The organism is Streptomyces collinus, from assembly GCF_031348265.1.
GTDB lineage: Bacteria > Actinomycetota > Actinomycetes > Streptomycetales > Streptomycetaceae > Streptomyces > Streptomyces collinus.
This window is the reverse complement of the sequence record NZ_CP133771.1, coordinates 5,300,425-5,354,541: the sequence shown is the minus strand read 5'-3', so window position 1 is coordinate 5,354,541 and position 54,117 is coordinate 5,300,425. Positions and strand designations below refer to the sequence as shown.

Sequence of the window (54,117 nt, the reverse complement as noted above, 5' to 3'; positions counted from 1 at the left end):
AGACGGGTTAGATGGGCGCCATGCTCCACCTGCGCATGATCACACCGTCCGACCGGACCGACGAAGCGGTCCTGCTGATCGAGAAGACGGTCGGCACCACCCACCTCGTCGTGCTGCCGGGCGCCGCCCGCGACCCCGCCGGGGACGTGGTGATGTGCGACGTCGCGCGTGAGGCGGGCGACGAACTGCTCGCCGGTCTGCGGGAACTGGGCATCGACACCACCGGCTCCATCGCGGTCGAGTCCATAGACCTGTCCCTGTCCGAGCGGGCCGACCAGGCCGAGGCCGACGCGCCCGGCGAGGGCGCGGACGCGGTCCTCTGGGAGCAGCTGACCGACGCGACGCACGAGGAGTCCACCCTCTCGGTCACGTACCTGGCCTTCATCACGCTCGCCACGATGATCGCGGCCTGTGGCGTGGTCCTGGACAACGCGATCCTGATCGTCGGTGCCATGGCCGTGGGCCCGGAGTTCGGCCCGCTCGCCGGCCTCAGCACCGCGATCGTCCGGCGCCGCCCCCGGCTCGCCCTGCGCTCATTGATCGCCCTGCTGGTGGGCTTCGCGGCGGCGATGGCGGTGACGGTCGCCTTCAGCCTCTTCATGGACGCCGTGGACCTGTTCAGCGAGGAGCAGCTCATGGCCGACCGTCCGAACACGGGCTTCATCTACGCCCCGGACTGGTTCTCCTTCGTCGTGGCGGTCCTGGCCGGCATCGCCGGCACGCTCTCCCTGACCTCGGCCAAGTCGGGCGCCCTGGTCGGCGTGGCCATCTCGGTCACCACGATCCCGGCCGCCGCGAACGCGGCCGTGGCCCTGAGCTACGGCGACACGAAACAGACGTGGGGCTCCACGGAACAGCTCCTGCTGAACCTGCTGGGCATCATCGTCGCGGGCACGCTGACGCTGCTGGCACAGAAGTGGTTCTGGTCCAGGCAGCCCAAGAACGCGCCGTGAGGGCGACGTTCCTCAGGGGCGCGGGGAACTGCGCGAACAACCACGGCGAAAGCCGCACTCAGTCCCCGGCGGAACCCCCCACCCCCTACTCGGTCATCAGCCGAGCGCCGACTTCACCGCATCGGCCAACCGCCCCGCGACAGACCGAGCCTGCTCGATATCGGCCGCCTCGACCATCACCCGGACCAACGGCTCCGTCCCGGAGGGCCGCAGCAGCACCCGCCCGGTCTCCCCGAGCTCCCGCTCCGCGTCCGCAACGGCCGCCGACAGCTCCGCGGACGTCCCCACCCGCGTCCTGTCGACATCCGGCACATTGATCAGCACCTGCGGCAGCCGCTCCATGACCCCGGCGAGATCCGCCAGCGTACGCCCGCTCTGAGCCACCCGAGCCGCCAGCAGCAGCCCGGTCAGCGTCCCGTCGCCGGTCGTCGCGTGGTCGAGGATGATCACGTGCCCGGACTGCTCGCCCCCGAGGGCGAACCCGTGCTCCTTCATCTCCTCCAGCACGTACCGGTCGCCGACGGCGGTCTGCACCAGCCGGATGCCCTCGCGCTCCATGGCGAGCTTGAACCCGAGGTTCGACATCACCGTGGCGACGACCGTCTCGGACCGCAGCACGGACCGCTCCCGCATCGCCAGCGCGAGCACGGCGAGGATCTGGTCCCCGTCCACCTCCGCGCCGGTGTGGTCGACGGCGAGGCACCGGTCGGCGTCGCCGTCGTGCGCGATGCCGAGGTCGGCGCCGTGCTCGACGACGGCGGCCTTGATCTTGTCCAGGTGCGTCGAACCGCACCCGTCGTTGATGTTGAGCCCGTCCGGCTCGGCCCCGATCGTGACGACCTCGGCACCGGCCCGCTGGAACACCTCGGGCGAGACCCGGGCGGCGGCGCCGTGCGCCTCGTCGAGGACGACCTTCAGCCCGTCGAGCCGGTTCGGCAGGGCGCTCAGCAGATGCGCGACGTACCGCTCGGAGCCCTCCTCGTACGCGCGTACGCGGCCCACTCCGGCCCCGGTCGGCCGGTCCCACGGGGCGCCGGTGCGGTGCTCCTCGTAGACGGACTCGATGCGGTCCTCCAGCTCGTCGGCGAGCTTGTGCCCACCGCGGGCGAAGAACTTGACGCCGTTGTCGGGCATGGCGTTGTGGCTGGCGGAGAGCATCACACCGAGGTCGGCGCCGAGCTCCCCGGTCAGGTACGCCACGGCGGGCGTCGGCAGCACGCCGACCCGCAGGACGTCCACGCCGGCACTGGCGAGACCAGCGACCACGGCGGCTTCCAGGAACTCCCCGGACGCACGGGGGTCACGCCCGACCACGGCGGTCGGCCGGTGTCCCTCGAACGTGCCCGCCTCGGCCAGTACGTGTGCCGCGGCCACGGAGAGGCCCAGGGCCATCTCCGCCGTCAGATCCGCGTTGGCGACACCGCGCACGCCGTCCGTGCCGAAGAGTCGTCCCACAGTGGTGTCCTCCGAATTGCTGAAGAGAATGCGGCTCACATCCCCGATGTGCACCCCCTGAGACTGTCCGGGGGCTGTAGGGGTTGTGTAAACGAAACCGCCCCGGCAGCACAACCGTGCCGCCGGGGCGATCGTTGCGAAGCCAGTCGCCAGGACGGGCGTCGCGTTTAGCGCTTGCTGTACTGCGGAGCCTTGCGGGCCTTCTTCAGACCGGCCTTCTTGCGCTCGACCGCACGGTCGTCGCGCTTGAGGAAGCCGGCCTTCTTCAGCGGGCCGCGGTTGTTGTCGACGTCCGCCTCGTTCAGCGCACGGGCGACACCGAGACGGAGCGCACCGGCCTGGCCGGAGACACCGCCACCGGAGATGCGGGCGACGACGTCGTAGCGGTCGTCGAGCTCGAGCACCTTGAAGGGCTCGTTGACTTCCTGCTGGTGCACCTTGTTGGGGAAGTAGTCCTCAAGGGTGCGACCGTTGATCTTCCACTTGCCGGTGCCCGGGACGATCCGGACGCGGGCGATGGCGTTCTTGCGACGGCCCAGGCCGGCGGCCGGCTGGGGCTCACCGAAGCGGGAGGCCATGGACTCCGAGGTGTACTCACCCTCGACGGGGACCTCGGACTCGGTGGTGTAGCTGTCGATGTCGACTTCTTCGAGCGGCTGCTCGGCAGTGGTCTCGGCCACGATTCTCCTCAGATTCTCTTCAGGCTTAGGGGGTGGCCGGACTTACTGCGCGACCTGGGTGATCTCGTACGGCTGCGGCTGCTGCGCGCCGTGCGGGTGCTGGTCACCCTTGTAGACCTTCAGCTTCGAGAGCATCTGACGGCCCAGCGTGTTCTTGGGGAGCATGCCCTTGACGGCCTTCTCGATGGCCTTCTCGGGGTTCTTGTCCAGCAGCTCGTCGTAGCGGACGGAGCGCAGACCACCCGGGTAGCCGGAGTGGCGGTACGCCATCTTCTGGGTCCGCTTGTTGCCGGACAGGTGCACCTTGTCGGCGTTGATGATGATGACGAAGTCACCAGCGTCGACGTGCGGCGCGTAGATCGGCTTGTGCTTGCCCCGGAGGAGCGTCGCGGCAGTGGTGGCGAGACGGCCCAGGACAACGTCCTGAGCGTCGATGACGTGCCACTGGCGCGTCACATCGCCGGGCTTGGGGCTGTACGTACGCACGGTTCGTAGCCTTCGCTTCGAGTGAATGGTCCATAACTGGTCACCGAAACGATCACGACAGCCTGGACCGCACTGCGGCGACGCATACCGCGTACGTGGGGTCGCTGGTCATCGGCCCGGTGGACCGGTGTAAGGGCCCGTCCCGTGAGAATGAGCAAGCCAATACACAACGAACAAGCAGAATACCGGGGTACACCACAAGGGTCAAAACGCGGGATCACCGAAGCCGCTCGGTCACGGAGACGTACAGGACGGCGCAGAGCGTGACGACCCTCCGCAGCGTCCGCCGCCGCAGCGGCCGTACGTACGGGAACACCGCCGAGACGGCGACGTCCACGGCGAGGGCCGCACACCACCGCACCACGGATCCTCCGGCGCGCGGACGACGGCACGCCCCCAGCGCCCCCACCACGACCGACGGCCACACCCCGGCCGCCAGGGCCGGCCAGGACAGCAGACACCCCAGCAGCACCACCGCCGGCAGCACTCGCCCCAACCACCCGGAGATGTCGTTTTTGCCCGTGCGCATGAGAGGAACGCTAGGGGCTGGAGAGCCCGTCCGGGCGGACCAGCACACCCCTTGTCCCGTCTAAGATGCGGCCCATGAGCTATGGGCAGCAGGGGGGACCTCAGTCCCAGTGGGATCCCTGGAAACCGCAGTCGCAGCAGCCCTGGAACAGCGGGGGCGGCCAGTCGCCGGACTGGGCGGCGCTCGCTGAAGCCTCAGAGGCCCGCAACAAGCGACGCCGGCTGCTGCTGATCGGCGGCGGGGCGTTCGCCACCGTCGCGATCGGCACCGCCGTCGCGGTGGCCGTCGTCTCGGCGGGCGGCGACAAGCAGGGGAACCCGGCCTCCCTGCCGTCGGCCGACATCCCGAGCCAGACCGCCTCGGCCCCGTCCTTCGCCCCGACCAGCGCCCCTCCCCCGCTGGACCCGAAGGACTTCATCGCCAGCGCGAAGAAGGACAAGGCCCCGCTCAGCCCGGACACCCTCTTCCCGGGCACCCAGCTGACCGAGGCCGGGACGCTGTACAAGAAGGGCCCCACCGCCGACACCCGCAACTGCGGCTCCGCGGCCGGCGGCACACTCCCCAAGATCCTCACGGCAAACGACTGCACGCGCCTGATACGCGCCACCTACGTCAAGGACGGCATGGCGGTGACGGTGGGCGTGGCCGTCTTCGACACCGAGGCGCAGGCCGTGAAGGCCAAGGGCCAGAGCACCAAGAAGAGCTTCGTGAAGTCGCTCTCCGGCGGCGGCGTGAAGCCCTTCTGCGAATCCGGGTTCTGCCGCACGACCACCAACTCCTACGGCCGTTACGCCTACTTCACCAACGCCGGCTTCACCAACGGCAAGAACGTGACGCCCAAGGACACCCCGGTCTACAAGACCGGGGACGACCTGGCCCGGTTCACGTTCGACCAGATCCGGCGCCGCGGCGAGGTCCAGGCCTCGGCCGCGGCCAACGAATAGCCGGACGTCAGCAGCAGCCCGCCGATGGCAGCGACCGCTTGTTCCGCGCCTCCTTGCTGCGCGCGGCGAGCAGGTCGTCGGCCGGGTAGCCGACCTCCTCCAGCGTCAGCCCGTGCGGCCGTACGACGTGCACGGCCGAGTCCCGTACGCCGGCCGCCAGCACCTTCCCCGGCCATTCGGCGGGCCGGTGCCCGTCCCCGACGAACAAAAGCGCCCCGATGAGCGAGCGCACCATGTTGTGGCAGAAGGCATCGGCCCGCACGGTGGCGGTGATGATCCCGTCGTCCCCCCGCACCAGGCTCAGCTCCTGGAGCGTGCGGATCGTGGTCGCGCCCTCGCGCTTCTTGCAGTACGCGGCGAAGTCGTGCTCGCCCATCAGTCCCCGGGCCGCCTCGTTCATGGCGTCCACGTCGAGGGGCCAGTCGTGCCACAGCACATGGCCGCGCAGCAGCGGGTCGACGCCTCCGGGGTTGTCGGTGACCCGGTACGCGTACCGCCTCCAGACCGCCGAGAAGCGGGCGTTGAAGCCACTCGGCGCCTCCCTGAGGGCCCAGACCCGGACGTCCCGCGGGAGCCGTCCGGCGAGCCGCTTCAGCAGCTTCTGGTGGTGCTCGGCCCACACCTCACGCGGCAGGTCCACGTGAGCGACCTGCCCGCGCGCGTGCACGCCCGCATCGGTACGCCCCGCGACGGTCAGCTCGTAGGTCTCCCGCGACCGCGTCACGGTCCGCAGGGCGTCCTCGATCTCGCCCTGCACGGTCCGCCGCCCCCCGGCCTGCTTGGCCCACCCGGAGAACTCACTCCCGTCGTACGACAGATCAAGCCGGACCCGGACGTGGCCGGCCTCTACTTCGTCACTCACCCCAGGATCCTCTCACCGACACAAAAGCGGGCCCGTCCCCTGTGAAAGGGAACGGGCCCGCCCGGCAGACGCTTACGCGTCCTTGGACTCCTCGGCGTCCTCGGCCTTGGTCGTGTCGACCTGAGCCTCGGCAGCCTCGGCGTCCTTGGCGGCGCGCTTGGTCGCGGCCTCGGCCTCGCCCGTCGCCTCCTGCGCCACCGTCAGAGCCTCGACCAGCTCGATGACAGCCATGGGCGCGTTGTCGCCACGGCGGTTACCGATCTTGGTGATGCGGGTGTAGCCACCCGGACGGTTCTCGTAGCGCGGGCCGATCTCGGTGAAGAGCGTGTGCACGATGCTCTTGTCCGTGATGACCTGGAGCACCTGACGGCGGTTGTGAAGGTCGCCCTTCTTCGCCTTGGTGACCAGACGCTCGGCGTACGGCCGCAGCTTGCGGGCCTTCGCCTCGGTGGTGGTGATGCGGCCGTGCTCGAAGAGCGACTTCGCGAGGTTCGCGAGCATCAGCTTCTCGTGCGCGGCGCTGCCGCCCATACGGGCACCCTTGGTGGGCTTCGGCATGGTGCTTCTCCTAGGTGTCTGCCCCGGCCGTATCAGGTACCGGGGTCAGTATCCGAGCAGGCGGTCGCCTGTCGGAGATCCGGGCGCCGTTTTCTGGCGCCCGGAGGGATCCGCGCCCCCACAGGGGCGCGGGGAACTGCGCGACCGGCCACAACGGGCCGGCAGCCGAATCAGTACTGCTCGGTCTCCACGAACCCGGCGTCCGCGTCGTCGTCCGCACCGAAGGCGTCGGCCGCAGCGGTCGGGTCGAACCCGGGAGGCGAGTCCTTGAGCGCGAGGCCCATACCCGCCAGCTTCGCCTTGACCTCGTCGATCGACTTCGCACCGAAGTTGCGGATGTCGAGCAGGTCCGCCTCGGAACGGGCCACGAGCTCACCCACGGAGTGGATGCCCTCGCGCTTGAGGCAGTTGTACGACCGAACGGTGAGCTCCAGCTCCTCGATCGGCAGCGCCAGATCGGCGGCCAGGGCGGCGTCCGTGGGGGACGGGCCCATGTCGATGCCCTCGGCGTCGATGTTCAGCTCGCGGGCGAGACCGAACAGCTCGACCAGGGTCTTACCGGCGGACGCCATGGCGTCACGCGGGCGCATGGCCTGCTTGGTCTCGACGTCGACGATCAGCTTGTCGAAGTCGGTCCGCTGCTCGACACGCGTGGCCTCGACCTTGTACGTGACCTTGAGAACCGGCGAGTAGATCGAGTCGACCGGGATGCGCCCGATCTCCTGACCGACCTGCTTGTTCTGCACGGCGGAGACGTAACCGCGGCCACGCTCGACCGTGAGCTCCATCTCCAGCTTGCCCTTGCCGTTGAGCGTGGCGAGGACGAGGTCGGGGTTGTGCACCTCGACACCGGCCGGGGGCGCGATGTCGGCGGCGGTGACCAGACCCGGGCCCTGCTTGCGCAGGTACATCACGACCGGCTCGTCGTGCTCCGAGGAGACGACCAGCTGCTTGATGTTGAGGATCAGGTCGGTGACGTCCTCCTTGACGCCCGGCACGGTGGTGAACTCGTGCAGCACGCCGTCGATGCGGATGGACGTGACCGCCGCACCCGGGATCGAGGAGAGGAGGGTCCGGCGCAGGGAGTTGCCGAGGGTGTAACCGAAGCCCGGCTCCAGCGGCTCGATCACGAACCGGGAGCGGAATTCGTCGACGACCTCTTCGGTCAACGAGGGACGCTGAGCGATCAGCATGTGGTGAGTCCTTCAGTCAGGGGCACCCACTATTTGATGCCCTTGCCACCGGGCGGCAGCCCGATATGTGTTGCAGTTACAAGGGTACGGGCGATATGGCTCCGAAGAGCCATACCGCCCGAAAACCTCAGACCGACAAGCGGCCGTACATCTGCCCCGAGGGGTCAGACGCGGCGGCGCTTGGGCGGACGGCAGCCGTTGTGCGGGGTCGGCGTGACGTCCTGGATCGAGCCGACCTCCAGGCCGGTGGCCTGCAGGGAGCGGATCGCGGTCTCACGACCGGAGCCCGGGCCCTTGACGAAGACGTCGACCTTGCGCATGCCGTGCTCCTGGGCGCGGCGGGCAGCCGACTCGGCGGCCATCTGCGCGGCGAACGGCGTGGACTTCCGGGAGCCCTTGAAGCCGACGTGGCCGGCGGAGGCCCAGGAGATCACGTTGCCGGACGGGTCCGTGATCGAGACGATCGTGTTGTTGAACGTGCTCTTGATGTGCGCGTGGCCGTGAGCGACGTTCTTCTTTTCCTTGCGGCGCACCTTCTTGGCAGCGCCCTGACGACCCTTGGGGGGCATCTATTACTCCTACGGGAGGTGGTCGGTCCTACAGCGAAGACCGTGGACAGGCGTCCGCTGTGGACTACTTCTTGCCCGGCTTCTTCTTGCCGGCGATGGCGCGACGCGGACCCTTGCGGGTACGAGCGTTGGTGCTGGTGCGCTGACCGCGGACGGGCAGACCACGACGGTGACGCAGACCCTGGTAGGTACCGATCTCGACCTTGCGGCGGATGTCGGCCTGGATCTCGCGACGGAGGTCACCCTCGGTCTTGATGTTGTTGTCGACGTACTCGCGGATCGCGACCAGCTGCTCCTCGGAGAGGTCCCGAACACGGGTGTTCGGGTCCACGCCGGTGGCGGCCAGCGTCTGCTGGGAGAGAGTCCGGCCGATGCCGAACACGTAGGTGAGGGCGATCTCCACGCGCTTTTCGCGCGGGATGTCAACACCGGAAACGCGTGCCATTCAATGGCTCCAGTTACTTGTCGGAGGTCTTCCGCAGAACCGACTCCCAGCCGCCGTACCAGGTACGAACTGAGTCCCCAGCCTCCGAACCGGGGGTGTCAGGCGAACGCTCGTTCCCCTGGGTCCTGCGTATGAACATATTCAGCTTGCGTCGCGCGAATCTCTGCGATGGATGCAGAGGGATCGGTCGTGCGTCAGCCCTGGCGCTGCTTGTGGCGCGGGTTGTCGCAGATGACCATGACCCGGCCGTGACGGCGGATCACCCTGCACTTGTCGCAGATCTTCTTGACGCTCGGCTTGACCTTCATTAGGTGAGGTTCTCCGGGTCAGTGCCACCACCCCGCCGGAAGCGGGATGCGGGCAAGATCTACTTGTAGCGGTAGACGATCCGGCCACGGGTCAGGTCGTACGGAGACAGCTCCACCACGACCCGGTCGTCAGGGAGGATGCGGATGTAGTGCATGCGCATCTTGCCGCTGATGTGTGCCAGGACCTGGTGGCCGTTCTGGAGCTCGACCTTGAACATGGCGTTCGGAAGAGACTCGACGACAGTGCCCTCGATCTCGATGGCACCTTGCTTCTTGGCCACGCTTCGCCCTTCGAATCGACTACCTTGATCGACTCTGTGCGGGCGCATGCAGGCATGCGGGTACACAAGAGCCGACGAGTCAGTCTACGTCAGGGCTCTCGGAAACACGAATCGAGAGAGTCTGCCCCGGCGCGGACAGCTTTAAGCGCGCGCCCAGGGGGCGTGGGGAACTGCGCGCCAAGCCACGATGCACCCGCAGCCGCCCCACAGGGCCACCCGCTCCGGCAGGCGCTCAGCCCAGCGGGTCCGGAGCAGCGACAACGCCAAGCTCCGCCAGCTTCGCCTTCCCACCGTCGGGAGCCGTCAGCACCAACGGCCCCTCTTCCGTCAGAGCAACGGAGTGCTCCCAGTGGGACGACCAGGTGCCGTCAGTCGTAATGACGGTCCAGTCGTCCGACAGGACCTCCGTCTTCGGCGTCCCCAGCGACACCATCGGCTCGATCGCGAGGCAGAAGCCGGGCACCAGCTTCGGGCCCTTGCCGCGCCGCCGGTCGACGTAGTTCAGCAGGTGCGGGTCCATGTGCATCTCGGTGCCGATGCCGTGCCCGCCGTAGTCCTCGATGATCCCGTACTTGCCGCCGCCCGGCTTGGGCTGGCGGCGGATGTACGTCTCGATGGCCCGGGAGACGTCGACCAGGCGGTTACCCTGCTTCATCGCGGCGATGCCGGCCCACATCGACTCCTCGGTCACCCGCGAGAGCTCGACCAGCTCCGGGGAGTGACCGGACCCGACGAAGGCCGTGAAGGCCGCGTCGCCGTGCCAGCCGTCGATGATCGCGCCGCAGTCGATGGAGATGACGTCCCCGTCCTTGAGGACGACGTCGTCGGACGGGATGCCGTGGACGACGACCTCGTTCACCGACGTGCAGATCGTCGCCGGGAAGCCGCCGTAGCCGAGGAAGTTCGGCTTGGCGTTGTGCTCGGCGAGCACCTTGCGGGCGACCTGGTCCAGATCCTTCGTCGTGGCCCCGGGTACGGCGGCCTCACGGGTCGCCGCGTGAATGGCGGCGACGACCAGCCCCGCCTCACGCATCTTGGCGATCTGCTCGGGGCTTTTGATCTGCACCATGGGAGCTACGGCCTTTCTGGACCTTCGGCGACGATGAACGCCTTCAACGATACGGGGCCGCGCGACCGGCCCCACCCACACAGCAGCCGCGGCTCCCCGAGGGGAACCGCGGCCGTAGCTGCGTACGGACGACTACTTGTCGCCCTCGCCACGCTTCAGCGCCTCCATGGCGCGAGTCGTGACGTCCTCGACCTTGCCGAGCGCCGAGATCGTGACCACCAGGCCCTGGGCCTTGTAGTAGTCGATGATCGGCTCGGTCTGGGTGTGGTAGACCTCCAGGCGCGTCCGGACCGTCTCCTCGGAGTCGTCGTTGCGCTGGTACAGCTCACCGCCGCAGACGTCGCAGACGCCGTCCTTGGCCGGCTGCTTGTACGTCACGTGGAAGACGTGGGCGGAGTCGTTACGGCAGATGCGGCGGCCGGCGATCCGCTTGACCACCTCGTCCTCGGGGACCTCCAGGTCCAGCACCGCGTCGAGCTGCATGCTCTCGGTCTCGAGGAGCTCGTCGAGCGCCTCGGCCTGCGACACGTTGCGGGGGAAGCCGTCCAGCAGGAAACCGTTCTCGGCGTCCGGCTGCTCCATGCGGTCCTTCGCCATGGCGATGGTGACCTCGTCGGGCACGAGATTGCCCGCGTCCATGTAGGACTTCGCCAGTTTGCCGAGTTCCGTCTGCCGGCTGATGTTGGCCCGGAACAGGTCGCCCGTGGAGATGTGCGGGATCGACAGGTTCATGGCCAGGAACGCGGCCTGCGTTCCCTTACCGGCGCCCGGCGGCCCGACGAGGACGATACGCATCAGCGGAGGAACCCTTCGTAATTGCGCTGCTGGAGCTGGCTCTCGATCTGCTTCACGGTCTCGAGACCGACACCCACGATGATCAGGATGCTGGTCCCGCCGAACGGGAAGTTCTGGTTTGCCCCGAAACCTGCCAACGCCATCGTCGGCACGAGAGCGATCAGTCCCAAGTACAGCGAACCCGGCCAGGTGATCCGGTTGAGTACGTAGCTCAGGTACTCAGCGGTCGGTCGGCCAGCCCGGATGCCCGGGATGAAGCCACCATACTTCTTCATGTTGTCGGCGACTTCCTCGGGGTTGAAGGAGATCGCCACATAGAAGAACGCGAAGAAGACGATCAGCAGGAAGTACGTAATGATGTAGTACGGGTGGTCGCCCTTGACGAAGTGTTGCTCGATCCAGGTCTTCCAGCCCGACGTGCCTCCCGCGAACTGAGCGATCAGCGCCGGGATGTAGAGCAGCGACGAGGCGAAGATGACGGGGATCACACCCGCCTGGTTCACCTTGAGCGGGATGTAGGTGGACGTACCGCCGTAGGAACGACGGCCGATCATGCGCTTGGCGTACTGGACCGGGATGCGGCGCTGGGCCTGCTCGACGAAGACCACCAGGCCGACCATGGCGAAGCCGACCAGGATGACCGTGCCGAACTCGATCCAGCCGCCGGCCAGGGAGCCCTCCTGCTTGATGGCCCACAGCGCGGACGGGAAGGTGGCGGCGATCGAGATGAACATCAGGATCGACATGCCGTTGCCGATGCCGCGGTCGGTGATGAGCTCGCCGAGCCACATCACGGCCGCCGTACCGGCGGTCATGGTGATGACCATGGTGATGGTGACGAAGATCGACTGGTCGGGGACGATCTGGCTGGCCACCGGGCAGCCCTGGAACAGAGCGCCGCTGCGGGCGGTGGCGACGAGGCCGGTGCCCTGAAGGATGGCGAGGGCGATCGTCAGGTAACGGGTGTACTGCGTGATCTTCGCCGTACCGGCCTGGCCCTCCTTCTTCAGGGCTTCCAGGCGCGGGATCACCACGGTCAGCAGCTGCAGAATGATGCTCGCCGTGATGTACGGCATGATGCCCAGCGCGAAGATCGTGATCTGCAGCAGCGCGCCGCCGCTGAACATGTTGACCAGGCCGAAGATGCCCTGGTTGGCCTCGGCGTTATCGATACAGGTCTGGACGTTCCGGTAGTCGACGCCTGGGATCGGGATGTGTGTACCGACCCGGTAGACCACGATGATGCCGAGCGTGAAGAGCAGCTTCTTGCGCAGGTCGGGCGTCTTGAACGCCCGGGCGAACGCGGTGAGCACGGTGCCTCCTGCGACCCCCGCGCAACTGCGTCAAGGGTGACGGTCTTGAGGTTCGACGAATAGGTAACGGTCAACTGCCGCTGAGAGTGCCCGAAGTGAAGCACCCAGTGAAAAGTGGGCAGTGCAGGCCACCTTACCGGCGAGCTGCCGCCCTAGGAACGACCAACCGGGGATACCCCATTTGTGGGGTATCCCCGGTCGGGATCGCTCAGGTCATCGAGACGCCTGTGGTGTTCAGACGAGCTCGGTGACGGAACCGCCGGCGGCGGTGATCTTCTCCTTGGCGGAGCCGGAGACGGCGTCGACCGTCACCTGCAGCGCCACGGAGATCTCGCCCTGGCCGAGGACCTTGACGAGGCTGTTCTTGCGAACGGCCCCCTTGGCCACCAGACCCTCGACGGTGACCTCGCCACCCTCGGGGTAGAGCGCGGCCAGCTTGTCGAGGTTCACGACCTGGAACTCGGTCTTGAACGGGTTCTTGAAGCCCTTCAGCTTCGGGAGACGCATGTGGAGGGGCATCTGGCCACCCTCGAAGCGCTCCGGAACCTGGTAACGGGCCTTCGTGCCCTTGGTACCACGACCGGCCGTCTTACCCTTCGACGCCTCACCACGACCGACACGGGTCTTGGCGGTCTTGGCGCCCGGGGCGGGACGGAGGTTGTGGATCTTGAGCGGGTTCTGCTCCGCCATGATCAGTCGACCTCCTCGACCGTCACGAGGTGGCGGACGGTGTGCACCATGCCGCGGAACTCGGGACGATCCTCCTTGACGACCTGCGTGTTGATGCCCTTGAGACCAAGGGAACGCAGGGTGTCACGGTGGTTCTGCTTGCTGCCGATGTAGGACTTGACCTGCGTAATCTTGAGCTGCGCCATGATTACGCACCCGCCCCGGCACGCGCACGGAGAAGAGCCGCGGGGGCGACGTCCTCGAGCGGCAGACCACGGCGGGCCGCGATCTCCTCGGGACGCTGCAGACCCTTCAGGGCCTCCACGGTCGCGTGCACGATGTTGATCGCGTTGTCGGAGCCGAGCGACTTCGACAGCACGTCGTGGATACCGGCGCACTCGAGCACGGCACGCACCGGACCACCGGCGATAACACCGGTACCGGGCGACGCGGGCTTCAGGAGCACGACGCCGGCAGCCTTCTCACCCTGGATGGGGTGCGGGATGGTGCCCTGGATGCGGGGGACCTTGAAGAAGTGCTTCTTGGCCTCCTCAACGCCCTTGGCGATGGCGGCCGGCACCTCCTTGGCCTTGCCGTATCCGACACCCACGGTGCCGTCACCGTCGCCCACCACGACCAGCGCGGTGAAGCTGAAGCGACGACCACCCTTCACAACCTTGGCGACGCGGTTGATCGCGACAACGCGCTCAACGTACGCGGTCTTCTCGGCGGCAGCAGCGCCGCCGTCACGGCCCTTCCGGTCCCGCCGCTCGCCGCCACCGGCACCGCCACCGCGGCGCTGGGGTCCAGCCATTGGAATTACCTCTCTCTGTTTCCGCTAGCTACGGAACCGACTCAGAACTTGAGTCCGGCCTCGCGGGCGGCGTCCGCCAGGGCGGCGATGCGCCCCGCGTACTGGTTACCACCACGGTCGAACACGACGGCCTCGACACCGGCGGCCTTGGCGCGCTCGGCGACCAGGGCGCCGACCTGCTTGGCCTGCGCGGACTTGTCGCCCTCGCCACCGCGGATCGAGGTGTCCAGGGTGGACGCCGACGCAAGGGTGTGACCCTTGATGTCGTCGATCACCTGGGCCACGATGTGGCGGTTCGAGCGGGTAACGACCAGACGCGGACGCTCCGCCGTACCGTTGATGTGCTTACGGATACGAATGTGGCGGCGCTTGATCGCGGCGCGCTTGTAGGCGTCGCCCTTAAGGATCTTCTGCCCGTATGCCATGGCTTACTTACCCGCCTTTCCGACCTTGCGGCGGATGACTTCGCCCTCGTACTTGACACCCTTGGCCTTGTACGGGTCGGGCTTGCGCAGCTTGCGGATGTTGGCCGCAACCTCGCCGACCTTCTGCTTGTCGATGCCCTCGACCGAGAAACGGGTCGGGGACTCCACCTTGAAGGTGATGCCCTCGGGGGCCTCGACCAGGATCGGGTGGCTGTAGCCCAGGGAGAACTCCAGGTTGGAGCCCTTGGCCAGGACACGGTAGCCGACACCGCTGATTTCGAGCTTCTTGACGTATCCCTGGGTCACACCGGTGATCATGTTCGCCACCAGCGTGCGGGACAGGCCGTGCAGGGCCTTGCTCTGCCGCTCGTCGTTCGGCCGCAGCACCTGAAGGGTGCCGTCCTCGGCCTTCGCGATGTCGATCGGCGCGATGACGGTGTGGGTCAGTTCGCCCTTGGGGCCCTTGACCGCGACCGTACGGCCGTCGATGGTGACGTCCACGCCGGCGGGAACCGGGATGGGGAGCTTGCCGATACGCGACATTGCTGTCTCTCCTCCGTTCCCGAATTACCAGACGTAGGCGAGGACTTCCCCACCCACGCCCTTCTTCTGCGCCTGCTGGCCGGTCAGGAGACCGTGGGACGTGGAGATGATGGCCACGCCCAGGCCGCCCAGAACCTTCGGCAGGTTGGTGGACTTCGCGTACACCCGGAGACCGGGCTTGGAGATCCGCTTGATGCCCGCGATGGAGCGCTCACGGTTGGGGCCGAACTTCAGCTCCAGGACGAGGTTCTTGCCGACCTCGGCGTCCTCGACCTTCCAGCCCGTGATGAAGCCCTCCTGCTGGAGGATCTCCGCGATGTGCGACTTGATCTTGGACGCCGGCATCGTCACAGAGTCGTGGTATGCCGAGTTCGCGTTCCGCAGACGCGTCAACATGTCTGCGATCGGATCAGTCATGGTCATGAATTGGCCTTCGGCCTCTCTCGCCGGGGTTTCCTGGTGCGCCATCCCTCTCCCCGATCCGAGACGGGACGGGTGCGGCGCGGTGGACCTACGGCGTAGTAAGCATTCAATGAGCGGACAGGTGTCCGCGGCGTACGGGCGGCGGCAGACGCCCAACCCCACAAGCCTAAGCCATGCGGGCCGGGCGTCCTGCCACCCCTACGTGCTTACCGAGAGCCCTGCGAATCCCCTATTGGGGGGATTACCAGGAGCTCTTGGTCACGCCCGGCAGCTCGCCACGGTGAGCCATCTCACGAAGGCACACGCGGCAGAGGCCGAACTTGCGGTACACGGAGTGCGGGCGGCCGCAGCGCTGGCAGCGGGTGTAGCCACGCACACCGAACTTGGGCTTACGAGCAGCCTTAGCGATCAGAGCCTTCTTCGCCATCTCGCTCACGCCTCCTTGAAGGGGAAGCCGAGGTGACGAAGGAGCGCGCGGCCCTCAGCGTCGTTGGTCGCCGTGGTCACCACGGTGATGTCCATACCCCGGGTGCGGTCGATCTTGTCCTGGTCGATCTCGTGGAACATGACCTGCTCCGTGAGACCGAAGGTGTAGTTGCCACGGCCGTCGAACTGCTTGGGGGACAGGCCGCGGAAGTCGCGGATGCGCGGCAGCGCGAGCGACAGGGTGCGGTCCAGGAACTCCCACATGCGGTCGCCACGGAGCGTGACGTGGGCACCGATCGGCTGGCCCTCACGCAGCTTGAACTGCGCGATGGACTTGCGGGCCTTGGTGACGGCCGGCTTCTGACCGGTGATCGTGGTGAGGTCGCGGATGGCGCCCTCGATCAGCTTGGAGTCGCGGGCGGCGTCGCCCACACCCATGTTGACCACGATCTTGACGAGACCGGGGATCTGCATGACGTTCTCGTACTTGAACTCGTCACGCAGCTTGCCCGTGATCTCCTCACGGTACTTCTGCTTCAGACGCGGGCTGGTGGTGGTCGTCATCAGATGTCCTCACCCGTCCGCTTGGCAACGCGGATCTTGTTGCCTTCGTCGTCGAAGCGGTAACCGACGCGGGTCACGACCTTGTTGCCGTCCTTCTCCACGACCAGCTGGACGTTGGAGACGTGGATCGGCGCCTCGGTGGTGACGATGCCGCCGGCCTGCGAACCGCGAGCCGTCGGACCGGCCTTGGTGTGCTTCTTGACCCGGTTGACACCCTCGACCAGGACACGGTCCTCGCGGGGGAAGGCCGCGATGACCTTGCCCTGCTTGCCCTTGTCCTTACCGGTGATGACCTGGACCAGGTCGCCCTTCTTGATCTTCATGCTTACAGCACCTCCGGCGCGAGCGAGATGATCTTCATGAACTTCTTCTCGCGCAGCTCCCGGCCCACCGGGCCGAAGATACGGGTGCCACGAGGGTCGCCGTCGTTCTTGAGAATGACGGCGGCGTTCTCGTCGAAGCGGATGTACGAGCCGTCCGGACGGCGGCGCTCCTTGACGGTGCGAACGATGACCGCCTTGATGACGTCACCCTTCTTCACGTTGCCGCCGGGGATCGCGTCCTTGACGGTGGCGACGATGACGTCACCGATACCCGCGTAGCGGCGACCGGAGCCACCGAGCACACGGATGCAAAGGATTTCCTTCGCACCAGTGTTGTCGGCGACACGCAGTCGCGACTCCTGCTGGATCACGTCTATCTCCTGATTGTCTGCCGGTTCCCGGGGCGGGAGCGTGAGTCACACACCCGCCCCGAGCCTGGCGGAACGATGCCTAGGGAGTCCCCCTAGGAGGGATTACTTGGCCTTCTCGAGGATCTCGACGACGCGCCAGCGCTTCGTCGCGGACAGCGGCCGGGTCTCCATGAGGAGGACACGGTCGCCGACACCCGCGGCGTTCTGCTCGTCGTGGGCCTTGAGCTTGCTCGTACGACGGATGACCTTGCCGTACAGCGCGTGCTTGACGCGGTCCTCGACGGCGACGACGACGGTCTTGTCCATCTTGTCGCTGACGACCAGGCCCTCGCGGGTCTTGCGGAAACCGCGGTCCGTCTTGGTCTCTTCAGTCACGTTGCTCTCGCTCATCAGGCGCTCTCCACCGTCTCGATGCCCAGCTCGCGCTCACGCATCAGGGTGTAGATCCGCGCGATGTCCTTGCGGACGGCCTTGAGCCGACCGTGGTTCTCGAGCTGACCCGTCGCCGCCTGGAAGCGGAGGTTGAACAGCTCTTCCTTGGCCTCGCGAAGCTTCGCGAGAAGCTCCTCGTTGCCCAGCTCGCGCAGCTCAGACGCCTTGGTACCGGCCGACATCACGCTTCACCTGCCTCGCGCTTGACGATCTTGCACTTCATCGGCAGCTTGTGAGCCGCACGGGTCAGGGCCTCGCGCGCGATCTTCTCGTTGGGGTACGACAGCTCGAACATCACACGTCCGGGCTTGACGTTGGCGATCCACCACTCAGGAGAACCCTTACCGGAACCCATGCGGGTCTCGGCGGGCTTCTTGGTGAGGGGGCGGTCCGGGTAGATGTTGATCCAGACCTTGCCGCCACGCTTGATGTGGCGGGTCATCGCGATACGAGCCGCCTCGATCTGGCGGTTCGTCACGTAGGCCGGGGTCAGCGCCTGGATGCCGTACTCGCCGAACGCAACCTGCGTGCCACCCTTGGACATGCCGTTGCGCTTGGGGTGGTGCTGCTTGCGGTGCTTGACCCTACGGGGGATCAGCATGACGGTCAGGCCTCCGTTCCGGTGCTCTCAGCCGGAGCGGCGGCGGGAGCCTCAGCCTTGGGGGCCTCGGCGCCGGCAGCCTGCTGCGGCTTACGACCGCGCCCGCCACGCTCGCCACCGCGGCCACCACGGGCCGGGCGGTCGGCGCCACCACGGGCCGGGCGGTTACCCGCACGGGCCGCAGCGTTCTCGGCGCGGACCTCGGCGATGTTCTTGACGTCGCCCTTGTAGATCCAGACCTTCACGCCGATGCGGCCGAAGGTCGTCTTGGCCTCGAAGAAGCCGTAGTCCACGTTCGCGCGGAGCGTGTGCAGGGGCACACGGCCCTCGCGGTAGAACTCCGAGCGGGACATCTCGGCGCCACCGAGGCGGCCACCGCACTGGATCTTGATGCCCTTGGCGCCGGCCTTCATCGCCGACTGCATGCTCTTACGCATGGCGCGGCGGAAGGAGACGCGGGAGGAGAGCTGCTCGGCGACGGCCTGGGCAACCAGCTGAGCGTCGGTCTCGGGGTTCTTGACCTCGAGGATGTTCAGCTGGACCTGCTTGCCCGTGAGCTTCTCGAGGTCACCGCGGATGCGGTCGGCCTCGGCGCCACGGCGGCCGATGACGATGCCCGGACGAGCGGTGTGGATGTCCACACGCACGCGGTCACGGGTGCGCTCGATCTCGACCTTGGAGATGCCGGCGCGCTCCATGCCGGACGTCATCATCCGACGGATGGCGACGTCTTCCTTGACGTAGTCCTTGTACAGCTTGTCGGCGTACCAACGCGACTTGAAGTCGGTCGTGACACCGAGCCGGAACCCGTGCGGGTTTACCTTCTGGCCCATTACCGGGTTCCTTCCTTGCTGCTGACGACCACGGTGATGTGGCTGGTCCGCTTGCGGATCCGGTAGGCACGGCCCTGGGCGCGCGGCCGGAACCGCTTCAGGGTCGGGCCCTCGTCGACGTAGGCCTCGGAGACGAAGAGGCTGTCGACATCGGTGTGGTCGTAGTTGTGCGCGGCATTGGCGATGGCGCTGTCAAGCACCTTGCCGACCGGCTGGCTCGCGGCCTGCGGGGCGAAACGCAGGACCGCCTGAGCCTCCGTGGCGTTCAGGCCACGGATGAGGTCCACCACGCGGCGGGCCTTCATGGGCGTGACGCGGATGTACCGCGCCTGGGCCCTGGCTTCCATGGTTGTCCTTCCAGTGTCTGTCATGGTCATTCCACCCCGCGCTTAGCGGCGCTTCGACTTCCGGTCGTCCTTGACGTGACCCCGGAAGGTGCGCGTCGGCGAGAACTCGCCGAGCTTGTGGCCGACCATCGACTCGGTGACGAACACCGGAATGTGGGTCTTGCCGTTGTGCACCGCGAGCGTGTGGCCGAGCATGGCCGGCACGATCATGGAGCGACGGGACCAGGTCTTGATGACGTTCTTGGTGCCGGCTTCGTTCTGGGCGTCCACCTTCTTGATCAGGTGGTCGTCGACGAAGGGCCCCTTCTTCAAGCTACGAGGCATCTCAACCCGTCCTTAGCGCTTCTTGTTCGTCTTGCGGCGGCGGACGATGTACTTGTTCGACGCCTTCTTGGGCGAACGAGTACGGCCTTCCTTCTTGCCCCAGGGGGACACCGGGTGGCGACCACCCGAGGTACGGCCTTCGCCACCACCGTGCGGGTGGTCCACCGGGTTCATGACCACACCACGCACGGTCGGGCGAACGCCCAGCCAGCGCTTACGGCCCGCCTTACCCCAGTTGATGTTGCTCTGCTCGGCGTTGCCCACCTCGCCGACCGTGGCGCGGCAGCGCTGGTCGACCAGGCGGATCTCACCGGACGGCATGCGGAGGTGGGCCATCGAGCCCTCCTTCGCGAGCAGCTGCACCGAGGCGCCGGCGGAGCGGGCGAACTTCGCACCGCCACCGGGACGCAGCTCGATGGCGTGCAGCGTGGTACCGACCGGGATGTTGCGCAGGGCAAGGTTGTTGCCCGGCTTGATGTCGGCCCCGGGACCGTTCTCGACGCGGTCGCCCTGGCTCAGGCCACGCGGCGCGAGGATGTAGCGCTTCTCGCCGTCCGCGTAGTGCAGGAGCGCGATGCGCGCGGTGCGGTTGGGGTCGTACTCGATGTGCGCGACCTTCGCCGGCACGCCGTCCTTGTCGTGACGACGGAAGTCGATCACGCGGTAGGCGCGCTTGTGGCCACCGCCCTGGTGGCGGACGGTCACACGACCGGAGTTGTTACGGCCACCCTTGCTGTGCAGGGGGCGGACCAACGACTTCTCCGGCGTGGACCGCGTGACCTCGACGAAGTCGGCGACGCTGGAGCCACGACGGCCCGGCGTAGTCGGCTTGTACTTGCGGATTCCCATTTCTCAGTCCTCGTCCGATATCGGACGATCCGGACCGCCCTTAGGCGGTCGGACCGCCGAAGATGTCGATACGGTCGCCCTCAGCGAGGGTCACGATCGCGCGCTTGGTGGACGCGCGCTGGCCGAAGCCGGTGCGGGTCCGCTTGCGCTTGCCCTGGCGGTTGATCGTGTTGACCCCGGTGACCTTGACCGAGAAGACCGCCTGGACGGCCTGCTTGATCTGGGTCTTGTTGGCGCTCGGGTCCACGACGAACGTGTACTTGCCCTCGTCGAGAAGCGCGTAGCTCTTCTCGGAGACGACCGGCTTGAGCAGCACGTCACGGGGGTCCGTGAAGGACTTGCTCAGCGGGGTCTCGACGGTGTTCTTGCCCTCGGCGGCGTGGCGGCGCGCCTTGGCGACGCGCGCGGCCTTGGCCTTCTTCGCCGCCTTGGAGGCGATAGCGGGGTGACGGATAGCCATCAGACCTCGCTCCCTTCGGTGTCATTGGCCTTCGGGCCGGACACGAAGGACTCGAAGGCGGCCTTGGTGAAGACCACGTCGTCCGAGACGAGAACGTCGTACGTGTTCAGCTGGCCCGGCTCCAGGATGTGGATCTGGGGCAGGTTGCGGGCGGACAGCCACGCGGCCTCGTCGGCGCGGTCGACGACCAGGAGCAGGTTCTTGCGCTCCGAGATCTTGCCGAACAGCGACTTGGCGGCCTTCGTGGAGGGGGTCTCGCCCTCGACCACGCCGGAGACGACGTGGATGCGGTTGTGACGGGCCCGGTCGGTGAGGGCGTGGCGCAGGGCCGCGGCCTTCATCTTCTTCGGGGTCCGCTGCGAGTAGTCACGCGGCTGCGGGCCGTGGACGACGCCACCGCCGGCGAACTGCGGCGCACGGGTCGAACCCTGGCGGGCGCGGCCGGTGCCCTTCTGGCGGTACGGCTTCTTGCCGCCACCGCGAACCTCGCCGCGGGTCTTGGTCTTGTGCGTGCCCTGACGGGCAGCGGCGTTCTGCGCGACGACGACCTGGTGGATCAGCGGGATGCTGATCTTCTCCACGCCGAAGATCTCCGCGGGGAGCTCGACGCTACCGGTCTTCTCGCCTGCAGGCGAAAGGATGTCAACAGTGCTCATCGGTACCTCAGGCCCCCTTGGCCGCGGTGCGGACCAGGACGAGGCCGCCGTTCGGACCGGGAACCGCGCCCTTGATGAGCAGCAGACCCTTCTCCGCGTCAACGGCGTGGACGGTCAGGTTCTGGGTGGTGACACGCTCGTTGCCCATGCGACCCGCCATGCGGAGGCCCTTGAACACGCGGCCCGGGGTGGCGCAGCCACCGATGGAACCGGGCGAGCGGTGCTTGCGCTGGGTGCCGTGTCCGGCGCCGAGGCCCTTGAAGTTGTGACGCTTCATGACACCGGCGAAGCCCTTGCCCTTGCTCTTGCCGGTCACGTCGACCTTGAGGCCGGCCTCGAACACCTCGGCGGTGATCTCCTGGCCGAGGGTGTACTCGCTGGCGTCAGCGGTACGGATCTCGACGAGGTGGCGGCGGGGAGTGACGTCGGCCTTGGCGAAGTGGCCCTTGAGGGGCTTGTTCACCTTGCGCGGGTCGATCTCGCCGAACGCGATCTGGACGGACTCGTAGCCGTCGACGTCGTTCGTACGGACCTGGGTGACGACGTTGGGGCCGGCCTTGACGACGGTGACCGGAACAACACGGTTGTTCGCGTCCCACACCTGCGTCATGCCGAGCTTCTCGCCCAGGATGCCCTTGATCTGCTTAGCCATTCTCAGATCACCAGCCCTCAGAGCTTGATCTCGATGTCGACACCGGCCGGGAGGTCGAGTCGCATCAGAGAGTCAACGGTCTTGGGGGTCGGGTCGAGGATGTCGATCAGGCGCTTGTGCGTGCGCATCTCGAAGTGCTCGCGCGAGTCCTTGTACTTGTGCGGCGACTTGATGACGCAGTACACGTTCTTCTCAGTGGGCAGCGGCACCGGGCCTGCGACCGACGCACCAGTACGCGTCACCGTCTCGACGATCTTCTTCGCCGAAGAGTCGATGACCTCGTGGTCGTAGGCCTTGAGCCGGATGCGGATCTTCTGTCCCGCCATGGCTACTCAGTAGTCCTGTCTCTCTAACGCTCTGGAACCCGGTGGATTCCTTCTGCTGCCTTCGTTCCTCCGACCCACGCGGTCGGGCGTGTCGCTCTCCCGCTGACACAGATGTCCCTTGTTCGAACATCCCTGCTGGAATGCGCACGGCCCTTCCGGAACCGCAGGCCGGGAGCGAAGGCCCACCGGGTGCCTGGTCGGTGCCGCGCTGACACTTCCCGGAAGATTCCCGTACGTCCGCCCCAGCGCTGCCGTGGTGGCAGTTAGGGCGACGAGTACTGTGGGACTCGCTTCCGGTCCTCCCGGCGGGAGGCGCGCAGCATCAACACTCGACCGAGCAACTCGGACAGTCTGCCATACGGGGCATGGGCGACGCCAATCGAGCCGAGGAGAATACCCCGAGGGTGACGCAGGTCAAACCGGGGCCGGAGTACTCATGGTCGTACCTCACAGAGACGCATGGTCCACGCTGGGCAGGAAGGTACTGCGCGAAGAGGTGCAGATCACGGACGCAGCCTGCCCCAACTGCGGTGCGCGCGATCTCGCCGTCCGGGACATGAGGCGTCGCGACAGTCCCACCGGTTACGCCGAGGTCAAGTGCACCACCTGCGGACACGGCATCTACGTGGCAGGGCCACTCTCCGGTGATCAGCGGCGGCGCGGATCCGGAGCAGGGTAGGGAGAGAACACGGGCTCTCGGGGGAAGACCTGCGGAAAGACGTCCACGTGATGTGCACCGGACATCACCGCAAGCAGGAAGGCGACGATCCCGCCTTCGAAGTGCGGCCACTTCATGGTGCGCGCACCGTTGGCCGTGATCGTCCAGGAATTCGGCTCATCCTCCGGACGGGTCACCCAGTAGATCGTGTCGCCATTGTCCGTGGCCCCGACGGCCAACAGCTCGTCGGTCTCGTACGGGATGCTCCCGCCCCTCTCCCGCGCCTGCTCCAGGATCTCCGCGGCCCGCTCCGAGGACTCCAGGAGACGGGTCATGGCGAACGGGGATTCCGGCTGGAAGATGTGCAGGAAGTCGTCGAAGGATCCCGGCCCGTACCGCTCGACGAGCCACTTGTAGTCGTCCGGCAGTGCTACGCCCAAGGCCTCCTCGATTCCGGCCCAGTCGACGTGGATCTCGACGCCGTCGGGCGGCGGCACGTTGCGCAGGAGTTCGTCGCGTGCGGTCACAACACCTCCGTCACCCAGCGCCCGGATGGTGAGCTCATGCGGGTTCTTCGGGACATCCGCGAAGTCCCCTTGAAGACATCCGCCGACTTGCCCGCCCACTCAAGAAGCGTGCCCTTCCCCGCCATCCCCTTGACCAGACGAAGCGCGTCGGAGACGTCGTCGGCGAAGTCGTGCAGGTGCTTCGCGAGTGTGCGCACCCGCTGCGGATCACCGGCGTCGGATCCTTGTCCAGATCCAGGACATGCCATGTCCGTGGCCGGCACACCCGCCCCGAGCCCATCCGGGTCGTACCGGCCGACGGGCCCCGCTACACCGGGCCCATCGCCGTACTGACCTCGGGCACGACCGTCAGCGCGGGTGAGACCTTCACGCAGGCCCTGATCGACCGCCCGGGCGGCATGTTTCGTATCGGGCAGCCGACCCAGGGGGTCTTCTCCGACGTCATGCAGCGCAACCTGCCGAACGGGATGACGGCGATCCTCCCGAACGAGGAGTTCCTCAACCGGTCGGGCCGGACCCACGACGGCACCGGCATCCCGCCCCACATCACCGAGCCGGTGTTCACGAAGGAGGAGTTCGCCAAGAACCGCGACTCGGCGTTCGACCGCGCGGTGAGCGTCCTTCGGAACGACGGCTAGACGGAGGCCAGGAACTCCGACCAGGCCTCCGGCGCAATCGCCAGCCGGGGGCCTTCGGTGTGCTTGGAGTCCCGGACGTGGACGGCGTGGGGGGCTATGGCGATCTCGACGCAGGACTCGCCGTTGGTACCGCTGCTGTAGCTGCTCTTGAACCAGGCCAGTTCAGCGTTGCGGATCATGTCTCTCCCAGCAGTGTCTCGACAAAGGCCAGCGACTCCCGGGGTGGGAGAGCCTGCGCCCGGAGGGTCCCATATTGCAGCTCCAGGATGCGGAGTTGCCTCGGCTCAGAGACAGGTCGGCCGTTGTACAGGCCGTCCGCGCGACCCACTGCCGTACCGTCCGGGAACTTCAGCAACTCGATCCGGCCATCCAGCCCTGGATGAGCGTCGCTGTTCGTCGGCATGACCTGAAGCGTGACGTTGTTCAAGCGCCCCACCTCCAGCAGACGTTCGAGCTGCTGCCGCCACACCATTGTGCCCCCGACTTGTCGGCGTAGCGGTGCCTCTTCCAGGACGAAATGGACTGAGGGAGCGGGGTCGCGTTCGAATACCGCCTGCCGGGCCAGACGAGCGGCCACCATTCGATCGATGTCGTCCGGCGAGTAGGACGGCTGCCACGCCTCGAACAAGGCCCGCGCATGCTCCGGCGTCTGCAACAGCCCATGGACGCTGTTGCACTCATACACCCCGATCTCCACCGCCTGCCCCTCCAACTTGGCAAGCTCGCGCACCTTCTTGGGATACCGAACCCTCTTCACGTCCTCCCAAGCCGCAGCGACCAGCCCACCCGCCCCCAGCACCTCATCGGCCCTGACCAGATAGTCCTGCCGAGGGATCCGCTTCCCACCCTCGATCTTGTAGACCATGTCCTCGCCGTACCCCACCGCCGCCCCGAACTCCGCGGCCCGCATCCCCACCGCCTCACGCCGCAGCTTCAGCTGCCGCCCGACCGTGGCGATGACCGCGACGCCCCACTCGTCGTCCGGGTCCACCTCCCAACCCGGCTCGTCCGCCTCGACCGCCGTCATCCCGCACCCTTCCGCCGTCGTACGACCGTGCCCAGCGCCCTACCCGTACGCCCGGCCCCGACAGCCCGGACAACGCCGGACAAGCTCCGGACAGTCACCGTACGCACCCGCTGAGTCACTGTTCACGGTAAGCGCGGACAGCGACGCTGAGTGACGTGAAGCAGAACTCCCCCGAACTCCGCACCTCCGTCCGCAACTTCAGCCTCCAGCTGTCCCCCACCCCACGCGGCGCCCGCCTGGCCCGCCTCCTCGCCGCCGAACAGCTGCGCTGTTGGGGACTGCCACTGGACCCCGCGCGGCAGGTCGTCGCGGAGCTGTCGGTCAACGCGGCGACACATGGCCGCACCCCTGGCCGCGACTTCCGCCTGCTCCTCTACGTCGTCGCCAGGACCCTCCGCATCGAGGTGACGGACACCCGCGCAGACCGCCTGCCGACAGCCCGCCCCGGCCTGGGCCTCCTCCTGGTCGACGCACTCGCCGACCGCTGGGGCGTCACCCGGGGACTGCCGCCCCGCAAGACCGTCTGGGCCGAACTCGACCTCGCGCCGGAACCCGAAAGTCCGTGCTTCGGCGGTACAGGCGCCCTCCTCCAAGGACCACAAGGGTGAAAGAACCCGGCCAAACCCCACCCCTCCTCCCAGCCGCAGGGCTGCCTCACCCTCGCGGGTGAACATCAGCAACTCGGCTGGATTCGGGGGTCCTTGCCTGCCCTACGCTCGGCGCAACACGTCACGACACAACCGCAGACATGCGACGGCCCCCGCCGGGACGGCAATCCCAGTGCGAGGGCCTGACCACCGAGGAAGACAGGACCTTCCCGATGGATACGCAGAACCCTAACGTGCCCCCGCACGCCCCCACCCGGGTTGCCGCAAAGAAGCACCCGAACCGGCGGCACCCTCACTCCGGCCTGGTCCACGACAACACCCGCCACACCACCCGCTTCACGGTGATCGGCAACCACCTGGCCCAGCACCCGGAGCTGTCACTGCTCGCGATCGGGCTCTCGGTGCACATCCAGTCGCTCCCGGCGGGCTCCCGGATCGACATCAAGTCCCTGACGGCCCGTTTCCCGGAGGGCACGACCCGCATCGCCGCAGCCCTGCGCGAGCTGGAGGCCCACGGCTACCTGCGCCGCACCCGCGAGCGCGTCCCGGACGGCCGGATCATCACCCGCACGACCTCCTGCAACCAGCCGGGCCACAGCCGTACGGACACCCCGCGCCCCGCTCCGAGGAAGCGGACAAGCAGCCCGGCGGCAAACCCCTCCCCGCGGTACCGCGCCCGGCCTGCTCCGCCCCCGCCCTCCTCCAGCAGGCCACGGACCTCCTCAGCCGGCTCCGCCGCGACGACCCCCGCCTCCTCCTGTCCGCGTGCGACACCGCCCACCTCGCAGCGGGCGTCGCCGCCTGGCTGGAGCGCGACGTCTCCCCGGCCGCCGTACTGCACGCCCTGACGACGGACCTCCCACCGGAGCCCCTCCACCGCCCGGCCGCCCTCCTGGCCCACCGCCTCACAGCCCAGCCTCCGCCACCGCCCCCGTTCAGGCGCCCTCACCACCGCCGGCCGTCCGTCACCCCTGCCAGACCTGCGACGGCTGCGACCGCGCCTTCCGCGCCCCGTCCCCCGGCCGCTGCCACGACTGCCGATCCTCCAGGGCCGAGCTACAGGCCTGGGATTCCGACCAGTTGAACGGAACGCGTCCCACGATCGCGATGCCAGAACCCACACACGCAGGGATCTTGTCCCCAGACGTGCCCTAAGTCATGATCTCGCCGCATGGACAAGCGAAGTCGCGTACTCGGCACCTTTCTCGGGGTCACACTGGCCACCGTGCTCCTCCCCGGCATCAGCACGATCCTCGACTCGCCGCCGTGGGAGGTGATCCTCACCGGTGCCGTCTTTCTCATCGTGAATCAGCTGATCTACAGCTACCCGAACAACATAAGGACGGCTCCCCCGGTCCTCCTGCTGCTTCTGGCGGTGATCGGCATCGCCCAGGACACCCTCGTCTGGCTGCTCGTGTCCTGGCTCGGCTCCGATATGGAGTACGGCCTCCATGTCGACGGCTTCCTCACCGCCTTGCTCGGCGGCGTCATCGTGCGGGTGACGGTCCTGGTTCTCCTGGCCCTCGGGCCGCAGCCCGAGACCGGGTAGAAAGGCCAAAGGGCCCGCACGACCGAAGTCGTACGGGCCCCTTCGAGCCACTCAGGTCAGTAGACCCTCAAGCCAGTCCGAAGACTTACTTGTTGATCTTGGTGACCTGGCCGGCGCCCACGGTCCGACCACCCTCACGGATGGCGAACTTCAGGCCCTCCTCCATGGCGACGGGCTGGATGAGCTCCACCTTCATCTCGGTGTTGTCACCCGGCATGACCATCTCGGTGCCCTCGGGGAGGGTCACCACGCCGGTCACGTCCGTCGTACGGAAGTAGAACTGCGGGCGGTAGTTGTTGAAGAACGGCGTGTGGCGGCCACCCTCGTCCTTGGACAGGATGTAGGCCTGCGCCTCGAACTCGGTGTGCGGGGTGACCGAGCCCGGCTTGATGATGACCTGGCCGCGCTCGACGTCCTCGCGCTTGATGCCACGAAGCAGCAGACCGACGTTCTCACCGGCCTGACCCTCGTCGAGGAGCTTCCGGAACATCTCGATGCCGGTGACCGTGGTGGTGGTCTTCTCCTGCTTGATGCCCACGATGTCAACGGTCTCGTTGACCTTGAGGACACCGCGCTCGATACGACCGGTGACGACGGTGCCACGACCGGTGATCGTGAAGACGTCCTCGATCGGCATCAGGAACGGCTTGTCGACGTCACGCTCGGGCTGCGGGATGTTCTCGTCCACGGCCTTCATGAGCTCGAGGACGGAGTTGCCCCACTCCTTGTCGCCCTCGAGGGCCTTGAGCGCCGAGACCTTGACGACCGGCAGGTCGTCGCCCGGGAACTCGTACTCGGAGAGGAGCTCACGGACCTCGAGCTCGACGAGCTCCAGGATCTCCTCGTCGTCCACCATGTCGGCCTTGTTCAGGGCGACGACGATGTACGGAACGCCGACCTGGCGGGCCAGGAGCACGTGCTCCTTGGTCTGCGGCATCGGGCCGTCGGTGGCGGCGACCACGAGGATGGCGCCGTCCATCTGCGCCGCACCCGTGATCATGTTCTTGATGTAGTCCGCGTGACCGGGGCAGTCGACGTGGGCGTAGTGACGCGTCTCGGTCTGGTACTCGACGTGCGCGATGGAGATGGTGATACCGCGCTGGCGCTCCTCAGGAGCCTTGTCGATCTGGTCGAAGGCCGAGGCCTCGTTCAGGTCCGGGTACGCGTCGTGCAGCACCTTGGTAATGGCGGCCGTGAGGGTCGTCTTACCGTGGTCGATGTGACCGATGGTGCCGATGTTGACGTGCGGCTTAGTCCGCTCGAACTTCGCCTTCGCCACTGGGGTCCTCCTGTGGAGTGGTTCTGGTACGCCTTACTCATCGGCGCCAGGTGATCTTTGCTGGATGGCCCGGATCCCCGGGGCATTCCCTCCGCTGTTGCGGCGGAATGCCCCACGAGGCTCCGGAGTCAAGCCTACGGCGTATGAACGCGGTGCGTTACTCGCCCTTGGCCTTCGCGATGATCTCCTCGGCGACGTTCCGCGGAACCTCGGCGTAGGAGTCGAACTGCATGGAGTAGCTCGCACGGCCGGACGTCTTGCTGCGCAGGTCGCCGACGTAACCGAACATCTCCGAGAGGGGCACGAGGCCCTTCACGACGCGGGCACCGGCCCGCTCCTCCATGGCCTGGATCTGACCACGGCGGGAGTTGATGTCGCCGATGACCTCACCCATGTAGTCCTCGGGCGTGGTGACCTCGACGGCCATCATCGGCTCAAGGAGCACGGGGGACGCCTTGCGCGCGGCCTCCTTGAAGGCCTGCGAACCGGCGATCTTGAACGCGAGCTCGGAGGAGTCGACCTCGTGGTAGCCACCGTCGATGAGCGTGACGCGGACGCCCGTCATCTCGTAGCCGGCCAGGATGCCGAACTGCATGGCCTCCTGCGCACCGGCGTCCACCGAAGGGATGTACTCCTTCGGGATGCGGCCACCGGTGACCTTGTTCACGAACTCGTACGAGGCGTCGCCGCCCTCGATCGGCTCGATCGCGATCTGCACCTTGGCGAACTGGCCGGTACCACCAGTCTGCTTCTTGTGCGTGTAGTCGACGCGCTCGACGGCCTTGCGGATCGTCTCGCGGTAGGCGACCTGCGGCTTGCCGACGTTGGCCTCGACCTTGAACTCACGGCGCATACGGTCGACCAGCACCTCAAGGTGCAGCTCGCCCATACCACCGATGATGGTCTGGCCCGTCTCCTCGTCCGAGTGGACCTGGAACGACGGGTCCTCCTCGGCCAGGCGCTGGATGGCGACACCCAGCTTCTCCTGGTCGCCCTTGGACTTGGGCTCAATGGCGACCTGGATGACCGGCGCCGGGAAGTCCATGGACTCCAGGATCACCGGGTTCTTGTCGTCGGACAGCGTCTCACCGGTGGTGGTCTGCTTCAGGCCCATGACGGCGACGATGTCGCCGGCGCCCACCGAGTCGATCTCCTCACGCTTGTTCGCGTGCATGCGGTAGATCTTGCCGATGCGCTCCTTCTTGCCCTTGACGGAGTTCAGCACGGCGGTGCCGGACTCCAGGCGGCCCGAGTAGACCCGGACGAAGGTGAGCTTGCCGAGGTGCGGGTCGCTCATGATCTTGAACGCGAGCGCGGCGAGGGGCTCGTCCTCCGACGGCTTGCGCGCGATGACCTGCTCCGGGTCCTTGACGTCGTGGCCCTCGATGGCCTCGACGTCGAGCGGGGTGGGCAGGTAGCGCACGACCGCGTCGAGCAGGGGCTGAACGCCCTTGTTCTTGAACGCGGTGCCGCAGAACACGGGAGTGACGGTGGTGCCGCCGCTCTTGCCGGACGCGATGGTGATACGACGGATCGCGGCGTAGAGCTGCTCCACGGTGGGCTCGGTGCCCTCCAGGTACAGCTCCATCAGCTCTTCGTCGTTCTCGGCGACGGCCTCGAGCAGCTTGCCGCGGTACTCCTCGGCAGCCTCGGCGTGGGTGTCCGGGATGTCGACGGTGTCGTACATCTCGCCCTTGGTCGCCTCGGCCGACCAGACCAGGGCCTTCATCGTCACGAGGTCGATGACGCCCTTGAAGTCCGCCTCGGCACCGATCGGCAGCTGCATGACCAGCGGCTGGGCGCCCAAGCGGTCCGAGATCATGTCCACGCAGCGGTGGAACTCGGCGCCGGTGCGGTCCAGCTTGTTCACGAAGCAGATGCGGGGCACGCCGTAACGGTCGGCCTGACGCCACACCGTCTCGGACTGCGGCTCGACACCGGCGACACCGTCGAACACCGTCACGGCACCGTCGAGCACACGCAGGGAGCGCTCCACCTCGACGGTGAAGTCGACGTGACCCGGGGTGTCGATGATGTTGATGGTGTAGTCGTTGTCCTCGAGCGGCCAGTGACAGGTGGTCGCAGCAGACGTGATCGTGATGCCACGCTCCTGCTCCTGCTCCATCCAGTCCATCGTGGCAGCGCCGTCGTGGACCTCACCGATCTTGTAAGACACACCGGTGTAGAACAGGATCCGCTCGGTGGTGGTCGTCTTGCCCGCGTCGATGTGGGCCATGATCCCGATGTTGCGGACCTTGGCCAGGTCAAGTGAAGTGGTAGCCATAAGGCTTCAGTCTTCTCTCGGTCTCGATGTGGGTAGCGACTACCAGCGGTAGTGCGCGAAGGCCTTGTTGGACTCGGCCATCTTGTGGGTGTCCTCGCGCTTCTTCACAGCGGCACCGAGGCCGTTGGACGCGTCGAGAAGCTCGTTGAGCAGGCGCTCGGTCATCGTCTTCTCACGGCGGGCGCGGGAGTAGCCGACCAGCCAGCGCAGCGCGAGCGTGTTGGCGCGACCGGGCTTGACCTCGATCGGAACCTGGTACGTCGCACCACCGACACGGCGGGACTTGACCTCGAGGGTCGGCTTGATGTTCTCCAGCGCGCGCTTCAGCGTGATGATCGGGTCGTTGCCCGTCTTCTCACGCAGACCCTCCATGGCGCCGTAGACGATGCGCTCGGCGGTGGAGCGCTTGCCGTTCAGCAGCACCTTGTTGATGAGCGACGTCACCAGAGGAGAACCATAGACCGGGTCGATGATGACCGGGCGCTTCGGGGCGGGGCCCTTACGAGGCATTCTTACTTCTCCTTCTTGGCGCCGTAGCGGGAACGGGCCTGCTTGCGGTTCTTGACACCCTGGGTGTCGAGGGAGCCACGGATGATCTTGTAGCGAACACCCGGCAGGTCCTTCACACGGCCGCCGCGCACGAGCACGATGGAGTGCTCCTGCAGGTTGTGTCCCTCACCCGGAATGTAAGCGGTGACCTCGATCCCGCTGGTCAGACGCACACGCGCGACCTTACGCAGGGCCGAGTTCGGCTTCTTCGGGGTGGTCGTGAACACACGCGTGCAGACGCCCCGACGCTGAGGAGAACCCTCAAGTGCGGGGGTCTTGTTCTTCTCGACCTTGTCCTGCCGGCCCTTGCGGACCAGCTGCTGGATCGTAGGCACTACTTCTCCGGTTTCTGTGTGCCGAATGGTGAAGCTAACCTGGAACGTCGCCGACCCACGCGGTCGGGTGTGTCGAACCCGCGGACTCCCGCCGCGAGGCAGAAACAGCGCAGATTACGGTGGCCAGTGTCGGCTCGCCGTGCGGTTCATGGCACACACGCGAGCCAGGGCACACCCCAGGCACAAGGTCTGAGCGTACCTACCGCATTCGCTGCGGTCAAAACAAATGGGCACCGCCCGCATCGCCAGGCGGGACATGTCAAGCCCCTCGACCGTTGTCGATCTTCAATTCGTCGGCGAGTGTCCGATATGCATACCTTCAGGATGCTACGACGGACACCACTGTCAGCAACACCAGAACGAGTGCCCAACCTGCCGTCGACAACCATCCGAGCACCAGACCGGTCAGCGCGAGCCCGTCCCCCAGCTCTCCCCGGCTGCGGATCTCGGCCCGGGCCACATGCCCCAGCACGACCGCCGGGATCCCGGTCAGCCCCATGGTGGGCACGCACAGCAGCCCGCACACCCCGGCCGCGACAGCCTTCCCGTTGGTCCGCGGCCGCGACACGGGCAGGAACGACGCCGGCACGGGCGCGAACGAGGCTGACCCCGGCAACGGCCCCTGCGGCAGATCCGCGACGAGCAGCGCCAGCTCCCCCACGGTCCGCGCCGCGTACGCCCGCCCGACCCGCTTCTCGAACTCGCCGTGCTCCAGGCGCCCCTCGCCGTACCCGGCTCTGAGCACGTCCACGGCCCGCTCCCGGTCGGCGTGCGACGCGAGCATCGACGGGGCACCGGAGCCCTGCCAGGGCTGCCAGGACGGATAGGGCTGCGACACGGAGCACCTCCCCGGGGGCCGGAGTCCTTCCATGATGCGCCGAAGCGCGCCCTCCGGCACAGGTGCGTCCACAACGAGGCACCGCGTGTCGGCCACCCGGCCGATTGTCGCCCGTTCTTCTCATGGTCATTTCAAGTACGTTGACGCCTGCAGGGGGCAGGCATCGGCACAGCTGAGCACGGGGGTCGGCGGGATGACCGGGGGGCAGTCGCGAGCGTGGGACGACGACGGCGTCCCTTTTCTGGCCCGGCTGGAGCGGGACGACCGCACCGCTCTGCTCTCCATCGGCCGTCCCCTCAGCTACCGGGAACGCGGCGTCATCCTGCACCAGGACGAGCCCTCGTCCCATGTCCTGCTGTTGCTGCACGGCTGGACCAAGGTCACGGCGATCGCGGTCAACGGCTACGAGGCCCTGCTCGCCCTGCGCGGGCCCGGCGACATCATCGGTGAGGGGGCGGCGCTGAGCGGCCGCCACCGCTCGGCGACCGTGACAGCCCTGGAGCCGGTCGATGCGGTCGTCATCGACCAGGGCCGCTTCACCCTGTTCGTCTCGGAACATCCCCGGGTGGCGCTGCATCTGCTGAGCCTGTCCACGGACCGCCAGCGCTCCACCGACCGCCGCCGGCTGGAATGGGCCGCCCTCACCGTGCGGGAGCGGCTGGCCGTCCTGCTGCTCGAACTGGTCCGCACCCACGGCAGCCGCACGGACGAGGGCATCGAACTCACCATCGGGCTCAGCCAGCAGGAGTTCGCCGGTTCGGTCGGCTCCTCGCGCGAGGCGGTGGCCCGGCTCCTCAAGGAGTTGCGGGACCGGCAGGTCGTCGCCACCCGGCGCCGCCGGATCGTGGTGCTCCGCCCCGATGTACTGCACCGCATCGCGGGCGACACCTCTGCCTGACGCACATCCGGGCCGTCCGGTCTGTGCACACGGTCACAGTCCGTCCATGTCATCGGTCCTCTGACGCGCGTCCGCAGCCCGCCATCGTGCTGGACCACGGACACCGACACGAGAGGCAGCCATGACCGACCCCGTGTACCGCACGATCCTCCTCTTCGACATCGAGCAGTACGGCTCTCGCGACGACGTGGAGCAGGCGTTCCTGCGACGGGTCCTGTACGACGTCGTCGACACGACCCTCCTCACCGCCGATGTCGACGAGACGGCCCGGCTGCGCGCCGACCGCGGCGACTCCGTCATGGAGCTCATCGACACCGCCGTCCCCGTGCCGAACCTGGTCAAGACCCTCCTGACCGAGACGCCCGCCCTTCTCCACAACAAGAACCGCCTGCTCGCGGACAGCGCCCGCATGCGCCTGCGCATCGTCCTCTCCTCCGGCTACGTCGCGGTCGACGAGCTCGACGGCTGGGTCGGCTCGGACCTCAACCACGCGGTCCGCCTCCTGAACTCCGATCCGCTGCGCGACGCCCTGAAGCAGCGAGAGGCCGATTGCGTGCTGTGCGTGTCGGACGGCATCTACAAGGGGGTGGTACGACACGGGCCGCTCGGGGTGCGCCCGGAGGAGTTCCACCAGGCGACCGTAGAGACGAAGGAGGGGCCCACGGTGGCGTGGGTGCACGGGGAGCCGGGCACCGGCGGCTCCCCCGAAGCCGCCGCCGGCTCCGCCGCCCCGGCCCCGGAGGCAGCCGCATCCCGGCACAACGACACCCGCATCAAGGGCGATCAGTACGGTCAGACGGGCGGCACGCTCCACGGCGGTCAGCACTTCGACTTCACCGGCCGTGCCCGGGACGAGCGCTGATGAGCCAGGACGAAGCGGCGACCGACGCACCCAAACCTGCCGAGGAGCCCGCTCCGGACGGAGACAGGAAGAAGCAGGAGGACGAGGCAGAGGAGCAGCCGAGGCAGGAGGCCTGGGCCGCACGCCGGGACCTGATCGCCCACGGCCCGGACTTCGTCTCGACGCTGGTCGGCCGCGACCAGTTCGGGCAGACGGGCGGTACGCACTACGGCGACCAGCACTTCCACTTCGGAGGCCGCCCCAAGGCACCCGCCCCCTTGTCCGGACCGGTCCCGCACACGGAGATCGAGAAGCTGAAGGGTGTCTTCCGGAGCTGTGACAGCTTCGACGAGGCGCTCGGACGGCTGCGGGACGACAGGCTCGTCATCTTGTCCGGCGGACACGAGACAGGCCGCCGCTCCGCCGCGCTGATGCTGCTGCACCGGCTGGGCGCCGAGCCGATCCGCTCCCTGGACCCTCCGGCGTCGTTCGCCGCACTGGCCGACGAGGTCGAGAGCTCGGCCGGATATGTCCTGTGCGATCTGATGGTCAGCCGCAACCGCCCTCTGCGGGAAGCCCAGCTGCTGGCCCTTCGCGAGCAGCTGGAGCGGACCCGAGCCCGCCTGGTGATCACCGTCGAACCTTCGGCGGCACTGGACGACCTCTTCTCCGTACGGTGGGAGCCGCCACCGGCTGAGGACTTGCTGCACGCCCATGTCACCCCGGCTACCGGCGAGGACGTCTGGCCCGGCCTGGTGGGTCTGCCGGCGGTGAAGGAGTTCCTCACCCGGCAGCACCGGCCGGACGAGATCAGGCAGTTCGCGCTGCAGGTCGTCGCCCACCACCGCGGCGAGATCGACGAGGCGCGGCTCGCCGCCTGGGGCGAGACAGCCGTGGCGACCCGGGTGGCCCGCTGGCTCACCGCAGAGAAGCCGGTGTTGCGGGACAAGGCATTCCTGGTCTCCCTCGCCGTGTTCGACAAGGCGCCGTACGCGGTCACCGCCGAGCTGGCCGACAGTCTCTTCGTACGCCTGCACGAGATCCAGGACCCCGGTGCCCGGCCGTCCATCCCGGTCTTCGGCAGCTCGCGGGAGGACCGCCTCCGGCTCGCCCACGCCGATGGCTATGTCACCGCGGAGGTCACCGAATGGGGGCCGTTGGAGGGCAGGTTCTGTGCCGCCTTCCGGGACGAGCGAACAGCCCGGATGCTGCTGGAGGAAGTCTGGAACCTCCACCCGTCAGCCCGCCCGGCCCTGGCGGAGTGGATCCGCAAGCTGACCGACGACCGACGCCCGCTGGTGAGGACCCGGGTGGCGTCGGCCGCCGCACTGCTCGCCACCGCCGATCTGTCGTCCGCCATGGCACATCTCATCGAGCCTTGGGCCGACAGCCGTAAGCCGCATGCCTGGCTGACCGCGGCCAACGCCCTCACCATGGCGCAGCTTCTGCGGGTGCCGACCGTCTCCCGGATCCTGCACGACTGGTGCACCGGGGACATCGAGAGCCGCCGCTGGACGGCCATCCGCGCCTACGGCCTCCTCGGCCCGGTACATCACGAGGAGACCCTGGCGGCCCTCGTGGACGCCATGCACCGGCCGCCGTCCGCCGAAACCGACGGCGATCCCGAGGACGAGGAGGTACCGGAGGAGGCCCGCCAGCTCGCCGACGCCCTGGAGCTCCTGCTCCTCGCCGTACGGGAGCCCGTACTGGCCGCCCTGGCCGAGCTCCTCCCCGCCGACCGCGTGGTCCGCCCGCACGCCCTGCTCGCGTTCCGCCAGGCCTGCAGGCAGGCCAAGGGCGACGAGAGCGACCGCCCGCCCGTCCTCGACTGGTACGCGCGGGCCGCTGCAGCCGAGGACACCGCCGTCACCCGGTACCTGATCGAGTTCTGGGACGCGCTGCTGACCGACCGGGCGCACAACCCGCAGGCACTGGGCATCCTGCGCAGCTGGGTGCGCGGAGCCGACGACGACCCCGAGAGCGAATCAGCCCTCGCCTCCCTGCTCGGCGCCCTCGTCACCACACCGACCAACCGCCACCGCGTCAGCCACCTGCTGAGCACGGTCCGCGACTCCAGGGGAGCCCGCTCGCCGGCCGCCGTCCGGCTGAGCCGGCGCCTCTCCCTCGACTGACTCCCTTCTTCCGGAGGCCCACCATGGAGCACACCGAGCAAGAGCAACTGGACTGGTTCCAGCAGCAGCCCGAGCACCCCGCAGCCCCGCACACCGACGCCGATCCCGTCCGCACCGTCTGGCAGCTCCCCCGTTTCCACCTCGGCGGCCGGCGCTTCACGGGCCGCATCGACCACGCTTTGGTGTGTGTGACGCGGAAGGGGGCGTACGAGACCTTCCTGCCGCCCGACCGGCCCACGTCCGTGCGGCGCTACGTCGCCGTGTACGAGGTGGACACGGATCCGCACGCCTTCCAGCTGAATGTTCCCGTGCCCAGCGAGGTCGACAGCTTCGAGTTCGAAGTCACCGCCGACATCGGCTGGAGGGTCGCCGACCCGGCCCGGTTCGTCCGCAGCCAGGAGCGGGACGTTCCCGCCGTGCTCACCCGGGAGCTGCTGCCGCTGCTGCGGGACGCCGGGCGCCGGCACCCCATCGATGCCAGCGCCGAGGCCGAGCGTGCCGTGCAGCAGGCGGTACGGGAGGCGACATCGCTCGGCGAGGTCCAGGGCCTGCGCGTCACCTGCTCCGTACGCCTGCGCCGCGACGCCACCGAGCGATTCCACCAGGCCCGGTTGCGCACAGCCCAGCACGAGGTGGAGGCCGCGAAGCCGGAGCACGAGGCGACCCTGCTCCGCGAAAGGTACGAGTCCGAACGCAGGGCCGAACAGATCCGGTTCTACGAGCTCACCCTGGCCCGGGGCGGAACTGCCGCGCTCGCCCTGCACCTGGCGGCCCACCCCGACGAGACCCCACTCGTCCTGGAACACCTCCAGGCAGGCCAGAACCGGTTGCTGGACACGCAGGTGAGCCTGATCAACCAGGCGCTGGAGGACAAGCATCTGGAGGACTACCAGCTGGACGAGCCCCGCAAGCTCGTCGCCGAGCGCATGAAGGCCATCTTGCGGACCACGGACCCGTCCACCCCGCCCGAGCCCGACCCGGGGGCCGGCACATGACCCCCTCGGACGACCCCGGGGTGCGGGCGGGCACCCAGCTGCTCGCCGACCTCAGGAACGAGATCGCCCGTGCCGACGCCAAGGCCACCGTTCTCGTCGGCGCGCTCGGCATCTCGGCGGGCGTGCTGGCCGCGCTCCTGACCAACCGCCACTGGAGTCCGGACCAACTCCCGGGGCCCGCCGCCCTGCTGTGGTGGGCGGGGACGGCCTCGCTGGTCGTCGCCCTGTTCGCCCTTCTGCTGGCGGTACTGCCCCGCTACCGGAGAAGCCGGTGGACGCCCGGCCGGCCTCTCACCTACTTCGGCGACATACGACGGGCCTCGCAGACCGGCCGGCTCGCCGCCGCCCTGGCGGAAACAGGCCGCGACCCCGGCCCCGGCCTCCGGGCCGCCCTAGCCGAGACGAGCGGCATCGCCGCCCGCAAGCACTTCTGGATCCGGACCGGACTGCTCTCGTTCGGCTGCGCGGCCGTCCTGCTGCCCGGCTCGATGCTCCTCATCTGAACGTCACCGCTCTTTGCCCCCGCACGGGAAGGACGGACCCCACCCATGTCGTACGAGTCCGAGCAATCGCGGACGCCCGGCTCCTCGCCACCGGCCTGTGACGACGACCTCCCCCACCGCCCCGGCCGGGTCCACATCGCCGCCCGCCAACGCGGGGCGGACGTCACCGCTCTCGGCTCGCTGGCGCTGCATCTCCCGCAGGTGACGGCCAGTCTGGGCGTCGTCTTCGCCATCTCGTACGCCGTGAGCCACCTGAGCAATCTGCCGTGGCCGCTTCTCTTCGGAGGCTGGGCCCTCAGTGGAGCTCTGGCCTTCCACCGGCCGTGTGAGCGCCTCATGGCCCGGTGGCTGTTCGGCCTGCGTTACCCCACTGCGTTGGAGGACGAACGGCTGCGGCCCGTCTGGCGCGAGGTGACCGCCCGGGCCGGAGTGGACGCGAGCGGCTATCAGCTGTGGGTGGAGGAAAGCGACGACATCAACGCCATGGCGGCGGCCGGTCACATCGTCGGTGTGACCAGTCACTCGCTGCGCGTCCTGCCGCCCGCGCAGCTCGGCGGCGTCCTCGCCCACGAACTGGGGCATCACACCCGGGGGCACGCGTGGGCCTCACTGCTGTCCGTCTGGTACGCGCTGCCGGCCCGGCTCTCCTGGCGTCTGCTGGTGCTGCTGACCGCTGGGCTGGGCCGGCTCCCGACCGGTGCGGCCGCCGTCGTGATCGGCGTGGCCGGCGCGGCCGTGATCGCGCTGGCGACCGCCACGTACGGACTGATCTTCCTGCCCCTGGCCACTCCGTACCTGGCCGCCGCGGTGTCCCGGCGGTCCGAGCTGCGGGCCGACGAGCACGCTGCGGGCCTTGGCTTCGCACCCCAGCTGATGGCGGTGCTGCACCAGGAACGCGCCCGGGAGGAATCTCGCCGGGCCGACGCCCCGGGTCTCGCCTTCACCAGGGAGGCAGTGATCGCGCGCCTGCTTGACTCCCACCCCGACGTCCACACGCGGCTGCACCACTTGCAGGCCCATCTGAACAACCGCCGGTGAGACGCCGAAGGGCGGCCACCCCGCAGGATGACCGCCCTTCGGCTCAAGCGACTCGCTTACTGGTTGTACGGACCGTAGTCGTAGTCCTCCAGCGGAACGGCCTGGCCGGAGCCCGTGCCGAACGGCGAGTAGTCGATGTCGTCGTAGCCGACGGCCGAGTACATCGCGGCCTTGGCCTCCTCGGTCGGCTCGACCCGGATGTTGCGGTAGCGGGACAGACCCGTACCGGCCGGGATGAGCTTACCGATGATGACGTTCTCCTTGAGGCCGATGAGGCTGTCGGACTTGGCGTTGATCGCCGCGTCCGTCAGGACTCGGGTCGTCTCCTGGAAGGAGGCGGCCGACAGCCAGGATTCCGTCGCCAGCGAGGCCTTGGTGATACCCATGAGCTGCGGACGACCCGAAGCCGGGTGACCACCCTCCTGGACCACACGACGGTTCTCGGTCTCGAACTTCGAACGCTCGACCAGCTCACCGGGCAGCAGCTCGGCGTCGCCGGACTCGATGATCGTCACGCGGCGCAGCATCTGCCGGATGATGATCTCGATGTGCTTGTCGTGGATCGACACACCCTGCGAGTTGTAGACCTTCTGGACCTCGCCGACCAGGTGGACCTGGACGGCACGCTGGCCCAGGATGCGCAGCACGTCGTGCGGGTTGGTGGCACCCACGGTGAGCTTCTGGCCCACCTCGACGTGCTCGCCCTCGCTGACCAGGAGACGGGCACGCTTCGAGATCGGGAACGCCGTCTCGTCGCTGCCGTCGTCCGGGGTGACGACGATCTTCTTGGTCTTCTCGGTCTCCTCGATCCGCACGCGGCCCTGGGCCTCGGAGATCGGGGCGACACCCTTCGGGGTACGGGCCTCGAAGAGCTCGACGACACGCGGCAGACCCTGGGTGATGTCGTCACCGGCCACACCACCGGTGTGGAAGGTACGCATCGTCAGCTGGGTACCGGGCTCACCGATGGACTGGGCGGCGATGATGCCGACCGCCTCACCGATGTCGACCAGCTTGCCGGTGGCCAGCGAACGGCCGTAGCACATCGCGCAGGTGCCGACGGCGGACTCGCAGGTCAGGACCGAACGGGTCTTGACCTCCTCGACGCCACGCTGCACGAGCTCCTCGATGAGGACGTCGCCCAGGTCGGTGCCGGCCGGGGCCAGCACCTGTCCCTCGACCACGATGTCCTCGGCGAGGCAGCGCGCGTACACGGAGGTCTCGACGTCCTCCGTCTTGATCAGCGCGCCCTCGGCGTTCCGGTCGGCGATCTTCAGACGCAGACCGCGCTCGGTGCCGCAGTCCTCCTCGCGAATGATGACGTCCTGGGAGACGTCGACCAGACGACGCGTGAGGTAACCCGAGTCGGCGGTACGCAGAGCGGTGTCCGCCAGACCCTTACGGGCACCGTGCGTGGAGATGAAGTACTCCAGCACGGACAGGCCCTCACGGAAGGACGCCTTGATCGGACGCGGGATCGTCTCGTTCTTCGCGTTCGACACCAGACCACGCATACCGGCGATCTGACGCATCTGCATCATGTTGCCTCGTGCACCCGAGTTCACCATCATGAAGATCGGGTTGGTCTTCGGGAAGTTGTCGTTCATCGCCTCGGCGACCTCGTTGGTCGCCTTGGTCCAGATCGCGATGAGCTCCTGCGTGCGCTCGTCCTTGGTGATCAGACCGCGCTCGTACTGCTTCTGGACCTTCTCGTCCTGCGCCTCGTAGCCCTTGACGATCTCCTTCTTCGCCTCGGGAACGACGACGTCGGAGATGGCCACGGTCACGCCGGAGCGGGTCGCCCAGAAGAAGCCGGCCGCCTTCAGGTTGTCGAGCGTCGCCGCCACGATGACCTTGGGGTAGCGCTCGGCGAGGTCGTTGACGATCTCGGAGAGCTGCTTCTTGCCGACCTCGTAGTCGACGAACGGGTAGTCCTCGGGCAGCAGCTCGTTGAAGAGCGCGCGGCCCAGGGTGGTGTTCAGCCGGAAGCTGTCACCCTGCTGCCACTCGGGCTCGCCCTCCTCACGCGCCGGCGGGGTCCAGCCGCGCGGCGGGATGGTGCCGACCGGGAAGCGGACGTCGATCTTCGACTGGAGCGAGAGCTCGCCCGCGTCGAAGGCCATGATCGCCTCGGCGACCGAGGCGAAGGAACGGCCCTCGCCCTTGAGGTCGCGCATCTCGCCGTCGGTGGTGAGGAAGAACAGACCGAGGACCATGTCCTGGGTCGGCATCGTCACCGGGCGGCCGTCGGCCGGCTTGAGGATGTTGTTCGAGGACAGCATCAGGATGCGGGCCTCGGCCTGCGCCTCCGCGGACAGCGGCAGGTGCACGGCCATCTGGTCACCGTCGAAGTCCGCGTTGAACGCGGTGCAGACGAGCGGGTGGATCTGGATGGCCTTGCCCTCGACCAGCTGCGGCTCGAAGGCCTGGATGCCGAGGCGGTGCAGCGTGGGCGCACGGTTCAGCAGAACCGGGTGCTCCGCGATGACCTCTTCCAGCACGTCGTACACGACCGTGCGGCCGCGCTCGACCATGCGCTTGGCGCTCTTGATGTTCTGCGCGTGGTTCAGGTCGACCAGGCGCTTCATCACGAACGGCTTGAAGAGCTCCAGCGCCATCGCCTTCGGCAGACCGCACTGGTGCAGCTTCAGCTGCGGACCCACGACGATCACGGAACGCGCGGAGTAGTCCACACGCTTACCGAGCAGGTTCTGACGGAAGCGGCCCTGCTTACCCTTCAGCATGTCGCTGAGGGACTTCAGCGGGCGGTTACCGGGACCGGTGACCGGACGACCACGACGGCCGTTGTCGAACAGCGCGTCGACGGCCTCCTGGAGCATGCGCTTCTCGTTGTTCACGATGATCTCGGGCGCACCGAGGTCGAGAAGGCGCTTCAGGCGGTTGTTCCGGTTGATCACACGGCGGTACAGGTCGTTCAGGTCGGAGGTCGCGAAGCGGCCACCGTCCAGCTGCACCATCGGGCGGAGGTCCGGCGGGATGACCGGCACGCAGTCGAGCACCATGCCCTTGGGGCTGTTGCTGGTCTGCAGGAACGCGGAGACGACCTTCAGGCGCTTGAGCGCACGGGTCTTCTTCTGGCCCTTGCCGGTACGGATGATCTCGCGGAGACGCTCGGCCTCCTCGTCGAGGTCGAAGGACTCCAGGCGCTTCTGCAGCGCCGCGGCACCCATCGAGCCGTCGAAGTACGTGCCGAAGCGGTCACGCAGCTCGCGGTAGAGCAGCTCGTCGCCCTCCAGGTCCTGGACCTTGAGGTTCTTGAAGCGGTTCCACACCTCGTCGAGGCGGTCGATCTCGCGCTGCGCACGGTCGCGCAGCTGCTTCATCTCGCGCTCGGCACCCTCGCGCACCTTGCGGCGCACGTCCGCCTTGGCGCCCTCGGCCTCCAGCTCGGCCAGGTCGGTCTCGAGCTTCTTGGCGCGGGCCTCCAGGTCGGCGTCGCGGCGCTGCTCGATCTGCTGGCGCTCGACGGAGACGTGGGCCTCCAGCGAGGGCAGGTCGCGCGTACGGCGCTCCTCGTCGACGTACGTGATCATGTACGCCGCGAAGTAGATGACCTTCTCGAGGTCCTTGGGAGCCAGGTCGAGCAGGTAGCCCAGCCGGCTCGGGACGCCCTTGAAGTACCAGATGTGCGTGACCGGGGCGGCCAGCTCGATGTGGCCCATCCGCTCACGGCGCACCTTGGCGCGGGTGACCTCGACGCCACACCGCTCACAGATGATGCCCTTGAAGCGGACACGCTTGTACTTGCCGCAGTAGCACTCCCAGTCCCGGGTCGGACCGAAGATCTTCTCGCAGAAGAGTCCGTCCTTTTCGGGCTTGAGCGTGCGGTAGTTGATCGTCTCGGGCTTCTTGACCTCGCCGTGGCTCCACTGACGGATGTCGTCAGCGGTGGCCAGACCGATCCGGAGCTCGTCGAAGAAGTTGACGTCGAGCACTATGCGTCAATCCCTCTCAGGGTTGTAAGTCATGGGGTCTGATACGGGGGTCCTGGGGCCGGAGGCCTTCATCGCGAAGGCCTCCGGACTCCCGTCAGACCTCTTCGACGCTGCTCGGCTCACGCCGGGACAGGTCGATGCCAAGCTCCTCCGCAGCGCGGAAGACGTCCTCGTCGGTGTCGCGCATCTCGATGGACATGCCGTCCGAGGACAGCACCTCCACGTTGAGGCACAGGGACTGCATCTCCTTGATGAGCACCTTGAAGGACTCGGGGATGCCGGGCTCGGGGATGTTCTCGCCCTTGACGATGGCCTCGTAGACCTTCACGCGGCCGGTCACGTCGTCGGACTTGATGGTCAGCAGCTCCTGGAGGGCGTACGCGGCGCCGTAAGCCTCCAGCGCCCACACCTCCATCTCACCGAAGCGCTGGCCACCGAACTGGGCCTTACCACCCAGCGGCTGCTGGGTGATCATCGAGTACGGACCGGTCGACCGGGCGTGCAGCTTGTCGTCGACCAGGTGGTGCAGCTTGAGGATGTACATGTAGCCGACCGAGATCGGCTCCGGGAACGGCTCGCCGGAGCGGCCGTCGAACAGCGGCGCCTTACCGGTCGGGAGCACCATGCGCTCGCCGTCGCGGTTCGGGATGGTGTGGTTCAGCAGACCGGCCAGCTCGTCCTCACGCGCACCGTCGAAGACGGGGGTGGCGACGTTGGTGCCCGGCGCGACCTGGTCGGCCTCGATGGCCTGCAGGCGCTGCGCCCAGTCGTCCGCGAGGCCGGAGACGTCCCAGCCGCGGCTGGCGAGCCAGCCCAGGTGGATCTCCAGGACCTGACCCGGGTTCATTCGGGACGGCACACCGAGCGGGTTGAGGATGATGTCGACCGGGGTGCCGTCCTCCAGGAACGGCATGTCCTCGATCGGCAGGATCTTCGAGATGACGCCCTTGTTGCCGTGCCGGCCGGCGAGCTTGTCACCGTCGGTGATCTTGCGCTTCTGCGCGACGTAGACGCGCACCAGCTGGTTCACACCGGGGGGAAGCTCGTCGCCCTCCTCGCGGTCGAAGACGCGGACGCCGATGACCTTGCCGATCTCGCCGTGCGGGACCTTCAGCGAGGTGTCACGGACCTCACGGGCCTTCTCACCGAAGATGGCGCGCAGCAGGCGCTCTTCCGGCGTCAGCTCGGTCTCACCCTTGGGCGTGACCTTGCCGACCAGGATGTCGCCGGCGACGACCTCGGCACCGATGCGGATGATGCCGCGCTCGTCGAGGTCGGCGAGGACCTCCTCGGAGACGTTCGGGATGTCCCGGGTGATCTCCTCGGGGCCGAGCTTGGTGTCACGGGCGTCGACCTCGTGCTCCTCGATGTGGATCGAGGAGAGGACGTCGTCCTGCACGAGGCGCTGCGACAGGATGATCGCGTCCTCGTAGTTGTGACCCTCCCACGGCATGAACGCCACGAGCAGGTTCTTGCCCAGCGCCATCTCGCCGTTCTGGGTGGCCGGACCGTCGGCCAGGACCTGGCCCTCGATGATCCGGTCGCCCTCGTTGACGATGACCTTCTGGTTGACCGAGGTGCCCTGGTTGGAGCGGGCGAACTTGGCCAGGCGGTACGTGATGTACGTGCCGTCGTCGTTGGCGGTGGTGATGTAGTCCGCGGAGACCTCCTGGACCACACCCGCCTTCTCGGCCTTGACCACGTCGCCGGCGTCGACGGCGGAGCGGTACTCCATGCCGGTGCCGACGAGCGGGGACTCGGACTTAATCAGCGGCACGGCCTGACGCATCATGTTCGCGCCCATGAGGGCACGGTTGGCGTCGTCGTGCTCCAGGAACGGGATCATGGCGGTCGCGACCGACACCATCTGGCGCGGCGAGACGTCCATGTAGTCGACGTCCTCGCCGGTGACGTAGTCGACCTCGCCGCCCTTACGGCGGACCAGCACCCGGGCCTCGGCGAAGCGGAGGTCGTCCGTCAGCTGCGCGTTGGCCTGCGCGATGACGAAGCGGTCCTCCTCGTCGGCGGTCAGGTAGTCGACCTCGTCGGTGACCTGGCCCTCGAACACCTTGCGGTAGGGGGTCTCGACGAAACCGAACGCGTTGACGCGGCCGTAGGAGGCGAGCGAGCCGATCAGACCGATGTTCGGGCCTTCGGGCGTCTCGATCGGGCACATGCGGCCGTAGTGCGAGGGGTGCACGTCACGGACCTCGAAGCCGGCCCGCTCACGGGACAGACCACCCGGGCCAAGAGCCGACAGACGGCGCTTGTGGGTGAGACCCGACAGCGGGTTGTTCTGGTCCATGAACTGCGACAGCTGGCTGGTGCCGAAGAACTCCTTGATGGAGGCGACGACCGGCCGGATGTTGATCAGGGTCTGCGGCGTGATCGCCTCGACGTCCTGGGTCGTCATCCGCTCGCGGACGACACGCTCCATACGCGCCAGACCCGTGCGGACCTGGTTCTGGATGAGCTCGCCGACGCTGCGCAGGCGGCGGTTGCCGAAGTGGTCGATGTCGTCGGTCTCGACGACGATCTCCGTACCGCTGTCGCCGACCGTCTCGGTCTCGCCCGCGTGCAGCTTCACCAGGTACTTGATCGTCGAGATGATGTCCTCGACGGTCAGGATGCCCGCGTCCAGCGGAGCGTCCGCACCCAGCTTCTTGTTGACCTTGTAGCGGCCGACCTTGGCCAGGTCGTAGCGCTTGGGGTTGAAGTACAGGTTCTCCAGCAGCGTCTGCGCGGCCTCACGCGTGGGGGGCTCGCCCGGACGCAGCTTGCGGTAGATGTCGAGCAGCGCGTCGTCCTGGCCCTGGGTGTGGTCCTTCTCCAGGGTGGCGCGCATGGACTCGTACTCGCCGAACTCCTCGAGGATCTGCTCGGTGGTCCAGCCGAGCGCCTTGAGCAGGACGGTGACGGACTGCTTGCGCTTGCGGTCGATGCGGACACCGACCATGTCGCGCTTGTCGATCTCCATCTCCAGCCAGGCACCCCGGGACGGGATGATCTTCGCGGAGAAGATGTCCTTGTCGGACGTCTTGTCGATGGAGGAGTCGAAGTAGACACCGGGCGAACGGACCAGCTGCGACACCACGACACGCTCGGTGCCGTTGATGACGAAGGTGCCCTTGTTCGTCATGAGCGGGAAGTCGCCCATGAAGACCGTCTGGGACTTGATCTCGCCGGTCTCGTTGTTCGTGAACTCAGCGGTGACGAAGAGCGGGGCCGCGTACGTGAAATCGCGGTCCTTGCACTCGTCGATGGAGTTCTTCGGCGGCTCGAAACGGTGGTCGCGGAAGGTCAGCGACATCGACCCGCTGAAGTCCTCGATCGGGGAGATCTCCTCGAAGATCTCCTCGAGCCCGGACTTGGTGGGGACGTCCTGACCGTTCTCGAGAGCCTCCTCGACCCGACTCTGCCAGGCGGTGTTGCCGAGCAGCCAGTCGAAGCTCTCGGTCTGCAGCGCGAGCAGGTTCGGAACCTCGAGAGGCTCCTTGATCTTTGCAAAAGAGATGCGCAGCGGGGCAGTGCTGGCGGCGTTGTTCGTATTCGCGGTCGAGGCGTTGCGCGAGGCGGCCAAGAGGGGGTCCTTCCGAGGGCTCGGACTCACTACGCGCGTACCGGCCCCTCTCCCGTACACGGAGACAAGCTGTGCCGACAGGGCTGAAAGGCCAGGTCAGACATTTCTTGTCATCGATGCTCGGGCGAGGGCAGACCCCTGGTGACGGGCAGGGGACAGCTAACAGGCAGCGCAAAGGGTCAGTGTAGCCACTTGGCACACTGATGTCCAGTGCGGGTCCTGGAACCCGTGTTCACCCTCGTTGTTCCACTCCTGCGACACGGCGCTGCCCTCAACGCACGTTAGTACTGCCCTCTTCGTCGCCGATCCATGCCTCGGATTCGGATCCTGTGACGACGCGTCCTGAGAATTGCGCGCTGCGTGCGGTTCGTCAAGGCCCCTCTGCCCGATCCGGGGCCGCCCGGAGACACGACGAAGATCACCATACCCCCCGTCACCGGGGCTTCAAGGCAACCGTGGCCCGCCCCCGAGAACGCCGAAGAGCGACCACCCGGATGGATGATCGCTCTTCCGCGCTTACGCGTTACACGTCCAGTGGGACGCGTTGTGGATCCTTGCGGATCCGAAAGGTCTTACTTGACCTCGACGGAGGCGCCGGCGCCCTTGAGGGACTCGGCGGCCTTCTCGGCGGCGTCCTTGGCGACCTTCTCGAGAACGGGCTTCGGGGCGCCGTCCACGAGGTCCTTGGCCTCCTTCAGACCCAGGGAGGTCAGCTCACGCACGACCTTGATGACCTGGATCTTCTTGTCGCCGGCACCGGTGAGGATGACGTCGAACTCGTCCTGCTCCTCAGCGGCCTCGGCGGCGGCGCCACCAGCGGCACCACCGGCGACGACGACCGGCGCGGCAGCGGCGGCGGTGACGTCGAACTTCTCCTCGAACGCCTTCACGAACTCGGAGAGCTCGATGAGGGTCATCTCCTCGAACTGCGCGAGCAGGTCTTCCTGGCTGAGCTTCGCCATGATTGGCGGTCCTTCCACTAATTCGGCAGGTGCCGGATGTACATGTGAGGCGGGCGTACGTTTGGCCCGCGACGGTCGCCGCGTTCAGGCAGCGGCGGCCGGGATGCGAGCCGAGTTACTCGGCACCGCCCTGCTCGTCCTGCTTGGCACGGAGCGCGTCCACGGTGCGGACGAGCTTCGACGGCAGCGCCTGGAAGACAGAGGCAGCCTGGGACTGCTTGCCCTTCATGGCACCGGCCAGCTTGGAGAGCAGAACCTCGCGGGACTCGAGGTCCGCAAGCTTCTTGATCTCATCGGCGGACAACGCCTTGCCGTCAAGGACGCCGCCCTTGATGACGAGGTTGGGGTTGTCCTTGGCGAAGTCACGGAGACCCTTCGCCGCCTCGACCGGGTCACCGGTCACGAAGGCGACGGCCGACGAACCCGCAAAGAGGTCGTCCAGCGTCGTGATCCCGGCCTCGTTGGCCGCAATCTTGGTCAGCGTGTTCTTCGCCACACGGTACTGAGCGTTCTCACCGAGTGAACGACGCAGCTGCTGGAGCTGCGCGACGGTGAGACCGGTGTACGCGGTAACGACGGCAGCGTTGGAGTTGCGGAACTTCTCCCGCATCTCCTCGACGGCATCGACCTTGTCAGGCCTCGCCATGAGCCTCGGCCTCCTTCCGGGTGTGTCGGACCGCGCGGACCCGAAGGAGGACTGGGGAAAACGAAACGCCCCGGCGCAAGCGCACGGGGCGTAGCTCGACCGGTCTCACGCACGCACGGGGCGGGCGGCTTCCGGGAGCTTCTCCAGTGTCACCTGCGCGGGTCGTCCGCCGTTCAGCGGATCCTTCGGCCACCGCGCCCTCAGATGAGCGCGCGGTAACGACCAGCGGTCTTTGGCTTCTTCAGGAGAGTACGGGAACGGATCGCCGTCAGGCAAATCCGCCCGTACGGATGATCGGCGCGGGGCGGTTCAGCCCTGGCCCAGCTCCTTGAACATCTCGCCCAGGTCCGCGACTTCACCGGCCGGCGGGGCCTTGACGGTGACCGGCTTGTTGTAGTCGACGAAGGTGATGGTCATGTCCATCGGACCCTTGTCGGCCTGGCCCTTCATGCGGAACTGCTTGGTGTGGTCCTCGCCGTCGACCCACATGTCCATCGTGAGCTTGTCGACGCCGAGCTTCTCGTACTGCTTGATGCTCTTCTCGCGCTGCTCGCGGGTCTCACCCTTGCTGTCCTTGAGCGAAGCACGCAGTTCGGCGAGGGTGACCGTGCCCTTGTAGTGGGTGGTCTCGACGCCGTCGACCTTCTCGCTGCCGACCTTCTTCACGTCCTTGGCGCCCGTGAGGAAGGTGGACTCCGCCGCCGGGTTCTGCTCGGCCTGGCTCGGGGACCCCATCTTGTCCAGGTCCTTGGCCGCGGCGGAGCCGGAGAGATCGAACTTCAGCCAGCGCTTGCCGTCCATCTCCTTGGCCATCTCGGCTCCCCCACCGAGATACATGGCCTTGTCGACGAGGCGGATCTCCACCGTTTCACCGGCGGCCTGATCGGGCGCCTGCATCTTCATGCTCATGGCGATCGTGGGCTTCAGGCGCATGGCCGCCTCGCCCTCGACGCGGCCCGACTCCGGGACCGTGCCCTTCATGCGGTACTGGAGGGACGTGATGTCCTCCGTGTTCTTCGCCGCCTTGGCGACGGCCGCAGCGGGCGTCATCTCGGGCGACTCCTCGGAGCCGCAGCCGACAGCGCCGGCGGCGAGGAGCAGAGCGCCCAGCCCGGCGGCAGGTATGGATGTCCTCATTGATTCCCCCCAAGGAATACATGCTTGCTTCACAGCAAGGCCGTGAGCCTATCCCAGTGGGCACAAGTGATCTATCCGAATTGACGGAGCCCTCAGGGCGTACCGGTCCGCTTCCGCATCAGGTCCTCGAAGTCGCCGGTGTCGGACGCCGGGGGCCGCTCGGCCCGGACCCGGACGCCGTAGTCGGCGTAGTGCGCGGTCTGGGTCATCAGGCCCGTGGCCATCCGCGCCTTCTCGACTTTCTTGACCAGCAGGTTCCGCTTGTCGATCCAGATGTCGACGGTCTCGGTGGTGACTCCGGCCCCGGTGAGCTGCTTCCTCAGTGCGGCGTCGGCGACGTCGGCCGCCGCCACGGTGCCGGACCAGTGCGTGGCGGTCCGGCCGCGGACGGTCTCCTCGCCGACCTTCCGGACGTCGCCGGAGGACAGCAGGAGTTTCACCGACTGGTTGGGGGTGGTGCTGCGCATCTGGTCGCCGAGGTGGGAACCGGAGCCTCCGGTCAGGGCTCCGAGGTCCTTGTACGCGTACCGGATCCAGCGCTTGCCGCCGGTCTGCTCGGCGAACTTCGCACCCATGCGCGCGTAGTACGCGTCGGGCAGGTAGCGGGCCTCCATGGAGGTGGTGCCGAGCCGGCGCATGGTGTCGGCCACGGTGCCGCCGGTGTACGTGATGGTGAGGGTGCCGGTGATGCCGTCGCTCCAGCCGAGGGTGCCGTCTGCGGTCATGGACATCAGGGAGCCCATGGTGGTCGTGGACTCGACCCGGGCGGACTCGGCGTGCTCGGTGGCGCGCTCGGCGGAGCGAAGGGCCGCCAGGGACCGGCCGCGCGCGGCGCGGTCGTCCCGGCCGGGGTCGTCGGAGGAGTCCTGGGACGTGCAGGCCGCCACCCCCGTCAGCGCGGTCGCCACCGCGAGCATCAGGCCCACGCGGCGCACGGTCGTGCCCTGCATACGTCCCCCGTTCGTATCCGGTTCCCGCACGTTAACCCAGGCCACCGGCGTACGTACCGGAAAAGGGAACGGGCCCCGCACCTGTAAGAGGTGCGGGGCCCGTGACCGGTTGGGTGAGCCTCAGGCTCAGACCGCAGCCGGGTCCTCCTCGACGAGGAGGTTGCGGGTGCGGTTCGGGTCGACCGGAATGCCGGGGCCCATCGTGGTGCTGATGGCGGCCTTCTTGATGTAGCGACCCTTGGCGGCGGACGGCTTCAGACGGAGGATCTCCTCCAGCGCGGCGCCGTAGTTCTCCACCAGCTTGGTGTCGTCGAAGGACGACTTGCCGATGATGAAGTGCAGGTTCGAGTGCTTGTCGACGCGGAACTCGATCTTGCCGCCCTTGATCTCGGTGACGGCCTTGGCCACGTCGGGGGTGACGGTGCCGGTCTTCGGGTTCGGCATCAGACCACGCGGACCGAGCACGCGGCCGAGGCGGCCGACCTTGCCCATGAGGTCCGGGGTGGCGACGACGGCGTCGAAGTCCAGACGGCCCTTCGACACCTCGTCGATCAGTTCGTCGGAGCCGACGATGTCGGCGCCCGCGGCCTCCGCGGCCGCAGCACGGTCACCGGTCGCGAAGACCAGGACCCGGGCGGTCTTGCCGGTGCCGTGCGGAAGGTTCACGGTGCCACGGACCATCTGGTCGGCCTTGCGCGGGTCGACACCCAGGCGGAAGGCGACCTCGACGGTGCCGTCGAACTTGGTCGTGGAGGTGTCCTTGGCGAGACGGACGGCCTCGAGCGGGGCGTAGAGCTTCTCCCGGTCGACCTTGGCGTCCGCAGCGCGAAGGGACTTGCTGCGCTTGCTCACTACTGCTCCTGTGGATTCTTAGGAGTCGTGGTCCGGGCCGAGCAGGCCCTGCCACTTCTGCTGATGGAGGTTGGGGCTCAGCCCTCGACCGTGACGCCCATGGAACGGGCGGTGCCGGCGATGATCTTCTCGGCGGCGTCCAGGTCGTTGGCGTTGAGGTCGGGCATCTTGGTCGTGGCGATCTCACGGACCTGGTCACGCGTGATCTTCGCGACCTTGGTCTTGTGCGGCTCGCCGGAGCCCTTCTCGATGCCCGCGGCCTTCAGGATCATCTTCGCGGCCGGCGGCGTCTTGGTGATGAAGGTGAAGGAACGGTCCTCGTAGACCGTGATCTCCACCGGGATCACCCAGCCACGCTGCGACTCGGTCGCGGCGTTGTAGGCCTTGCAGAACTCCATGATGTTCACGCCGTGCTGACCCAGCGCGGGGCCGACCGGCGGGGCCGGGTTGGCGGCACCGGCCTGGATCTGGAGCTTGATGAGCCCCGTGACCTTCTTCTTCTTGGGAGGCATAGCTCTCCGGGTCCTTTCGATTCGGGTCCTGCCCGCATACGGGGACCACCCGGATGCAGGCATACCGCACAACGATAACGGGTATAGATGCGCGGCCAAAAACCGCGCAGGTCAGGCAAGCGCCGGAGCGATCGCCTGACCTGCGCGGAAGCGGTGAGTCCGGAAGTTAGTTCTTCTGGATCTGGTCGAAGGAGAGCTCGACCGGCGTCTCGCGACCGAAGATCTCGACGAGGCCCTTGACCTTCTTCGAGTCCGGGTTGATCTCGTTGATCGTCGCCTGCAGCGTGGCGAACGGGCCGTCGGTGACGGTGACCGAGTCGCCGACCTCGAAGTCCAGCACCTGGACCTCGACCTTGCGCTGCGGAGCCGGCTTGCCCTCGGCCTCGGCGGCCTCGCGGGCGGCCTTCTCCTCGGCCTCCGGGGCGAGCATCTTGACGATCTCGTCCAGGGTCAGCGGGTACGGGTCGTAGGCGTTGCCCACGAAGCCGGTGACGCCGGGGGTGTTGCGGACGACGCCCCAGGACTCGTTCGTCAGGTCCATGCGGACGAGGACGTAGCCCGGGAGCTTGTTCTGCTTGATCGTCTTGCGGTCGCCGTTCTTGATCTGGACGACCTCTTCCTGCGGCACCTCGGCCTGGAAGATGTAGTCCTCGACGTTCAGCGAGACGGCGCGCTGCTCCAGGTTGGTCTTCACGCGGTTCTCGTAGCCGGCGTAGGTGTGGATGACGTACCACTCGCCGGGCAGGACCCGCAGTTCCTCGCGGAGCTTCTCGATCGGGTCGCGGTCGTCCTCGGGCTCTTCCTCGACGAGTTCTTCCGCGGCCTCTTCGCCGTCCTCGGTCTCCGCCTCGACGGCGTCGGCAGCCTCGACCTCGGCGGAGGCCTCGGTGTCCTCGTTGTCCGCGCCCTCGACGATGTCGAGCTCGTCCTCGACGGACTCGACCGGCTCGATGGCGTCGTTCACGTTCGGGTCAGACACGGTGGCTGCTTCTTCCTGGATACATGGGGGTGGAACATGCGAAAGGAGCGCCGGGTACCTCGGCGCTCTTCGCGGACTGCTCAGCCGAACACGTACTTGGCGGCGTTGCTGAGCCCATAGTCAATCACGGTGACCAGGCCGATCATGATGACGACGAAGATGATCACCACGGTCGTGTAGGTCGTCAGCTGGTTGCGGGTCGGCCAGACGACCTTGCGCAGTTCCGCGACGATCTGACGGTAGAAGAGGGCAAGGCGCTTCAGCGGGCCCTTCTTGCCGCGCTTACCGCCCTTGCGGGTCTTCTTCGACTCCGGCGCCTCGTCCTGGGCATCAGGCATGTCGATGGAGCCCACGGCGTCCGTCACTCGTCCTCACCTGATTCCGGGTCGTGGCCGTGCCGCGCCCGGTCTGAGCCGCACGGCGGTGCATTGCTGTACGTACATGCGCACACATCCTGGCGAAGGTGTGTGTAGCAGGGCCGGAGGGACTTGAACCCCCAACCGCTGGTTTTGGAGACCAGTGCTCTACCAATTGAGCTACGACCCTTTGTGTGTCCCCCAACGTACCGCATCCATCCGGATGCTTGGTGTGCACCGAACGGGCGCGGCCTGCTGAAGGCCAACGAGGTGTGAGTGTACGTGCTCCGGGGCCGGTCGTCGAACAGAAAGGGCCTCGGGGAGGGCACGTTGGCGGAAGATCGCCTCCGTGAGGAGGGGCGGACTGACGAGAATCCGCTGAAGATCGCGCAGGCCGTGCTGGCGTTCCGCACTGTTGTTCAGGGTTTTGCCCGAGGTTGTTCAGTCTGTGAAACCCCCGTGCCGCGCGCGTTTCCGGTCTGAAACGATGGGGCCCATGAGCGCTGCAACCCCTCCCACCGAGCGCCGGGTCTCCGCCCGAGTCGGCGCGATCTCCGAGTCCGCCACCCTCGCCGTGGACGCCAAGGCCAAGGCCCTCAAGGCCGCCGGGCGGCCGGTGATCGGCTTCGGCGCCGGTGAACCCGACTTCCCGACTCCGGACTACATCGTCCAGGCGGCCATCGAGGCCTGCTCGAACCCGAAGTACCACCGCTACACGCCGGCCGGTGGCCTCCCCGAGCTGAAGGCCGCGATCGCCGCGAAGACCCTGCGTGACTCGGGCTACGAGCCGGACGTCTCGGAGATCCTGGTCACCAACGGTGGCAAGCAGGCCATCTACGAGGCCTTCGCCGCGATCCTCGACCCGGGCGACGAGGTCATCGTGCCCGCGCCGTACTGGACGACGTACCCGGAGTCGATCCGGCTGGCCGGGGGTGTCCCGGTGGAGGTCGTCGCCGACGAGACGACCGGCTACCGGGTGTCCGTCGAGCAGCTGGAGGCTGCGCGCACGG

General features: G+C 67.5%; 64 protein-coding genes, 1 tRNA gene and 3 pseudogenes (1 of these 68 only partly in view). 13 read left to right on the top strand and 55 right to left on the bottom strand.

The features are described 5' to 3' along the window. The first annotated feature begins 20 nt into the window (after positions 1–20). The gene (locus tag RFN52_RS24505) at positions 21–953 is read left to right on the top strand and encodes a DUF389 domain-containing protein (RefSeq protein WP_184854016.1); all 933 of its coding nucleotides are present in this window, start codon (positions 21–23) and stop codon (positions 951–953) included. A 96-nt stretch (positions 954–1,049) separates the two neighbouring features. Here the strand turns inward: RFN52_RS24505 and glmM are convergent, their stop codons facing one another. From glmM to RFN52_RS24485, 4 genes are all read right to left on the bottom strand, one after another. Further along, the gene (gene glmM / locus RFN52_RS24500) at positions 1,050–2,408 is read right to left on the bottom strand and encodes a phosphoglucosamine mutase (protein WP_184849025.1); all 1,359 of its coding nucleotides are present in this window, start codon (positions 2,406–2,408) and stop codon (positions 1,050–1,052) included. A gap of 167 nt (positions 2,409–2,575) precedes the next feature. Continuing rightward, complete coding sequence (rpsI, locus tag RFN52_RS24495; RefSeq protein ID WP_184849023.1) at positions 2,576–3,088, bottom strand: 30S ribosomal protein S9; 513 nt, start codon at positions 3,086–3,088, stop codon at positions 2,576–2,578. Between the two features lie 42 nt (positions 3,089–3,130). After that, the gene (rplM, locus tag RFN52_RS24490) at positions 3,131–3,574 is read right to left on the bottom strand and encodes a 50S ribosomal protein L13 (RefSeq protein WP_010036634.1); all 444 of its coding nucleotides are present in this window, start codon (positions 3,572–3,574) and stop codon (positions 3,131–3,133) included. 217 nt (positions 3,575–3,791) lie between these two features. Continuing rightward, on the bottom strand, positions 3,792–4,103 hold the full coding sequence (locus RFN52_RS24485) for a hypothetical protein (protein WP_184849022.1): 312 nt from the start codon (positions 4,101–4,103) through the stop codon (positions 3,792–3,794). Between the two features lie 74 nt (positions 4,104–4,177). Here RFN52_RS24485 and RFN52_RS24480 point away from each other — a divergent pair, with 74 nt between their 5' ends. Then, positions 4,178–5,047 carry a hypothetical protein gene (locus RFN52_RS24480; protein WP_184849020.1) on the top strand — a complete coding sequence of 290 codons (870 nt, stop codon included), beginning with the start codon at positions 4,178–4,180 and terminating at the stop codon, positions 5,045–5,047. A 7-nt stretch (positions 5,048–5,054) separates the two neighbouring features. Here RFN52_RS24480 and truA read toward each other — a convergent pair whose 3' ends face one another. From truA to RFN52_RS40110, 33 genes and pseudogenes are all read right to left on the bottom strand, one after another. Continuing rightward, a complete protein-coding gene (gene truA, locus RFN52_RS24475) occupies positions 5,055–5,909 on the bottom strand; it encodes a tRNA pseudouridine(38-40) synthase TruA (RefSeq protein WP_184849019.1) in 855 nt (284 codons plus the stop codon). 72 nt (positions 5,910–5,981) lie between these two features. After that, the gene (gene rplQ / locus RFN52_RS24470; protein WP_184849017.1) at positions 5,982–6,467 is read right to left on the bottom strand and encodes a 50S ribosomal protein L17; all 486 of its coding nucleotides are present in this window, start codon (positions 6,465–6,467) and stop codon (positions 5,982–5,984) included. 170 nt (positions 6,468–6,637) lie between these two features. Next, entirely contained in the window at positions 6,638–7,660 is a 1,023-nt protein-coding gene (locus tag RFN52_RS24465) for a DNA-directed RNA polymerase subunit alpha (protein ID WP_003966937.1), read from the bottom strand. 164 nt (positions 7,661–7,824) lie between these two features. Next, positions 7,825–8,229, bottom strand: a complete 405-nt coding sequence (gene rpsK / locus RFN52_RS24460; protein WP_003956432.1) for a 30S ribosomal protein S11 — start codon at positions 8,227–8,229, stop codon at positions 7,825–7,827. Between the two features lie 64 nt (positions 8,230–8,293). Beyond that, on the bottom strand, positions 8,294–8,674 hold the full coding sequence (rpsM, locus tag RFN52_RS24455; RefSeq protein WP_004984507.1) for a 30S ribosomal protein S13: 381 nt from the start codon (positions 8,672–8,674) through the stop codon (positions 8,294–8,296). Positions 8,675–8,868: 194 nt separating this feature from the next. Further along, the gene (gene rpmJ / locus RFN52_RS24450) at positions 8,869–8,982 is read right to left on the bottom strand and encodes a 50S ribosomal protein L36 (RefSeq protein WP_003974245.1); all 114 of its coding nucleotides are present in this window, start codon (positions 8,980–8,982) and stop codon (positions 8,869–8,871) included. Positions 8,983–9,041: 59 nt separating this feature from the next. Beyond that, the gene (gene infA / locus RFN52_RS24445; RefSeq protein ID WP_003948620.1) at positions 9,042–9,263 is read right to left on the bottom strand and encodes a translation initiation factor IF-1; all 222 of its coding nucleotides are present in this window, start codon (positions 9,261–9,263) and stop codon (positions 9,042–9,044) included. 232 nt (positions 9,264–9,495) lie between these two features. Continuing rightward, positions 9,496–10,332: a type I methionyl aminopeptidase gene (gene map / locus RFN52_RS24440; RefSeq protein ID WP_184849015.1), complete on the bottom strand. Its 837-nt coding sequence runs from the start codon at positions 10,330–10,332 to the stop codon at positions 9,496–9,498. Between the two features lie 132 nt (positions 10,333–10,464). Then, positions 10,465–11,127 (bottom strand): adenylate kinase, encoded by a 663-nt coding sequence (locus tag RFN52_RS24435; RefSeq protein WP_184849013.1) that lies wholly within the window; start codon positions 11,125–11,127, stop codon positions 10,465–10,467. Continuing rightward, the gene (secY, locus tag RFN52_RS24430; protein WP_184849011.1) at positions 11,127–12,440 is read right to left on the bottom strand and encodes a preprotein translocase subunit SecY; all 1,314 of its coding nucleotides are present in this window, start codon (positions 12,438–12,440) and stop codon (positions 11,127–11,129) included. The genes RFN52_RS24435 and secY overlap by 1 nt, the downstream gene beginning before the upstream one ends. A 234-nt stretch (positions 12,441–12,674) precedes the next feature. Continuing rightward, positions 12,675–13,130 (bottom strand): 50S ribosomal protein L15, encoded by a 456-nt coding sequence (gene rplO / locus RFN52_RS24425; RefSeq protein ID WP_030839644.1) that lies wholly within the window; start codon positions 13,128–13,130, stop codon positions 12,675–12,677. Between the two features lie 2 nt (positions 13,131–13,132). Continuing rightward, positions 13,133–13,315: a 50S ribosomal protein L30 gene (gene rpmD / locus RFN52_RS24420; protein WP_003974250.1), complete on the bottom strand. Its 183-nt coding sequence runs from the start codon at positions 13,313–13,315 to the stop codon at positions 13,133–13,135. 2 nt (positions 13,316–13,317) lie between these two features. After that, positions 13,318–13,923, bottom strand: coding sequence for a 30S ribosomal protein S5 (rpsE, locus tag RFN52_RS24415; protein ID WP_009190144.1), 606 nt, complete (start codon positions 13,921–13,923; stop codon positions 13,318–13,320). A gap of 41 nt (positions 13,924–13,964) precedes the next feature. Then, positions 13,965–14,348, bottom strand: coding sequence for a 50S ribosomal protein L18 (gene rplR, locus RFN52_RS24410; RefSeq protein ID WP_007494754.1), 384 nt, complete (start codon positions 14,346–14,348; stop codon positions 13,965–13,967). Between the two features lie 3 nt (positions 14,349–14,351). Continuing rightward, positions 14,352–14,891 (bottom strand): 50S ribosomal protein L6, encoded by a 540-nt coding sequence (gene rplF / locus RFN52_RS24405; protein WP_184849009.1) that lies wholly within the window; start codon positions 14,889–14,891, stop codon positions 14,352–14,354. 24 nt (positions 14,892–14,915) lie between these two features. Next, positions 14,916–15,314: a 30S ribosomal protein S8 gene (rpsH, locus tag RFN52_RS24400; protein ID WP_104789270.1), complete on the bottom strand. Its 399-nt coding sequence runs from the start codon at positions 15,312–15,314 to the stop codon at positions 14,916–14,918. A gap of 241 nt (positions 15,315–15,555) precedes the next feature. Continuing rightward, the gene (locus tag RFN52_RS24395) at positions 15,556–15,741 is read right to left on the bottom strand and encodes a type Z 30S ribosomal protein S14 (RefSeq protein WP_003948630.1); all 186 of its coding nucleotides are present in this window, start codon (positions 15,739–15,741) and stop codon (positions 15,556–15,558) included. A gap of 5 nt (positions 15,742–15,746) precedes the next feature. Then, on the bottom strand, positions 15,747–16,304 hold the full coding sequence (gene rplE / locus RFN52_RS24390) for a 50S ribosomal protein L5 (protein ID WP_030839657.1): 558 nt from the start codon (positions 16,302–16,304) through the stop codon (positions 15,747–15,749). Beyond that, positions 16,304–16,627, bottom strand: coding sequence for a 50S ribosomal protein L24 (gene rplX / locus RFN52_RS24385; RefSeq protein WP_003992365.1), 324 nt, complete (start codon positions 16,625–16,627; stop codon positions 16,304–16,306). Before rplX ends, rplE begins: the two co-directional genes overlap by 1 nt. A 2-nt stretch (positions 16,628–16,629) precedes the next feature. Continuing rightward, on the bottom strand, positions 16,630–16,998 hold the full coding sequence (gene rplN, locus RFN52_RS24380) for a 50S ribosomal protein L14 (RefSeq protein WP_003992364.1): 369 nt from the start codon (positions 16,996–16,998) through the stop codon (positions 16,630–16,632). 102 nt (positions 16,999–17,100) lie between these two features. Continuing rightward, positions 17,101–17,388, bottom strand: a complete 288-nt coding sequence (gene rpsQ / locus RFN52_RS24375; RefSeq protein ID WP_030839660.1) for a 30S ribosomal protein S17 — start codon at positions 17,386–17,388, stop codon at positions 17,101–17,103. Then, positions 17,388–17,612 (bottom strand): 50S ribosomal protein L29, encoded by a 225-nt coding sequence (rpmC, locus tag RFN52_RS24370; RefSeq protein ID WP_003974259.1) that lies wholly within the window; start codon positions 17,610–17,612, stop codon positions 17,388–17,390. Before rpmC ends, rpsQ begins: the two co-directional genes overlap by 1 nt. Further along, entirely contained in the window at positions 17,612–18,031 is a 420-nt protein-coding gene (rplP, locus tag RFN52_RS24365; protein ID WP_003992362.1) for a 50S ribosomal protein L16, read from the bottom strand. The genes rpmC and rplP overlap by 1 nt, the downstream gene beginning before the upstream one ends. A 5-nt stretch (positions 18,032–18,036) precedes the next feature. After that, the gene (gene rpsC / locus RFN52_RS24360) at positions 18,037–18,864 is read right to left on the bottom strand and encodes a 30S ribosomal protein S3 (protein ID WP_030839666.1); all 828 of its coding nucleotides are present in this window, start codon (positions 18,862–18,864) and stop codon (positions 18,037–18,039) included. Continuing rightward, positions 18,864–19,211 carry a 50S ribosomal protein L22 gene (gene rplV, locus RFN52_RS24355; protein WP_030839668.1) on the bottom strand — a complete coding sequence of 116 codons (348 nt, stop codon included), beginning with the start codon at positions 19,209–19,211 and terminating at the stop codon, positions 18,864–18,866. Before rplV ends, rpsC begins: the two co-directional genes overlap by 1 nt. A gap of 42 nt (positions 19,212–19,253) precedes the next feature. After that, a complete protein-coding gene (gene rpsS, locus RFN52_RS24350; protein ID WP_003992359.1) occupies positions 19,254–19,535 on the bottom strand; it encodes a 30S ribosomal protein S19 in 282 nt (93 codons plus the stop codon). 12 nt (positions 19,536–19,547) lie between these two features. After that, the gene (rplB, locus tag RFN52_RS24345; protein WP_031141294.1) at positions 19,548–20,384 is read right to left on the bottom strand and encodes a 50S ribosomal protein L2; all 837 of its coding nucleotides are present in this window, start codon (positions 20,382–20,384) and stop codon (positions 19,548–19,550) included. A 40-nt stretch (positions 20,385–20,424) separates the two neighbouring features. Then, positions 20,425–20,844, bottom strand: coding sequence for a 50S ribosomal protein L23 (rplW, locus tag RFN52_RS24340; RefSeq protein ID WP_031105224.1), 420 nt, complete (start codon positions 20,842–20,844; stop codon positions 20,425–20,427). Then, the gene (gene rplD, locus RFN52_RS24335) at positions 20,844–21,500 is read right to left on the bottom strand and encodes a 50S ribosomal protein L4 (protein WP_184849007.1); all 657 of its coding nucleotides are present in this window, start codon (positions 21,498–21,500) and stop codon (positions 20,844–20,846) included. Before rplD ends, rplW begins: the two co-directional genes overlap by 1 nt. Before the next feature lie 7 nt (positions 21,501–21,507). Beyond that, positions 21,508–22,152 (bottom strand): 50S ribosomal protein L3, encoded by a 645-nt coding sequence (gene rplC / locus RFN52_RS24330; RefSeq protein ID WP_030839681.1) that lies wholly within the window; start codon positions 22,150–22,152, stop codon positions 21,508–21,510. Positions 22,153–22,169: 17 nt separating this feature from the next. Continuing rightward, positions 22,170–22,478: a 30S ribosomal protein S10 gene (gene rpsJ / locus RFN52_RS24325; protein WP_003948644.1), complete on the bottom strand. Its 309-nt coding sequence runs from the start codon at positions 22,476–22,478 to the stop codon at positions 22,170–22,172. A gap of 648 nt (positions 22,479–23,126) precedes the next feature. After that, positions 23,127–23,663: an SMI1/KNR4 family protein gene (locus RFN52_RS24320; RefSeq protein WP_184849005.1), complete on the bottom strand. Its 537-nt coding sequence runs from the start codon at positions 23,661–23,663 to the stop codon at positions 23,127–23,129. Positions 23,664–23,693: 30 nt separating this feature from the next. After that, positions 23,694–23,943: pseudogene (locus RFN52_RS40110) on the bottom strand (putative T7SS-secreted protein); the annotation flags it as partial. Between RFN52_RS40110 and RFN52_RS24315 the strand changes: the two are divergent. Then, positions 23,921–24,301 (top strand): annotated as a pseudogene (locus RFN52_RS24315) (S41 family peptidase); the annotation flags it as partial. The pseudogenes RFN52_RS40110 and RFN52_RS24315 overlap by 23 nt on opposite strands. Here RFN52_RS24315 and RFN52_RS24310 read toward each other — a convergent pair. Continuing rightward, positions 24,298–24,480, bottom strand: coding sequence for a DUF397 domain-containing protein (locus RFN52_RS24310; RefSeq protein ID WP_184849001.1), 183 nt, complete (start codon positions 24,478–24,480; stop codon positions 24,298–24,300). The pseudogene RFN52_RS24315 and the gene RFN52_RS24310 overlap by 4 nt on opposite strands. Continuing rightward, entirely contained in the window at positions 24,477–25,328 is an 852-nt protein-coding gene (locus tag RFN52_RS24305; protein WP_184849000.1) for a helix-turn-helix domain-containing protein, read from the bottom strand. Before RFN52_RS24305 ends, RFN52_RS24310 begins: the two co-directional genes overlap by 4 nt. A gap of 155 nt (positions 25,329–25,483) precedes the next feature. On the opposite strand from RFN52_RS24305, the gene RFN52_RS24300 reads away from it, so the two are divergent. The 3 genes and pseudogenes from RFN52_RS24300 to RFN52_RS24290 all read left to right on the top strand — a co-directional run bounded on the left by RFN52_RS24300 (position 25,484) and on the right by RFN52_RS24290 (position 27,485). Next, a complete protein-coding gene (locus tag RFN52_RS24300; protein ID WP_184848998.1) occupies positions 25,484–25,936 on the top strand; it encodes an ATP-binding protein in 453 nt (150 codons plus the stop codon). Positions 25,937–26,148: 212 nt separating this feature from the next. Next, positions 26,149–26,992: pseudogene (locus RFN52_RS24295) on the top strand (helix-turn-helix domain-containing protein); the annotation flags it as partial. Positions 26,993–27,107: 115 nt separating this feature from the next. Then, a complete protein-coding gene (locus RFN52_RS24290; protein ID WP_184848996.1) occupies positions 27,108–27,485 on the top strand; it encodes a phage holin family protein in 378 nt (125 codons plus the stop codon). Between the two features lie 85 nt (positions 27,486–27,570). Here RFN52_RS24290 and tuf read toward each other — a convergent pair whose 3' ends face one another. The 5 genes from tuf to RFN52_RS24265 form a co-directional block, all read right to left on the bottom strand. Continuing rightward, complete coding sequence (tuf, locus tag RFN52_RS24285) at positions 27,571–28,764, bottom strand: elongation factor Tu (RefSeq protein ID WP_030839706.1); 1,194 nt, start codon at positions 28,762–28,764, stop codon at positions 27,571–27,573. A gap of 157 nt (positions 28,765–28,921) precedes the next feature. Next, complete coding sequence (fusA, locus tag RFN52_RS24280) at positions 28,922–31,048, bottom strand: elongation factor G (RefSeq protein ID WP_184848994.1); 2,127 nt, start codon at positions 31,046–31,048, stop codon at positions 28,922–28,924. 39 nt (positions 31,049–31,087) lie between these two features. Next, positions 31,088–31,558 carry a 30S ribosomal protein S7 gene (gene rpsG / locus RFN52_RS24275; protein WP_003992340.1) on the bottom strand — a complete coding sequence of 157 codons (471 nt, stop codon included), beginning with the start codon at positions 31,556–31,558 and terminating at the stop codon, positions 31,088–31,090. A 2-nt stretch (positions 31,559–31,560) separates the two neighbouring features. Beyond that, positions 31,561–31,932, bottom strand: a complete 372-nt coding sequence (rpsL, locus tag RFN52_RS24270) for a 30S ribosomal protein S12 (protein ID WP_003948652.1) — start codon at positions 31,930–31,932, stop codon at positions 31,561–31,563. Positions 31,933–32,251: 319 nt separating this feature from the next. Beyond that, complete coding sequence (locus tag RFN52_RS24265; protein WP_311241044.1) at positions 32,252–32,770, bottom strand: DUF1707 and DUF4190 domain-containing protein; 519 nt, start codon at positions 32,768–32,770, stop codon at positions 32,252–32,254. 193 nt (positions 32,771–32,963) lie between these two features. Between RFN52_RS24265 and RFN52_RS24260 the strand changes: the two genes are divergently transcribed. The 6 genes from RFN52_RS24260 (at position 32,964) to RFN52_RS24235 (ending at position 39,177) form a co-directional block, all read left to right on the top strand. Next, the gene (locus RFN52_RS24260; RefSeq protein ID WP_184848991.1) at positions 32,964–33,668 is read left to right on the top strand and encodes a Crp/Fnr family transcriptional regulator; all 705 of its coding nucleotides are present in this window, start codon (positions 32,964–32,966) and stop codon (positions 33,666–33,668) included. A 121-nt stretch (positions 33,669–33,789) separates the two neighbouring features. Continuing rightward, positions 33,790–34,530, top strand: coding sequence for a hypothetical protein (locus RFN52_RS24255; RefSeq protein WP_184848989.1), 741 nt, complete (start codon positions 33,790–33,792; stop codon positions 34,528–34,530). Beyond that, the gene (locus RFN52_RS24250) at positions 34,530–36,641 is read left to right on the top strand and encodes a hypothetical protein (protein WP_184848988.1); all 2,112 of its coding nucleotides are present in this window, start codon (positions 34,530–34,532) and stop codon (positions 36,639–36,641) included. Before RFN52_RS24255 ends, RFN52_RS24250 begins: the two co-directional genes overlap by 1 nt. 23 nt (positions 36,642–36,664) lie before the next feature. Then, positions 36,665–37,636 (top strand): SPFH domain-containing protein, encoded by a 972-nt coding sequence (locus RFN52_RS24245; protein WP_184848986.1) that lies wholly within the window; start codon positions 36,665–36,667, stop codon positions 37,634–37,636. Next, on the top strand, positions 37,633–38,139 hold the full coding sequence (locus RFN52_RS24240; protein ID WP_184848984.1) for a Pycsar system effector family protein: 507 nt from the start codon (positions 37,633–37,635) through the stop codon (positions 38,137–38,139). Before RFN52_RS24245 ends, RFN52_RS24240 begins: the two co-directional genes overlap by 4 nt. 45 nt (positions 38,140–38,184) lie before the next feature. Further along, on the top strand, positions 38,185–39,177 hold the full coding sequence (locus RFN52_RS24235) for a M48 family metalloprotease (protein WP_184848982.1): 993 nt from the start codon (positions 38,185–38,187) through the stop codon (positions 39,175–39,177). 56 nt (positions 39,178–39,233) lie between these two features. Here the strand turns inward: RFN52_RS24235 and RFN52_RS24230 are convergent, their stop codons facing one another. From RFN52_RS24230 to RFN52_RS24180, 11 genes are all read right to left on the bottom strand, one after another. Continuing rightward, positions 39,234–43,133, bottom strand: a complete 3,900-nt coding sequence (locus RFN52_RS24230) for a DNA-directed RNA polymerase subunit beta' (protein ID WP_184848980.1) — start codon at positions 43,131–43,133, stop codon at positions 39,234–39,236. A gap of 94 nt (positions 43,134–43,227) precedes the next feature. Next, entirely contained in the window at positions 43,228–46,713 is a 3,486-nt protein-coding gene (gene rpoB / locus RFN52_RS24225) for a DNA-directed RNA polymerase subunit beta (protein WP_184848978.1), read from the bottom strand. A gap of 572 nt (positions 46,714–47,285) precedes the next feature. Continuing rightward, entirely contained in the window at positions 47,286–47,675 is a 390-nt protein-coding gene (rplL, locus tag RFN52_RS24220) for a 50S ribosomal protein L7/L12 (protein WP_033308983.1), read from the bottom strand. 115 nt (positions 47,676–47,790) lie between these two features. Next, the gene (rplJ, locus tag RFN52_RS24215; protein WP_062928576.1) at positions 47,791–48,321 is read right to left on the bottom strand and encodes a 50S ribosomal protein L10; all 531 of its coding nucleotides are present in this window, start codon (positions 48,319–48,321) and stop codon (positions 47,791–47,793) included. Positions 48,322–48,630: 309 nt separating this feature from the next. Further along, positions 48,631–49,458: an SCO4651 family lipoprotein gene (locus RFN52_RS24210; protein ID WP_184848976.1), complete on the bottom strand. Its 828-nt coding sequence runs from the start codon at positions 49,456–49,458 to the stop codon at positions 48,631–48,633. 92 nt (positions 49,459–49,550) lie between these two features. Then, positions 49,551–50,408: an SCO4651 family lipoprotein gene (locus tag RFN52_RS24205; protein WP_184848974.1), complete on the bottom strand. Its 858-nt coding sequence runs from the start codon at positions 50,406–50,408 to the stop codon at positions 49,551–49,553. A gap of 126 nt (positions 50,409–50,534) precedes the next feature. Beyond that, positions 50,535–51,260, bottom strand: coding sequence for a 50S ribosomal protein L1 (gene rplA, locus RFN52_RS24200; RefSeq protein WP_033308987.1), 726 nt, complete (start codon positions 51,258–51,260; stop codon positions 50,535–50,537). A gap of 77 nt (positions 51,261–51,337) precedes the next feature. Then, positions 51,338–51,772 carry a 50S ribosomal protein L11 gene (gene rplK / locus RFN52_RS24195; RefSeq protein WP_003992325.1) on the bottom strand — a complete coding sequence of 145 codons (435 nt, stop codon included), beginning with the start codon at positions 51,770–51,772 and terminating at the stop codon, positions 51,338–51,340. A gap of 166 nt (positions 51,773–51,938) precedes the next feature. After that, positions 51,939–52,751 carry a transcription termination/antitermination protein NusG gene (gene nusG / locus RFN52_RS24190; RefSeq protein WP_184848972.1) on the bottom strand — a complete coding sequence of 271 codons (813 nt, stop codon included), beginning with the start codon at positions 52,749–52,751 and terminating at the stop codon, positions 51,939–51,941. 80 nt (positions 52,752–52,831) lie between these two features. Continuing rightward, positions 52,832–53,116 (bottom strand): preprotein translocase subunit SecE, encoded by a 285-nt coding sequence (secE, locus tag RFN52_RS24185; protein ID WP_030839741.1) that lies wholly within the window; start codon positions 53,114–53,116, stop codon positions 52,832–52,834. Positions 53,117–53,224: 108 nt separating this feature from the next. Then, positions 53,225–53,297: transfer RNA gene (locus tag RFN52_RS24180), tRNA-Trp, on the bottom strand. Between the two features lie 306 nt (positions 53,298–53,603). Here RFN52_RS24180 and RFN52_RS24175 point away from each other — a divergent pair. Further along, positions 53,604–54,117 carry the 5' end (the start) of a pyridoxal phosphate-dependent aminotransferase gene (locus tag RFN52_RS24175; protein WP_184848970.1) on the top strand. It continues 713 nt past the right edge of the window, so only the first 514 of its 1,227 coding nucleotides appear in the window; its start codon is at positions 53,604–53,606; its stop codon lies beyond the right edge, outside the window.

What these genes read in the sequence shown, in the direction of transcription:
- rpsS (WP_003992359.1), bottom strand. Translation starts at nt 19,535, where the DNA reads ATGCCTCGTAGCTTGAAGAAGGGGCCCTTCGTCGACGACCACCTGATC.
- RFN52_RS24435 (WP_184849013.1), bottom strand. Translation starts at nt 11,127, where the DNA reads ATGCGTATCGTCCTCGTCGGGCCGCCGGGCGCCGGTAAGGGAACGCAG.
- rplJ (WP_062928576.1), bottom strand. Translation starts at nt 48,321, where the DNA reads ATGGCGAGGCCTGACAAGGTCGATGCCGTCGAGGAGATGCGGGAGAAG.
- fusA (WP_184848994.1), bottom strand. Translation starts at nt 31,048, where the DNA reads ATGGCTACCACTTCACTTGACCTGGCCAAGGTCCGCAACATCGGGATC.
- rplV (WP_030839668.1), bottom strand. Translation starts at nt 19,211, where the DNA reads ATGGAAGCCAGGGCCCAGGCGCGGTACATCCGCGTCACGCCCATGAAG.
- RFN52_RS24260 (WP_184848991.1), top strand. Translation starts at nt 32,964, where the DNA reads ATGACCGGGGGGCAGTCGCGAGCGTGGGACGACGACGGCGTCCCTTTT.
- rpsK (WP_003956432.1), bottom strand. Translation starts at nt 8,229, where the DNA reads ATGCCCCCCAAGGGTCGTCAGGGCGCTGCCAAGAAGGTGCGCCGCAAG.
- RFN52_RS24235 (WP_184848982.1), top strand. Translation starts at nt 38,185, where the DNA reads ATGTCGTACGAGTCCGAGCAATCGCGGACGCCCGGCTCCTCGCCACCG.
- RFN52_RS24505 (WP_184854016.1), top strand. Translation starts at nt 21, where the DNA reads ATGCTCCACCTGCGCATGATCACACCGTCCGACCGGACCGACGAAGCG.
- rplP (WP_003992362.1), bottom strand. Translation starts at nt 18,031, where the DNA reads ATGCTGATCCCCCGTAGGGTCAAGCACCGCAAGCAGCACCACCCCAAG.
- rpsM (WP_004984507.1), bottom strand. Translation starts at nt 8,674, where the DNA reads ATGGCACGCGTTTCCGGTGTTGACATCCCGCGCGAAAAGCGCGTGGAG.
- rpsC (WP_030839666.1), bottom strand. Translation starts at nt 18,864, where the DNA reads ATGGGCCAGAAGGTAAACCCGCACGGGTTCCGGCTCGGTGTCACGACC.
- RFN52_RS24210 (WP_184848976.1), bottom strand. Translation starts at nt 49,458, where the DNA reads ATGAGGACATCCATACCTGCCGCCGGGCTGGGCGCTCTGCTCCTCGCC.
- rpsQ (WP_030839660.1), bottom strand. Translation starts at nt 17,388, where the DNA reads ATGAGCGAGAGCAACGTGACTGAAGAGACCAAGACGGACCGCGGTTTC.
- rplC (WP_030839681.1), bottom strand. Translation starts at nt 22,152, where the DNA reads ATGGCTAAGCAGATCAAGGGCATCCTGGGCGAGAAGCTCGGCATGACG.
- RFN52_RS24480 (WP_184849020.1), top strand. Translation starts at nt 4,178, where the DNA reads ATGAGCTATGGGCAGCAGGGGGGACCTCAGTCCCAGTGGGATCCCTGG.
- RFN52_RS24240 (WP_184848984.1), top strand. Translation starts at nt 37,633, where the DNA reads ATGACCCCCTCGGACGACCCCGGGGTGCGGGCGGGCACCCAGCTGCTC.
- rplE (WP_030839657.1), bottom strand. Translation starts at nt 16,304, where the DNA reads ATGACGACCACCACCAGCCCGCGTCTGAAGCAGAAGTACCGTGAGGAG.
- rpsH (WP_104789270.1), bottom strand. Translation starts at nt 15,314, where the DNA reads ATGACCATGACTGATCCGATCGCAGACATGTTGACGCGTCTGCGGAAC.
- rpmC (WP_003974259.1), bottom strand. Translation starts at nt 17,612, where the DNA reads ATGTCGGCCGGTACCAAGGCGTCTGAGCTGCGCGAGCTGGGCAACGAG.
- rplD (WP_184849007.1), bottom strand. Translation starts at nt 21,500, where the DNA reads ATGAGCACTGTTGACATCCTTTCGCCTGCAGGCGAGAAGACCGGTAGC.
- rplR (WP_007494754.1), bottom strand. Translation starts at nt 14,348, where the DNA reads ATGGCATACGGGCAGAAGATCCTTAAGGGCGACGCCTACAAGCGCGCC.
- rplX (WP_003992365.1), bottom strand. Translation starts at nt 16,627, where the DNA reads ATGAAGATCAAGAAGGGCGACCTGGTCCAGGTCATCACCGGTAAGGAC.
- rplL (WP_033308983.1), bottom strand. Translation starts at nt 47,675, where the DNA reads ATGGCGAAGCTCAGCCAGGAAGACCTGCTCGCGCAGTTCGAGGAGATG.
- rplO (WP_030839644.1), bottom strand. Translation starts at nt 13,130, where the DNA reads ATGGCGGAGCAGAACCCGCTCAAGATCCACAACCTCCGTCCCGCCCCG.
- rpsE (WP_009190144.1), bottom strand. Translation starts at nt 13,923, where the DNA reads ATGGCTGGACCCCAGCGCCGCGGTGGCGGTGCCGGTGGCGGCGAGCGG.
- rplF (WP_184849009.1), bottom strand. Translation starts at nt 14,891, where the DNA reads ATGTCGCGTATCGGCAAGCTCCCCATCCCGGTTCCCGCCGGCGTGGAC.
- rplB (WP_031141294.1), bottom strand. Translation starts at nt 20,384, where the DNA reads ATGGGAATCCGCAAGTACAAGCCGACTACGCCGGGCCGTCGTGGCTCC.
- RFN52_RS24305 (WP_184849000.1), bottom strand. Translation starts at nt 25,328, where the DNA reads ATGACGGCGGTCGAGGCGGACGAGCCGGGTTGGGAGGTGGACCCGGAC.
- RFN52_RS24290 (WP_184848996.1), top strand. Translation starts at nt 27,108, where the DNA reads ATGGACAAGCGAAGTCGCGTACTCGGCACCTTTCTCGGGGTCACACTG.
- rplK (WP_003992325.1), bottom strand. Translation starts at nt 51,772, where the DNA reads ATGCCTCCCAAGAAGAAGAAGGTCACGGGGCTCATCAAGCTCCAGATC.
- rpmD (WP_003974250.1), bottom strand. Translation starts at nt 13,315, where the DNA reads ATGGCGCAGCTCAAGATTACGCAGGTCAAGTCCTACATCGGCAGCAAG.
- RFN52_RS24245 (WP_184848986.1), top strand. Translation starts at nt 36,665, where the DNA reads ATGGAGCACACCGAGCAAGAGCAACTGGACTGGTTCCAGCAGCAGCCC.
- rpmJ (WP_003974245.1), bottom strand. Translation starts at nt 8,982, where the DNA reads ATGAAGGTCAAGCCGAGCGTCAAGAAGATCTGCGACAAGTGCAGGGTG.
- RFN52_RS24250 (WP_184848988.1), top strand. Translation starts at nt 34,530, where the DNA reads ATGAGCCAGGACGAAGCGGCGACCGACGCACCCAAACCTGCCGAGGAG.
- RFN52_RS24465 (WP_003966937.1), bottom strand. Translation starts at nt 7,660, where the DNA reads ATGCTGATCGCTCAGCGTCCCTCGTTGACCGAAGAGGTCGTCGACGAA.
- rpsG (WP_003992340.1), bottom strand. Translation starts at nt 31,558, where the DNA reads ATGCCTCGTAAGGGCCCCGCCCCGAAGCGCCCGGTCATCATCGACCCG.
- RFN52_RS24205 (WP_184848974.1), bottom strand. Translation starts at nt 50,408, where the DNA reads ATGCAGGGCACGACCGTGCGCCGCGTGGGCCTGATGCTCGCGGTGGCG.
- map (WP_184849015.1), bottom strand. Translation starts at nt 10,332, where the DNA reads ATGGTGCAGATCAAAAGCCCCGAGCAGATCGCCAAGATGCGTGAGGCG.
- RFN52_RS24255 (WP_184848989.1), top strand. Translation starts at nt 33,790, where the DNA reads ATGACCGACCCCGTGTACCGCACGATCCTCCTCTTCGACATCGAGCAG.
- RFN52_RS24310 (WP_184849001.1), bottom strand. Translation starts at nt 24,480, where the DNA reads ATGATCCGCAACGCTGAACTGGCCTGGTTCAAGAGCAGCTACAGCAGC.
- rpsJ (WP_003948644.1), bottom strand. Translation starts at nt 22,478, where the DNA reads ATGGCGGGACAGAAGATCCGCATCCGGCTCAAGGCCTACGACCACGAG.
- rplQ (WP_184849017.1), bottom strand. Translation starts at nt 6,467, where the DNA reads ATGCCGAAGCCCACCAAGGGTGCCCGTATGGGCGGCAGCGCCGCGCAC.
- rplW (WP_031105224.1), bottom strand. Translation starts at nt 20,844, where the DNA reads ATGGCTATCCGTCACCCCGCTATCGCCTCCAAGGCGGCGAAGAAGGCC.
- RFN52_RS24485 (WP_184849022.1), bottom strand. Translation starts at nt 4,103, where the DNA reads ATGCGCACGGGCAAAAACGACATCTCCGGGTGGTTGGGGCGAGTGCTG.
- RFN52_RS24395 (WP_003948630.1), bottom strand. Translation starts at nt 15,741, where the DNA reads ATGGCGAAGAAGGCTCTGATCGCTAAGGCTGCTCGTAAGCCCAAGTTC.